At 69.4% G+C, this 57,671-nt stretch carries 21 protein-coding genes (2 of these 21 only partly in view); 15 read left to right on the forward strand and 6 right to left on the reverse strand.

Going from position 1 to position 57,671, the window contains the following annotated elements; translation table 11 throughout:
• The 5 genes from NVU01S_RS02525 to NVU01S_RS02545 all read left to right on the forward strand — a co-directional run.
• Positions 1-572: the end of an aldehyde dehydrogenase family protein gene (locus NVU01S_RS02525; RefSeq protein ID WP_043667470.1), read on the forward strand. 916 nt of this gene lie to the left of the window's left edge; 572 of the gene's 1,488 nt are visible here — the last part of the coding sequence; the start codon falls outside the window, past its left edge; the stop codon is at positions 570-572.
• Between the two features lie 28 nt (positions 573-600).
• Entirely contained in the window at positions 601-2,463 is a 1,863-nt protein-coding gene (gene asnB / locus NVU01S_RS02530) for an asparagine synthase (glutamine-hydrolyzing) (protein WP_043667472.1), read from the forward strand.
• Positions 2,464-2,507: 44 nt separating this feature from the next.
• A complete protein-coding gene (locus tag NVU01S_RS02535; RefSeq protein ID WP_043667474.1) occupies positions 2,508-4,799 on the forward strand; it encodes an ATP-binding cassette domain-containing protein in 2,292 nt (763 codons plus the stop codon).
• Positions 4,800-4,983: 184 nt separating this feature from the next.
• Entirely contained in the window at positions 4,984-6,423 is a 1,440-nt protein-coding gene (locus tag NVU01S_RS02540; RefSeq protein ID WP_043667476.1) for a short-chain fatty acid transporter, read from the forward strand.
• A gap of 64 nt (positions 6,424-6,487) precedes the next feature.
• On the forward strand, positions 6,488-7,090 hold the full coding sequence (locus tag NVU01S_RS02545; protein ID WP_043667478.1) for a hypothetical protein: 603 nt from the start codon (positions 6,488-6,490) through the stop codon (positions 7,088-7,090).
• Positions 7,091-7,148: 58 nt separating this feature from the next.
• Here the strand turns inward: NVU01S_RS02545 and NVU01S_RS02550 are convergent, their stop codons facing one another.
• The 3 genes from NVU01S_RS02550 to NVU01S_RS02560 all read right to left on the reverse strand — a co-directional run bounded on the left by NVU01S_RS02550 (position 7,149) and on the right by NVU01S_RS02560 (position 9,183).
• The gene (locus NVU01S_RS02550) at positions 7,149-7,694 is read right to left on the reverse strand and encodes a nitroreductase/quinone reductase family protein (protein WP_043667480.1); all 546 of its coding nucleotides are present in this window, start codon (positions 7,692-7,694) and stop codon (positions 7,149-7,151) included.
• 147 nt (positions 7,695-7,841) lie between these two features.
• Positions 7,842-8,396 (reverse strand): DoxX family protein, encoded by a 555-nt coding sequence (locus NVU01S_RS02555; protein WP_043667482.1) that lies wholly within the window; start codon positions 8,394-8,396, stop codon positions 7,842-7,844.
• Positions 8,397-8,424: 28 nt separating this feature from the next.
• Positions 8,425-9,183 (reverse strand): dioxygenase family protein, encoded by a 759-nt coding sequence (locus NVU01S_RS02560; protein WP_175068862.1) that lies wholly within the window; start codon positions 9,181-9,183, stop codon positions 8,425-8,427.
• 91 nt (positions 9,184-9,274) lie between these two features.
• On the opposite strand from NVU01S_RS02560, the gene NVU01S_RS02565 reads away from it, so the two are divergent.
• The 8 genes from NVU01S_RS02565 (at position 9,275) to NVU01S_RS02600 (ending at position 16,703) form a co-directional block, all read left to right on the forward strand.
• Positions 9,275-9,736: a MarR family winged helix-turn-helix transcriptional regulator gene (locus NVU01S_RS02565; protein ID WP_081868991.1), complete on the forward strand. Its 462-nt coding sequence runs from the start codon at positions 9,275-9,277 to the stop codon at positions 9,734-9,736.
• An 82-nt stretch (positions 9,737-9,818) separates the two neighbouring features.
• A complete protein-coding gene (mgrA, locus tag NVU01S_RS02570) occupies positions 9,819-10,862 on the forward strand; it encodes an L-glyceraldehyde 3-phosphate reductase (RefSeq protein ID WP_043667487.1) in 1,044 nt (347 codons plus the stop codon).
• 104 nt (positions 10,863-10,966) lie between these two features.
• Positions 10,967-11,863: a type II CAAX endopeptidase family protein gene (locus tag NVU01S_RS02575; protein ID WP_063048043.1), complete on the forward strand. Its 897-nt coding sequence runs from the start codon at positions 10,967-10,969 to the stop codon at positions 11,861-11,863.
• Positions 11,864-11,967: 104 nt separating this feature from the next.
• Positions 11,968-12,876 (forward strand): TauD/TfdA dioxygenase family protein, encoded by a 909-nt coding sequence (locus NVU01S_RS02580; protein WP_052280389.1) that lies wholly within the window; start codon positions 11,968-11,970, stop codon positions 12,874-12,876.
• A gap of 194 nt (positions 12,877-13,070) precedes the next feature.
• On the forward strand, positions 13,071-13,715 hold the full coding sequence (locus tag NVU01S_RS02585; protein WP_014985076.1) for an ABC transporter permease: 645 nt from the start codon (positions 13,071-13,073) through the stop codon (positions 13,713-13,715).
• Complete coding sequence (locus tag NVU01S_RS02590; protein WP_043667492.1) at positions 13,712-14,992, forward strand: ATP-binding cassette domain-containing protein; 1,281 nt, start codon at positions 13,712-13,714, stop codon at positions 14,990-14,992. The genes NVU01S_RS02585 and NVU01S_RS02590 overlap by 4 nt, the downstream gene beginning before the upstream one ends.
• Positions 14,989-15,726: an ABC transporter permease gene (locus NVU01S_RS02595; RefSeq protein WP_043667494.1), complete on the forward strand. Its 738-nt coding sequence runs from the start codon at positions 14,989-14,991 to the stop codon at positions 15,724-15,726. The genes NVU01S_RS02590 and NVU01S_RS02595 overlap by 4 nt, the downstream gene beginning before the upstream one ends.
• The gene (locus tag NVU01S_RS02600) at positions 15,723-16,703 is read left to right on the forward strand and encodes a glycine betaine ABC transporter substrate-binding protein (protein ID WP_043667496.1); all 981 of its coding nucleotides are present in this window, start codon (positions 15,723-15,725) and stop codon (positions 16,701-16,703) included. Before NVU01S_RS02595 ends, NVU01S_RS02600 begins: the two co-directional genes overlap by 4 nt.
• Positions 16,704-16,737: 34 nt before the next feature.
• Here the strand turns inward: NVU01S_RS02600 and NVU01S_RS02605 are convergent, their stop codons facing one another.
• On the reverse strand, positions 16,738-17,553 hold the full coding sequence (locus tag NVU01S_RS02605; protein ID WP_156161499.1) for a DUF1206 domain-containing protein: 816 nt from the start codon (positions 17,551-17,553) through the stop codon (positions 16,738-16,740).
• Between the two features lie 122 nt (positions 17,554-17,675).
• Here NVU01S_RS02605 and NVU01S_RS02610 point away from each other — a divergent pair, with 122 nt between their 5' ends.
• A complete protein-coding gene (locus NVU01S_RS02610; protein ID WP_043667500.1) occupies positions 17,676-18,236 on the forward strand; it encodes a TIGR03086 family metal-binding protein in 561 nt (186 codons plus the stop codon).
• On the opposite strand, the gene NVU01S_RS02615 is transcribed toward NVU01S_RS02610, so the two are convergent.
• Positions 18,237-38,978 (reverse strand): non-ribosomal peptide synthase/polyketide synthase, encoded by a 20,742-nt coding sequence (locus NVU01S_RS02615; RefSeq protein ID WP_043667685.1) that lies wholly within the window; start codon positions 38,976-38,978, stop codon positions 18,237-18,239. It abuts the gene before it with no gap.
• Complete coding sequence (locus NVU01S_RS02620) at positions 38,978-54,238, reverse strand: non-ribosomal peptide synthetase (RefSeq protein WP_043667502.1); 15,261 nt, start codon at positions 54,236-54,238, stop codon at positions 38,978-38,980. The genes NVU01S_RS02615 and NVU01S_RS02620 overlap by 1 nt, the downstream gene beginning before the upstream one ends.
• A gap of 372 nt (positions 54,239-54,610) precedes the next feature.
• Here NVU01S_RS02620 and NVU01S_RS02625 point away from each other — a divergent pair, with 372 nt between their 5' ends.
• Positions 54,611-57,671: the 5' portion of an AfsR/SARP family transcriptional regulator gene (locus NVU01S_RS02625; protein WP_082031944.1), read on the forward strand. Its footprint extends 302 nt past the window's final position; the window shows 3,061 of its 3,363 coding nt (coding positions 1-3,061); it begins with the start codon at positions 54,611-54,613; the stop codon falls past the right edge of the window.

The raw sequence follows: 57,671 nt of genomic DNA on the forward strand, positions 1-57,671 counted from the left end.
TCGTCCACGAGAGCGTGTTCGACGAGGTCGTCGCGGGACTGCTGACGCGGGCCGAGAAGGCACAGGTGGGTCCGGCGCTGGACCCGGCCACCGAACTCGGGCCAGTGGTCTCGGCCGAGCAGTACCACCGGGTGCGCGGGTATCTCCAAGCGGGCGTCGCCGCGGGGGCGACCCTGAAAGCCGGTACCGTGCCGCCGGTTTCGCCCCAGGGCGGCTATTTCGTCGCGCCCGCGCTCTTCGTCGACGTCGACCCGCGGATGCGGATCTGCCGCGAGGAGATTTTCGGGCCGGTGCTCGTGGCCGCGCCGTTCGAACACGTCGATGAAGTGGTGCGGCAGGCCAACGACACGGATTACGGTCTGGCCGCGGGCATCTGGACCCAGCACCTCGGCCGGGCACACACCCTCGCCGCCCGGCTGCGCGCCGGATCGGTCTATCTCAACACCTGGGCGCCGGGCGATCCGGCCGCCCCGTTCGGCGGCGTCAAGGCCTCCGGAGTCGGCCGCGAGATGGGCCGTGCGGGCGTCGAGTCCTATCTCGAGCCGAAAACCGTGTGGGCGACGCTCGCCTGAGCCGACGACAGCAGCGAAAGGACCAACGATGTGCGGAATCACCGGCTGGGTCGCGCTCGACCGTGACCTCACCGCCGAAGGCCGGACAGTACAGGCCATGGTCGACACCATGGCCGCCCGTGGCCCCGACGACGAAGGCATGTGGCTGCACCCCCGCTGCGCCCTCGGGCACCGGCGGCTGTCGGTGATCGACCTCGAAGGCGGCAAACAGCCGATGGCCACCCCGGAAACCCTTTCCGACGGAACACCTTTGGCCGTACTGAGTTACAGCGGCGAGGTGTACAACTTCACCGAACTGCGCGACGAGCTCCTGGCACTCGGCCATCGCTTCCGCACCAGAAGCGATACCGAGGTCGTGCTGCGCGCCTACCTCGCCTGGGGAACGGGCTTCGTGCAGCGGCTCAACGGCATGTTCGCCTTCGCGATCTGGGACAGTCGTACCGAAGAACTGCTGCTGTACCGCGACCGGCTCGGCGTCAAACCGCTGTTCTACTACCCCACCGGCGACGGCCTGCTCTTCGGCTCCGAGCCGAAAGCCGTGCTCGCCCATCCGGAAAGCCGCGCCGAACTATCCCTCGACGGGCTCCGCGACGTGCTGTCGTTCGTCCGCGTCCCCGGCCGGACACCGCTACGCGGCATGTACGAGGTACGGCCCGGCCATGTGCTCCGGTTCCGCGACGGGCGGCGGACCGAGGAGAAATACTGGGAGCTGCAATCCTGGCCGCACACCGACGATGTGACCACCAGCGTCGGCAAGGTGCGAGAGCTGTTGGTGGACATCGTCTCCCGGCAGATGATCGCCGATGTTCCGCTGTGCACGCTCCTGTCCGGCGGGTTGGATTCCAGCGCGCTGACCGCCCTCGGCCAGCGCACGCTCGACGCCGGGCGCGGCGGCCGGATCCGCAGCTTCTCGGTGGATTTCGTCGGCCAGGTGGAAAATTTCGAACCGGAACCACTGCGCGAAGCGCCGGACGCGCCGTTCGCCGCGGAGCTGGTCCGCCACGTCGGCACCGATCATCGAATCATCCTGCTGGACAACGCGGATCTGGCGTCGCCGAGCGCACGAGCGGCGGTGTTGCGCGCCTGGGATCTCCCCTACGGCGACGGCGATCTCGGACCATCGCTCTATCTGCTGTTCCGCGCGGTACGGCAGGAATCGACGGTCGCTCTGTCCGGTGAATCGGCGGACGAGGTGTTCGGCGGCTACCTCTGGTTCCACGATCAGCGTGCGGTGCAGGCCGATACGTTCCCGTGGCACGCGCTCGGCGAGCGCTCCGTCACCGAACAATCCACGGCTTTCCTGGATCCCGATCTGACGGCGCAGCTGAACCTCACCGAATACATTGCGGACCACTATCACACGGCCCTGCGGGAAGTCCCGGAGCTGCCCGGGGAGACCGGGCTCGACCGCCGGATGCGGGCCGCGAGCTACCTGAACCTCACCCGGTTCCTCCCGGTCATGCTGGACCGCAAGGACCGGCTGAGCATGGCCAGCGGAATCGAGGTGCGGGTTCCGTTCTGCGACCACCGCCTGGTCGAGTACGTCTTCAACGCCCCGTGGTCGATGAAGACCTTCGACGGCCGGGAGAAGAGTCTGTTGCGCGCCGCGACGCGGGATCTGCTGCCGGACTCCATCGTGCAACGCCGCAAAGCGCCCTATCCGTCCACCCAGGATTCGGGGTACGACAAGGCGATCAAGCAGGTCCTCGGCAAGATCGTCGCGGAGCCGAGTTCACCGTCGCTGCCGCTGCTCGATCTGGACGCGATCCACCGGCATCTGGATCAGCCCGTCGACAAGCCTGTTTCGATGCAGGAAAGAGGGTTACTCAACGAAACACCGATCCGCATCGACGAGTGGCTCACCGCTTACGACGTGCGCGTCCTGGTATAGTTTCCATTTGGAAACTAGTTTGGTCACGCTGAGGGGAGTCGGAGATGTCCGGTCGAGGCGGACGACAAGCGAACGACAGCATCACCCTGGCCGGCGTCCGGCAGAACAACCTGAAGAACGTATCGCTGAGCATCCCGAAGGGGCAGCTGACCGTTTTCACAGGCGTGTCGGGTTCCGGAAAGTCGTCGCTGGTGTTCGGCACGATCGCCGTCGAGTCCCAGCGGCAGCTCAACGAGACCTTCCCATGGTTCATCCGCAACCGGCTGCCCAAATACGAGCGGCCCCACGCGGAGAACATGGCACACCTGTCCACCGCCATCGTGGTCGATCAGCGGCAGCTCGGCGGCAACAGCCGCTCGACCGTCGGCACGATGACCGAGATCAATCCGATGCTGCGCGTGCTGTTCTCCCGGCACGGCAAGCCCAGCGCGGGCGAATCCACCGCGTACTCGTTCAACGTGCCGCAGGGCATGTGCACCGAATGCGAAGGGCTCGGCCGCACCGCGCGGCTCGACCTGGACCTGCTGCTCGACAAGAGCAAATCGCTCAACGACGGCGCGATCACCTCTCCCCTCTTCGCGGTCGGCGGCTATCCGTGGACCACCTACGCGGAGTCGGGCCTCTTCGATGCCGATAAACCGTTGCGGGACTTCAATTCCGAGGAATGGGACCTGCTGCTGCACGGCGGCGGGTTCAAGGTGCGGCGACCAGGCCGCGACGTCACCCACTCCAACACCTACGAGGGCATCGTCGTCCGGTTCAACCGCCGCTATCTGGACAACGGCTTGGACGCGCTGAAGGACAAGGAGCGCAAGGACGTCGAGCAGGTCGTCACGACCCGCACCTGCGAGGTGTGCGGTGGCGCGCGGCTCAACAAGGCGGCGCTCGCCTCGAAGATCAAGGGCAACAACATCGCCGACTATGCCGAGATGGAGGTGAGCGAGCTGATCGTCGAGCTGGGGAAGATCGACGATCCGGTCGCGAAACCCGTTGTGCAGGCCGCTGTCACGGCGCTGGAACGACTCGAATCCATCGGCCTGGGCTACCTCAGCCTCGCTCGCGAGACCTCGACCCTGTCGAGCGGCGAAGGCCAGCGGCTCAAGACGGTGCGCCATCTCGGCAGCAGCCTCAGCGATCTCACCTTCATCTTCGACGAGCCCAGCGTCGGGCTGCATCCCCGAGATGTGCACCGGCTCAACGAACTACTGGGGCGGCTCCGCGACAACGGCAACACGGTGCTCGTCGTGGAACACAATCCCGATGTGATGAGCGTGGCCGATCGCCTCGTCGACATGGGCCCCGGCGCCGGCGCGCACGGTGGCGAGGTGGTGTTCGAGGGGACCTTCCGCAAGCTGCTCGCCTCCGACACACTCACCGGGCGCAGGCTCCGCGCGCACACCGGATTGAAGGAGCAGGTCCGCACGGCCACCGGAGCGCTGACCATCAGCAAAGCGAAGCTGAACAACCTGCGCGATGTCACGGTGCGGATCCCGACCGGGGTGCTCACCGCGGTCACCGGCGTCGCCGGATCCGGCAAGAGTTCGCTCATCTCAGGGGCTTTCGCCGCACAGCATCCGGACGCGGTGATGGTCGACCAGTCGGGGATCGGCATCTCCGCGCGGTCGACCCCGGCCACCTATGTCGACATCATGGACACGGTCCGCGCGCTGTTCGCGAAGGCCAACGACGCCGAACCCGGACTGTTCAGCTTCAATTCCACCGGCGCGTGCCCGGCCTGCCAGGGACGCGGCGTGATCCAGACCGACCTCGCCTACCTTGACCCGGTGACCGTCACCTGCGAGGTGTGCGAGGGGCTGCGCTACCGGCCCGAGGCGCTGGAAAAGACCTTGCGCGGCAAGAACATCGCCGAGGTGCTCGCGCTCACCGTCGAAGAGGGCCTCGACTACTTCACCGAGGAGAAGGTCACCGGCAAGCTCGCTCTGCTCGACCAGGTCGGACTCGCCTATCTCACGCTCGGCCAACCCCTTTCGACCCTGTCCGGCGGGGAACGGCAGCGGCTCAAACTCGCCCACCGCCTGCAGGACACCGGGACGGTCTTCGTCTTCGACGAGCCGACCACCGGCCTGCACATGTCCGACGTGGACCGCCTGCTGGTCCTCTTCGATCACCTGGTTGACGACGGCAACACCGTCATCGTCGTCGAACACGACCTCGAGGTCGTCAAACACGCGGACTGGGTCATCGATCTCGGCCCCGACGCCGGACGGCACGGCGGCAAGGTCCTCTTCGAGGGCACGCCCCGGGACCTGACCGACGACGACCAGTCCGTGACCGCGCAATACCTGCGCGCCGACCTCGAACGAGCCGACCGCTAGCGACCCGGACAAACCGGTCGCCCTCCCCCTGACCAGGGGGGATTTCTGCGTATTTGCAGACCGGATCTGCGTGATTCCTTATTGTCTGCGGACAGGTGGGCCTCGATACTGGCCAACCGAGCCCGTGTGCGGTGCGTCACATGCGCGCGCAGGGGTGGTGTGTAGAAAGATGAGGGACAGCTCCATGACGGCCACGATCGACGAAACCAGCTCCGAGAAAGGACTAGCGCGGATCGCGCAGTCGCTCGCGAAATGGACGGAGAAATGGTTTCCGGACGCCTACGTCGTCGCCCTGGCCGGTGTGTTCATCGTGGCCGTCGCGGCATTGGCGAACGGCTCGTCGCCGCAGACCGTGGTGACCGCCTTCGGCGACGGTTTCTGGGATCTCACGGCTTTCACCCTGCAGATGGCCATGGTCGTGCTGACCGGCTACGTGGTGGCCACTTCCCCACCGGTCGCGCGACTCATCGAACGGCTCGCCGCCGTACCGCGATCCGCCGCGGGCGCAGTGAGTTTCGTTGCGTTCCTGAGCATGTCGGTGTCCTTCCTGAACTGGGGGCTCAGCCTGGTGTTCGGCGGCCTGCTGGCCCGCGCGATCGCCCGGCGCACCGATCTGCGGGTGGACTATCGCGCGCTCGGCGCGGCGGCCTTCATGGGGCTGGGTGCGGTGTGGGCACTGGGCATCTCCTCCTCGGCCGCGCAGTTGCAGGCGACGGCGAGTTCCTTGCCGCCCGCCCTGCTGCGGATCACCGGCGTCCTGGACTTCGGGATGACGATCTTCACCTGGCAGTCGCTGCTGACGTGCGCGATCATCATGGCCATCACCGTGGTCATCGCCCATTTCTCGGCGCCGAAGGGCGAGGCGATCAAGACCGCCGAAGAACTCGAGGTCGACCTCGACGATCAGCCCGACGAGGTCACCCCGCGGGCGCGGCCCGGCGAATGGCTCGAATACAGCCGCATCCTGCCGATCATCGCGGGGCTGATGACGTTGGGCTGGTTGATCTCCCAGTTCGTCACCAAGGCGGCGCTCACGGTGGTGAGCAGCCTCAACGGCTACCTGCTCGTCTTCCTCGTGCTCGGCTTGGTGCTGCACGGGACGCCGCGCAAATTCCTGCAAGCCGTCACCCTGGCCGTGCCCGCCACCGCGGGCATCCTGGTGCAGTTCCCGCTCTACGCGGCGATGGCCGCGATCCTCACCAAAGCGAAAGGGCGCGGCGGGATCACCGTCTCCGAACACCTGGCCGACTTCTTCACCAGCATCGGCGGCGGCGGCAGCTTCGCCGTCGTGATCGCCCTCTATACCGTGGTGCTCGGCATCTTCGTCCCGTCCGGCGGCGGAAAGTGGTTGGTCGAAGCGCCTTACGTCATGCAGTCGGCGACCGATGTGCAGATGAATCTCGGCTGGACGGTGCAGATCTACAATGTGGCCGAGGCGCTGCCGAACCTGATCAACCCGTTCTTCATGCTGCCGTTGCTCGCGGTACTGAAACTGCGGGCGCGCGATCTCGTCGGATTCACGTTCCTGCAGTTCATCTTCCACCTCCCGGTGGTGCTGCTACTCGTCTGGCTGCTCGGCATGACATTCGACTACGTCCCGCCGATCATCCCCGCCGGCAAGTGAGAACGGTTCGGTCGCAATAGCCGAAAGTCGTTGATCGGCAGCCGGTCCGGTGGATTCTGAGGGCATGAGGATCTACGCCGACCGCCCGGCCACCGCACTGCGCCAGCTCGTCACCGACCTCCTCGTGGCGGCGTGGGTGTACGGCACCATCCGCGCCGCCCTGTGGCTACACGACCTGGTGCTGGCCCTCGCCGTGCCCGGGCGCAAACTCGAAGGCGCGGGCGCAGGCCTGGCCGACAACCTCGACACCGTCGGCGACAAGGTGGGCCGGGTTCCCGTGGTGGGCGACGAATTGACCTCGCCGTTCGAGCGGGCCGCCACGGCGGCCCGCTCGATCGCCGAGGCGGGCCACGATCAGCAGGACCTCGTCGGCGATCTCGCGCTCGCCCTCGCCCTCGGCCTGTCCGTCGTTCCGCTCGGACTGGTCCTGTTCGTCTGGCTGCCGCTGCGGCTGCGCTGGATCCGCCGCGCCGCCACCGCGACCCGGTTGCGCTCGGACCCCGGCGGACGAGACCTCCTCGCCCTGCGCGCCCTCACCCACCAGCCGCTGCGGCGGCTCGACCGTATCGACCCCGAGGTGGTCACCGCCTGGCGACGCGGGGACGATGCCACCGTCCGCGCCCTCGCCACCCTCGAACTCCGCACCCTCGGCCTCCGCGGATCCTGAACCGCCGGTAGGTCGGATGATCAGGGGGAATCGACGGCGGCGTCGGTCGAGTAGGCAGTTACGTCAGTTCCTCCTGATCGCTTGTCCGGCAGGGGATCTCGTCGTCGAGGGTCAGTACGACCAGTGGCAGCGGACGGTCCACCTTGGACTGGAAGTCCGCCAGCAGGGGGTTGTCGGCCAGCACCCAGGCCGCGAACTCGTCGTAGTCCGCGCCTTCGAGCACCCTGCCGGTCCCCCGGTAGGTTCTGTCCCGCAGTTCGATGGTGACCTGCGGGTTCGCCTTGATGTTGTGCCACCAGGCCGGGTACCTGTCCTCCATGAACGAGCTCACGTACATGAGGTCACCGCGATATGCCGGGCCGAGCGGAACCGTATGCCGCTTGCCGCTTTTCGCGCCCGTGGTGGTGAGCAGGATCAGATCCCCACCCGCATACGCGCCACCCACCTTGCCCGAGTTCGCCCGGAACTCGGCAATGACGTCCACATTCCAGTCGACAATGCTGCCGTCCGGGTCCCACGCCTGGTTCCACGGCGCGTTCGGATCGTCGTAGCCGGTGATCCCAGCCTGATCCGCCGGTGCCGCAGTCGATTCGGTTTCGCTCATGGTCAGAGCATGCCGGTCACTTAGGACACCTACAGTCCTAATACCAGGAGTCCCGGCCGGGAGCCGCGGCCAGTGGTCCGCCGGGCTGCGTTCCTCGCTCCTCCGCACCGCCGACCTCCACCACTCGGCGGCGGCGGCGGTTCGCCCCTAGGTGCGCACGACGAGGACCGCTCCGGCGGCGAGGAGCGCGAGGACGATGGCGGCGAGGCCGTAGACGAGGCGATGATTGCGCAGGACGGGGACGAAGCGGTCGAGCGCGTAGCGGCCGGGGCCGGTCAGGGTGAGCGCGGCGGCGGCCGCGGTGAGGATCAGTTCGTATTCGATGCCCTTCGGGGCGAAGAAGGCGCCGGTGCCCTTGACCGCGATGGCGTTCAGCAGGGTACCGACCACGGCCGCACCGGCCAGCGGGGTGAGCAGGCCGACGGCGAGCGCGAGGCCGCCGAACGTCTCGGTCACGCCCGCGACGAACGCCATGGCTTCGCCGGCGGGATAGCCCTTGCTGGAGAAGAACTTTCCGGTCCCGTCCAGTCCCCCGCCACCGAACCAGCCGAACAGCTTCTGCGCGCCGTGCGCGGCCATCGTCAGCCCGACCGCGATGCGCAGCAGGAACAGGCCCGCGCCGTAAGCGTGCGGGGTCGCGGCGCGGTCCGGTGCCACGCGGGCCGCGGCTGCGGTAGGTACGGATGTTGCGGTGGAACTCATTCGATGGTCCTTTCGATGGGGGCAGGGGTCAGCCGAATTGGAGGGAACGTTTCGCCAGGCCGTTCCAGAAGCCGTCGATCACGCTGCGCTGGGTGCTCAGATCGGCGTCGGCCGCGCCGAGCGCGACGAACAGCGGCGCGAAGTGTTCGCTGCGCGGGTGCGCCGCCGCCGCGGCCGGAGCCTTCTTCTCGAAATCGAGCAGGGCGTCGACATCGCCGGCGGCCAGCGCCCGTCGGCCCCAGTCGTCGAACTCGGCCATCACCGCATGCACCGAGCCGTCCTGGGTCAGCGCGCGCAGATTGTGGGTGAAGAAGCCGCTGCCGACGATCAGCACACCTTGGTCGCGCAGCGGCGCGAGCTTGCGGCCGAGTTCCAGCAGACCGGACGGGTCGAGCGTCGGCATCGACAGTTGCAGCACCGGCACGTCGGCCGCCGGGTACATCTCCACCAGCGGCACGTACGCCCCGTGGTCGAGCCCGCGATCGGGCACGTCGTGCACCGTGCGGCCGGGGGCCCGCAGCAGTGCGCGCACGTCGTCGGCGAGTTCGGGTGCCCCGGGCGCGGGGTAGGTCACGTCGTAGTAGTGCTGCGGAAAGCCCCAGAAGTCGTAGACCAGCGGAACCGTCGCGGTCGCGCCGACGGCGAGCGGCGCGTCTTCCCAGTGCGCCGAAATCATCAGGATCGCTTCGGGTTTCGGCAGTTCCGCGGACCAGGCGGCCAATTGCCCCGGCCACAGCGCATCATCGGCCAGCGGCGGGGCGCCGTGCGACAGGTACACCACGGGCATTCGCATCGGTCTCGGCCTCCCAGCAAGTAGTTCAAATTTGAACATCTGTCGACGATGGTAGATTATCGTTCGAGTTTGAACAATAGGGAGGGTGGTCACAGTGGATGAGCCCCGCTGGCTCGACGACGAAGAGATGCGGACCTGGCAGGCGTTCCTCGCCTCGACGGCACTGCTGAACCGCCGGATCGAACAGCAGCTCAAGGAGGACGCGCACCTGTCGCACACCCAGTACGAGGTGCTGGTGCGACTCGAGGACGCGCCCGGCGACGCGCTGCGGATGACCGAGCTCTCCGCCGCGCTGTTCACCTCCAAGAGCGGTCTCACCTATCAGATCGGACAGTTGGAGAAGGCGGGCTTCGTCCGCCGCACCCCCGCCCCCGACGACCCCCGCGGCATCATCGCCACCCTCACTCCCGCCGGCCGCCGCAAACTCCAAGCCGCCGCCCCCGGCCACGTCGCTCTGGTCCGCGAACTCCTGATCGACGTCCTCACCCCGCAGCAACGCAAAGCCATCGCCGACGGCCTGGGCAAGGTCGCCGCCGACCTGCGTTGAGCACGACGCGCAATGCTGCGGCGGGTGCCACGCGCACCGGCCGCGTCGACCACGAACGCCGAGACAGTCGAGGAGAACTCTGATGACCTACGTCCCCGAACCCACCAGGTACGACGGGCCGATGCGGTATCGGCGATCGGGTCGATCCGGGCTCGATCTGCCGATGCTCTCGCTCGGCTTCTGGCACAACTTCGGTGACGACCGGCCGTATGGCATCCAGCGCGACATTGCGCTGCGTGCATTCGACCTGGGCATCACCCATTTCGACCTGGCGAACAATTACGGGCCGCCGTACGGGGCGGCCGAGATCAATGCCGGACGCATCCTGCGGGAGGACCTGGCCAGGTATCGCGACGAACTCGTACTGTCCACGAAAGCGGGCTGGGACATGTGGCCCGGACCGTACGGGCAGGGCGGTGGCTCGCGAAAGTATGTGCTCGCCTCGCTCGACCAGTCACTGACCCGGCTCGGCGTGGACTACGTCGACATCTTCTATTCGCACCGGTTCGACCCGACGACCCCGCTGGAGGAGACCGCGTCGGCGCTGCACACCGCGGTGCAGCAGGGCAAAGCGCTCTATGTCGGCATCTCGTCGTACACCGCGCAGGATTCGCGCACCATCGCGGCGATGCTGCGTGAGCTGGGCACGCCGCTGCTCATCCACCAGCCGTCGTACTCGATGTTGAACCGCTGGATCGAGACCGAAGGACTGCTCGACGCCGCCGCCGAGGCGGGCTTCGGCGTCATCGGCTTCACCGCGCTGGCCCAGGGCATGCTCACCGCGAAATATCTGGACGGCATTCCGCAGGAATCGCGGGCCGCCCAGGACAAGTCGTTCCAGAACGAGCTGCTCACCCCCGCGATGATCGACCGGCTGCGCAAGCTCAACGCCCTCGCCGAGCGACGCGGCCAGACGCTCGCCCAGCTCGCGCTCGCGTGGGCGCTGCGCGACGAGCGGGTGACATCGCTGGTCATCGGCGCGTCCACGACCGGCCAGCTCGAGCAGAACGTCGCCGCGCTCGACGGGCTCGAGTTCCGCGCCGAGGAACTGGCCGAGATCGATGCTCTGCTCGACGACGACGGAGCGGTCGATCTGTGGCGATCGGCCCGCGAGGGCACGCTCTGACCCTCCGAACCCCTTCGCGCACAGGCGAGTCAGGGGAATACCGGAGGCCGATACCATCCTCCGGGCTGACGACGAACCGCGTGCCCGCTGCATAGTGTGCCCGCATGACCCCAGGGCGACCGGACGCACCACCGCTACCCGACCGCCGTCGACTCGCCCGGCGGGGCGTCGGCCTATTCCTCGTCGCGCTGGTCGCGCTGTCCGCACCGGCCATGATCTTCGCGGTCGTGGCGCGCAACGAGATCGGCATCCTGCTGCTCATGTGGGCGCCGGGCGTCGCCTCGCTGCTCGCCCGGCTGCTGCTGCGCGAAGGATTCGGCGATATCTCGCTGCGCTTCGGCGGCCGCCGCGGCTGGTGGGCCTGCCTGTTCGCGCTCGGCTACCCGGTGGTCGTCGCGGGGGCGGCGTACGGCGTCGGCTGGCTCAGCGGCATGGCCGAGTACACCACGCCCGACGGCGAAGCCGCCGGCTGGATCGCCTTCGCGATCCAGCTGCTCATCGGCCTGGTGCCCGGCACCGCCATCGGCCTGGTGTTCGCGCTCGGCGAGGAACTCGGGTGGCGCGGCTATCTGCTCACCCGGCTCATCGACGCCGGACTACCGCAGCCGATCCTGATCGGCGGATTGATCTGGGCCGCTTGGCATCTGCCGTTGATCATCGGTGGCAACTATCTGAGCGGCAACGGCGGTTCCGTACTGGTGATCGCGCCGCTGTTCGTGATCCAAATCGTCGTGGTCTCCTATGCTTTCGCGCGAGTCCGGCTGGATACCGGCAGCGTCTGGCCCGCCGTCGTGCTGCACGCGTCGTGGAATTCGGTGATCCAATCCGTCTTCGACACCCACACCACCGGCGCGCGGGCTTGGCTGTGGCTCGGCGAACAAGGTCTGCTGCTACTGGCCGCCAATGCGATCTGCGTTTTCCTGCTCTATCGGCGGCCGGGAAGATTCCTGCGCCAACCACTTTCGAGCGCGCCCGATTCGGCCGCACAAAATGGCAGTTGATGCGCGCTGGCACATTGCGATCCCGGTGACCGTAATACTGGTCACGCCGCATCCGGCCTGGTTTCCTCATCCGTAATCATCCGGGTGGAGCGAAAGGTCGTGGAATGTCCGTGCAGGTGGTCAAGCTCGGTGCGCACATCGGCGCCCGAATCGAGGGAGTCCGGCTCGGCGGGGCGCTGGACGGCGCGACCGTCGCCACCGTGCGCGCCGCGCTCAACGAGCACAAGGTGATCTTCTTCCGGGAACAGCACCACCTCACCGAGGACGGCCAGTACGAATTCGCCGAACTGCTCGGCACGCCCACCACACCGCACCCGACGCTCACCTCCGCGGGCGTGAAGAGCCTGGCCATCGACTCCCACCACGGCCGCTCCAACACCTGGCACACCGATGTCACCTTCGTCGACCGCGTGCCGAAGGCCTCCATCCTGCGCGCGGTCACGCTGCCGAGTTACGGCGGCGCGACCACCTGGGCCTCGACCGTCGCCGCCTACAACTCGCTGCCGGAACCGCTGCGGCGGCTGGCCGAGAGCCTGCGCGCGCGGCACACCAACCAGTACGACTACGCGGCCACCGTCGAGGACCGCCCGGACGAGAACGCGCGGGCCTACCGCCGCGAATTCGAGTCCACCTACTTCGAGACCGAGCATCCGGTGGTCCGGGTGCACCCGGAGACCGGCGAGCGGGCACTGCTGCTGGGCTGCTTCGTCAAGCAGATCGTGGGCCTGTCCAGTAGCGAGTCGCAGGCGCTGTTCCGGTTGTTCCAGGATCGGGTGACCCGGCTCGAGCACACCGTCCGGTGGGACTGGTCGCTCGGCGACGTGGCCATCTGGGACAACCGTGCCACCCAGCACTACGCGATCGACGACTACGACGGCGCGGAGCACCGCAGGCTCACCCGGATCACCCTGGCCGGCGATATCCCGGTCGGCGTCGACGGCACGTCCAGCACCGTCATCGCGGGAAATGCCGAGTCCTACTCCGCGGTCGATCCACTCGGCACGGCGGCTTAGCCGTCCTCTTCGAACTCGCATTGTTTGGACACCGGCTCGGCGGTGAAAACAATCGCGAGATCGGCAACCCGGCGATCCGCGCGCAGCGCGCCATCCAGAACCGCACACGAAGTCTCGATTACGCTTTGACGGCTCGCGTCCGGTGATTACGCACCCGCAGGTACCGACCGGTCTTGCCCGACGAGGGGAATCGCGTGGATTTATGGAGTTATATCCGAGGGCGGGGCGAATTCCTCGCGTTCCTCACTTATCAGCATGCCTCCCTGGCATTTCAGACCGTCCTGGTCGGAACCGTCGTCGCGGTGCTGATCGCGGTCGCGGTCTATCGGCTGCCGCTGCTGGCCGCGCTCTCGCTCACCTCTAGCCGGGTGGCGCTGACCATTCCGTCGCTGGCCCTGCTCGCCCTGCTGCTGGTGCCGTTCGGATTGGGCGTGGTCCCCTCATTTCTCATGCTGACGTTCTTCGCGGCACTGCCGGTGATCGGCAACGCGATCGTGGGGTTGCGCGCGGTGCCGCCCTCGGTCATCGAGTCCGCCAAAGGCATCGGCTTTTCCCGGCTGCGCATCCTGCTCACCGTTGAATTGCCGATCGCCTGGCCGGTGATCCTCACCGGCATCCGGGTTTCCACCCAGATGATCGTCGGCGTGGCCGCCATCGTCGCCTACGTCCTCGGACCCGGCCTCGGGTCGCTGATCTTCAACGGCCTGTCCCGGCTCGGGGGCGCCAACGCCATCGAGATGGCGTTGACCGGCACCATTCTCATCGTCCTCATCGCGTTGGTGTTCGACGCACTCCTCGTCCTGCTCGGCCGCCTCACGATCGCAAAGGGACTGTCATGACCGAAGTGACCAGCCGCCCCGCTCCGCCCGCGCCGGAGCGCAACGTGACCGGCGCCGACATCAAACTCGACGCCGTCGTCAAGCGCTACCGCGGCCAGGACGCGCCCGCGGTCGAACGGCTCGACCTGGAGATCGACGCGGGTGACATCGTCGCGTTCGTCGGTCCGTCCGGCTGCGGCAAGACCACGACCTTGAAGATGATCAACCGGCTGATCGAACCGACCGAGGGCCGGATCTTCATCGGCGGCCGCGACGTCACCCGCGAGGACCCGGACAAACTGCGCCAGTCGATCGGGTACGTCATCCAGTCCGGCGGACTGTTCCCGCACTGGAGTGTCGCCAAGAACGTCGGCGCCATCCCGCGGGTGCTCGGCTGGGACCGGAAGCGGATCGCCGAACGCACCGAATACCTGCTCGATCTCGTCGGACTGGATCCCGCCACCTTCGCCGACCGGCTGCCCAAGGACATGTCCGGCGGCCAGCAGCAGCGGGTCGGCGTCGCCCGCGCGCTCGCCGCGGACCCGCCGGTCCTGCTGATGGACGAACCGTTCGGCGCGGTGGATCCGATCACCCGGGTGCGCTTGCAGGACAGCCTGATCGCGATCCAGCACGAACTCGGCAAGACCATCGTGATCGTGACGCACGATTTCGAGGAGGCCACCAAGCTCGGTGACAAGGTGCTGATCCTGTCCGAGGGCGGGCATGTCGAGCAGTACGCGAGCCCGGAGGAGATCCTCACCGACCCGGCCACGCCGTTCGTCGAGGAGTTCGTCGGTTCCGGCGCGAAGCTGGCCTATCTCACCGTGTCCCGGGTGCGCGATGTCGAATACGACAAGGTGATCACCGCCCGGGTCGGCGAACCCGCGCAGGGCGTGATCCAGCGCGCGATGGCGGCCGGGCACACCTGGGTCGTGGTCGTCGACGAGGCCGGGCGGCCGCGGTCGTGGCCCTCGCTCACCGAACTGGCGACCAAACCGGAGGTCTCGGACTTCCTCGACCGGCGCCTGCCCGTGGTCGCGCGCTCCTCCACCCTCAACGACGCACTCGACGCCATGCTCGCGGCCAGCCAAGGGGCCGCACTCGTCACCGACGGCCGCGGCGCCGTGGTCGGCGCGCTCAGCATCGGCACGGTGACCGAGACGATCCAGGCCAAACTCGCCGAGGTGCGGTCGGACGAGGCCGACCTGTCCTACGAAACCTATGTCGACGGCACCGATCCCGCGCCGACGCCGGTGGTCGCCGCCGACGACGAACCCGGATCGGCCGAGCCGGCATGAGCAGGCTGCGGCGCGTGCCGCTCGACGTATGGTTCGAGCCGATCATCATCGGCGTGATCGGTCTCGGCTATGTCCTCTGGTACCGGTCCACGACCTTCACCCCGACCGAGCAAGCATCCCTGGCCTGGGACAACTTGCAGACCACGATCCTCGCGCACATCAAACTCACCGTCGTGGCCACATTGATCGTGGTCGTCATCGCGATTCCGCTCGGTATCGCGCTCACCCGGCCCGCGCTGAAACGCGTCGAACCCCTCGCGGTGAACATCGCCAATATCGGGCAGGCCGCGCCCGCGGTCGGGCTGCTGGTGCTGTTCACCTTCTGGCTCGGCACCGGATTCCGCACGGCGATAGTCGGTCTCGTCGTGTACGCGATTCTGCCGATCCTGCAGAACACCATCGTCGGACTGCGGCAGGTGGACCACCGCACCATCGAGGCCTCGCGCGGTATCGGCTACTCCGGCAGCCGGACACTGTTCCAGGTGGAGTTGCCGCTCGCGGTGCCGGTCATCCTCAACGGCGTGCGCACCGCGCTGGTCATCCTGGTCGGCACCGCGACGCTGAGCACGTTCATCGGTGCGACAAGCCTCGGCACGCTGATCACCACGGGTGTCACGCTGTTCCTGCCCAAGCTGCTCGTCTCCGGCGCGATCCTGGTGGGCCTGCTCGCCTTGACCATCGATTGGCTGGGCCGGCTCGTCGAACTCGCCGCGACGCCGCGGGGCATCGCATGAGGCCGCCGCGGCTCACGACGCTGCTCGCCGCGCTCGTGGTGGCGGGCGCCGCGCTCACCGGGTGCGGTCTGGTCAGCTCGTCCGGCACCTTCCACGACGCCCGGCTGCCCGACGGCGCGCAACCGCTGGACGGGGTGAAGCTGGTCGTCACCTCCAAGAGCTTCACCGAGGGCGTGCTGCTCGGCAAGCTCACCGCGACGTATCTGGGCGCGGCGGGCGCGAAGGTCACCGACCTCACCGGGGCGCCGGGTTCCGCGTCGTCGCGGCAGGCTCAGCTCAACGGTGACGCCGACATCCTCTGGGAGTACACGGGCACCGGATGGGTGAACTACCACAACCAGACCGAGACGATCGCGGACCCGCAACAGCTCTGGCAGCGCGTACACGACCTGGAGCAGCGCGACCACGATCTGGTGTGGTTGCCGCCGGCCAACTTCAACGACACCTACGCCTTCGGCGCGTCGACCCCGAACGCCGAACGCCTGCAGGTGAAATCGCTGTCCGACGTGACCACCCTGCCGGTCCCCGACCGCACCTTCTGCGTCGACGACGAATTCTTCAGCCGTTCGGACGGTTTCCTCCCGATGCTGGCGAAGTACGGTATCCCGTACAACGATCCGAACGGCGTCCCGTCCGGCAACGTGACCCGGATGGACGCGGGGGTGGTCTACACCGCCACCGCCAAGGGGGCACCCTGCAACTTCGGCATGATCTACACCACCGACGGCCGGGTGAAGAACTTGAATCTCGTTGTGCTGCAAGATGATCGCAAGTTCTTCCTGCCCTACAGCGGCACCGCCGTCGTGCGCGGCGCCGTGCTCGACCGGCATCCGGAACTGCGCCCGCTGCTCGGCACCCTCTCCGAACGCCTCACCGACGACCTCATGCAGGAACTGAACGGCCGTGTCGACATCGACGGGGAAGACCCCGCCGACGTCGCCTACGACTGGCTGAAAACCCAGAAACTGATCGCCTGATCAGCAGGCTGCGGCGGCAAAATCGTGCTGGGGCTTACATTTTCGCGTAGCGGGCCATGACGAAGCTGTAGAGGCCGTAGGTGATGATGCCGAGGCCGGCGACGATGAGCAGGACCATGCCGAAGGGCTGGGCACCGAGGATTTTCAGGGCACCGTCCAATCCCGCGGCCTTCTCGGGCTCGGACTTGGTGGCGGCGAGGATGACCAGCAGGCCGACGGCGCCGACGGCTAGGCCTTTGGCCAGGTAGCCGGCCATGCCGAGGCGCCGGACCAGCTTGCTCGGCGTGCCCTGCAGATCGTCGACGAACTTCTCGGTGACGCCCTTGTACACGTGGTAGCCGCCGACCCCGATGATGACCAGCCCGGCCACGACCAGGGCGATGGCGCCCGCGGTGTGCTGCATGACGCGCGCCGCGAGCCCGGCGCTCTCGCCGCTGCTGGACTTGCCGCTGCCGCGCGCGAAACCGAAGGCGGAGACGGCGAAGACGAAGTAGATCACCGCGAGGGACAGGGCCTTCACCCGGCGCAACGCCTCGGACTTCTTGCTGTCCTTGTCCGGCTTGGACGCGCTGCCCAGCACCGCTTCGACCAGCCGCCACAGCGCCAGGATCAGGAAGGCCACCGCGCCGACCCACAGCACGAGCGGGCCGCCCGGCTCCGCCGCCAATTCCTTCATCGCCCCGGATTGGTCGGCGGCGCCGCCCGAACCGCCGAGCGCGATGCGGATGGCGATGTAGCCGATGATCAGGTGCACGATGCCCGTCATGACGAACCCCGCCCGGGCGAAGCGCTCGAAGACGCGGTGCTGGGCGATCCGTTCCGCTGTGCTGGCCGCCTTGGTCTGAGTCATGCTGGCACTCATCTCATTTCGATCGAACCGAACGTCGGGGCAAATACCCGGTCCGGCCCGCTCGAAACGGGGTGTCGCGAATATCCAAGACGGGCTCCCGGCGGTGGCGCAGAATTTGCCGCATGGCTGAATCGACTCTTTCTCCCGCCGACCGTTACCGCGCGCTGGCGCAGACGTTCACCCGAAAAGTGGCGGCCGTTCCGGCTTCCGGCTGGGATGCCGACTCCCCGTGCGCCGAGTGGACCGCGCGCGATGTCGTCCGGCATGTCATCGACAGCGAACGCGATATCGCGCGGATGGTCGGGCTCGAGCTGCCGCCCGCGCCGTCCGTCGACGACGATCCGGCCGCGGCCTGGGCCGCGACCCGTGCCGCCATGCAGGACATTCTGGACGATCCCGCGCGGGCCACCCGAGAATACGACGGCCACTTCGGCCGCACCGATCTGGCCGCGACGATCGAGCGCTTCTACTGTTTCGACCTGGTCGTGCACGGCTGGGATATCGCCCGCGCCACGGGCACCGACGCCACCATCCCCGCCACAGAGCTCGAATGGGTCGAGGGCGTGGCACGCTCGCTCGGCGACTCGCTGCGCATGCCCGGAGTTTGCGGGCCCGCCCTCGACGCTCCCGCCGACGCCGACGAGCAGACCCGGGTCCTCGCCTTTCTCGGTCGCGCGCACTGATCACAACAGCTCGTTCAGCAGGCGGCCCACCCGGTGCATGTTCTCGGGCCGGTCGAAATCGCCGTGCGCGCAGTCCACCTCGAGCACGTCGATCCGGCCGCTGACGTGGGGCCGCCAGGCTTGCTCGAACTCCGTCGCCGGGTCCGCCGTGCGATGGCCTTCCGCATCGATCGCGGCGGCGAACACGGTCAGGTCGCCGTCGAAGCACGGCGAGGTGAAGCCGTCCAGCAGGGTGCTGTTGTTGATCAGCACCTTGGTCGCCTGCGCCACCAGCCGCTGGATCACCGGGGATTCGAGTTGCTCGCCGAAACGGTCGGCCGCCCAATCGCGGATGCCCGCCATGGCCTGCTCCTCCGAGACGTCGGGATCGTCGTCCGAGGCCACCGGCGGCTTGCTGTCGAGGATGCCGAGGAACCCGACTACCCTTCCCCGCCTGGTGAGTTCGCAGGCCAGCGCGTGTGCGACGATGCCGCCGTAGGACCAGCCCAGCAGATAGTAGGGGCCCTCCTCCTGCAGGGCGAGGATCCGGTCGATGTAGTCGGCCACCATCGCGTCGAACGATGCGGCGACCGGCCCGCCGTCGAGGCCACGGGACTGGATGGCGTACACCGGGCGGTCGGACAGGTGCCCGCCGAGTTGCTGGTAGAACCAGCCGAGACCACCGCCGGGGTGCAGGCACCACAGTGGCTGCTGCCCGCCGGAACTCTTCAGCAGCAGCACCGGATCGAAATCCGTACCCGCCGTAGCGCCTTCGTCGAGCCGCGGCACCAGCTGGGCGACGGTCGGCGCGTCGAAGACCACCCGCACCGGCACCTCCACGCCCAGGGTCGCGCGAATCCTGCTGGTGAGCCGGGTCGCCAGCAGCGAGTGGCCGCCCAGCGCGAAGAAGTCGTCGTCGATACCCACCCGTCCGACGCCGAGGATCTCGGCGAACAGCTCGGCCACGGCCTGCTCGCGTTCGGTGCGCGGAGCTCGGTATTCGGTGGCGGACAACAGTTCCGGATCGGGCAGTGCGACGCGGTCGAGCTTGCCGTTCGCGGTCAACGGGAGCGCGTCGAGCACCAGCACGGTGGCGGGCACCATGAATTCCGGCAACCGCTCCGCCGCCCAGCGGCGCACCGCCGCGGCCAGCAGCCCCGCCTGCGGGTTGTTCGCGCAGGCCGCGGGGTTCGCCGTGGGCTCGTACACGTCGGCCAGCGGCCGCCCGCCCCGCGTCTCGGCGTCGAGGAACACCGCGTCCATGTGTCCCGGTGTGGCGGACCAGGTCACGGCGGTGGTGTAGCCCAGTGCGGTGCCCAGCACGTGCAGTTCCTCCGGCAGCAAGCCGGTGTCGGGCCGCACCGTCCGATCGAGCGTTCCTTCGAAACCCACTGCCGTCGAAACCGATTCCGGTTCCTCCGGCACGGGTTGCCCGCCGCGGATCAGCTCCGCCGCGGCGACCTCGCCGATCAGCCCGGCGTGCGGAATCCCGGTGATCCGCAGCCCGTCCGAATGACCGTTCCGCAGCAGCGCGCACAGCCAGTCGTGGTCGCGGTACCCGGCTTTCGGCAGATCCGCCACCGAAAGCGGTTGCGCCGGGGCCTTCCACAGCACCACGTCGTAGCGGTAACGGTTCAGTTCGTTGACCGAATGCCCGCGCTTGAGCTCGATATCGACGGCGTCGAAACCACATTCGCGCCCGAGCGCCGTGAAGTACTCCGGTGCGAGCAGCAGTTCCTGTTCGGCGGCGATATCGCGGCGCACCCGATCGCGCACCGCCGCGGCGTCGGCGCCGCCATGGCGAACGAGCTGCACCGCGGTCGTGAATTCCGTCAGCAACGCGAAGTTGCGCACGTCGCCGACGAATATCGCACCACCCGGGGCGAGCACTCGCAGCACCTGTTCGAGGACCTTGCCGAGGTAGGCCTGACTCGGGAAGTACTGGACGACGGAGTTCAACACCACGGTGTCGAAGTGACATTCGGGCAGCCCGGCCGGATCGTCGGCCGGACGGGCGCTCAGGAAGACGTTGGCCGCCCACCCGGCATCGACGCGGGCCAACTGCTCGCGCAGCTTCCCGATCGTCTCCGCCGACAGGTCCGTGGCCCAGTACTCGGCGCACTCCGGGGCCAACTGCGACATCAACAGACCCGACCCCACACCGATCTCCAGCACCCGACGCGGACCCAACTCCCGAATCCGATCCACCGTCGCCGCCCGCCACTCCCGCATCTGCGCCAACGGAATCGGCGCACCGGTGTAACTGCTGTTCCACCCACCGAAGTCCGAGGCGAGTTCGTCCGCGCGGGCGGGTTCGTCGCCGGGTTCCGCCACCGCGTCCGCGCCACCGGTCACCCCGGAATACAGGTCGTCGTAGACCCGGCGCCACTGCCCGACCAGTTCGTCCTCGCCGACCACCGGTCCGGCCTTGTCCGCGACCACGTAGCCCACCAGCTGTTTCCCGCCGGTGCCGGTCTCGCGGGCCAGCACCACCGCCTGCGCCACCGAGGGATGGTGCGCGAGCACGGTTTCCACCTCCCCCGGTTCCACGCGGAACCCGCGGATCTTGACCTGATCATCGGCGCGGCCCGCGAACTCCAGTACCCCGGCCGCGGTCCACCGCACCACGTCCCCCGTGCGATAGAGCCGCCCGCCGACCGGATCGAACGGGTCGGCCACGAACCGCGCCGCGGTCAGACCCGAGCGGCCGAGATAGCCGCGGGCCAATTGCGTACCGGCGACGTACAACTCACCGGCCACTCCCACCGGCACCGGCGACAACCACGAATCCAGCACGTATACGCGGGTATTGGCGACCGGAGCGCCGATCGGCACCGTCGCGCCGGACACCGCGCCGGGCACGACGTAGGACGTCACATCCACGGTCGCCTCGGTCGGACCGTACAGGTTATCGATACGGGAGATGCCGCAGCTGCTCCGCAACGCATCCACCAGTCCGGTGGACAGACTGTCGGCACCGGTGTTCACCTGCCGCAGGCTCTGGAAGGGTTTGTCCGGCAACGACTCCGCGTATTCGGCCAACGCCGACAGCAACGGTGGCGTCGCGAACATCTTCGTCACCGCCCGCGTCTGGACCAGTCGCGTGAGCTCGGCCGGATCCGAGCGCTGCGCACTCGCCACCACGAGGGCCGCACCCCCGCACAGCGCGGGCCAGATCTCGTACGTCGACGCGTCGAACGCGATCGAGGAATGCACCAGCACCCGATCGGCGCGGTCCGCCGACCACGCCTGTGCCACCAGGTTCACCACGTTCCGATGCGTGATGCCGACGCCTTTCGGCACACCGGTCGAGCCGGAGGTATAGATGACATAGGCCAGGTTCTGCGGCCGCGGCGGAGCGAGCCGGTCCGCGTGGTCTGCCCCGGACGCGGTGACCGTATCGAGTTCCACCCGCGGCGTTGTCGTCTGCGGCAGCACCGCGGCGGTGGCCGCGTCGGTCAGCACGACCACCGGTGCCGCGTCGGCGAGGATGAACGCCAACCGATCCGCGGGGTAACCCGGATCGATCGGCAGATACCCGCCCCCGGCCTGCACGACTGCCAGCAGCGCGACGATCAGGTCCGCGGAGCGCGGCAAAGCCACCGCGACAACGCTGTCCGGGCCCACCCCGCGCGAAGCGAGCACGCGCGCAAGCTGATTCGCGCGAACGTCGAGTTCGCGGTACGTCAGCTCGGTGCCCGCGGCGATGACGGCGACGGCGTCCGGTGTCGCCTCGACCCGGCGGCGGAACAGTTCGGCCAGGGTCAGGTCCGGCTCGAGCGCGACCGCGGTGTCGTTCCAGGCGTGCACGACCAGGCCGCGCTCTTCGTCGCCGAGCACGTCGATCGAGCCGACCGGCGCACTCGGGTGCGCCACCACCTGCCGCAGGACCCGGACGAATCGCGCCGCGATCGCCTCGACCGTGGCGTGGTCGAACAGGTCGGTGGCGTACTCGATGAACGCGCCCCACGGCTGCCCGGCCGGGGTGTCGGCGATGTTGAAGAACAGGTCGAACCGCGCTGTCGCGGTGGACGCGTGGTAGGGCTCGAACTCGACTCCGGCGAACTCCAGCGTGGGCAGGGCGTTGTTCTGGAAGGCCAGCGACACCTGGAACAGCGGATGCTGCGCCGCCGAGCGCACCGGGTTGAGCATTTCCACCAGCAGTTCGAACGGCGCGTCCTGATTCTCGTACGCGGCAAGCGCTTTCGCCCGGATCGCGCCGACGAGCTCGGTGAACGGGGCCGCCGGCACGACCCGGGCACGCAGCACCCAGGTGTTGACGAAGAAGCCGATCAAGTCGGTCAGGGCCGCGTCGGTCCGTCCCGCGATCGGCGCGCCGATCGGAATATCCTCGCCCGCACCGAGTTCGAACAGCAGCACGGCCAGCGCCGACTGCAACACCATGGATACCGTCGCGCCCTCGCGCGCAGCAAGGCGCTGCACACCCGACCGGATCTCGGCGTCGATCTCGAAGACGACCATATCGCCGCGGTAGCTCGCGACCCGGGGCCGCGGCCGGTCGGTGGGCAGTCGCAATTGTTCGGGCAGACCATCGAGTTCGGCCCGCCAGTAGTCGAACTGCCGCGCCAGCGCGCTGTCCGGATCGGTCGGCGCACCCAGCAGGTCCTGCTGCCACAGCGTGTAATCCACGTACTGCACCGGGAGCGGCTCCCAGCCGGGCGCCCGATCGTCCGCCCTGGCCGTGTAGGCGGTCGCCAGGTCGCGCAGCAGCGGCGTCATCGACCAGCCGTCACCGGCGATGTGATGGATCAGCAGCACCAGCACGTATTCGCCCGGCCCCGAACACAATATCGTCACCCGGATAGGGATCTGCGTCGACAGGTCGAACCCGAAGCGCACCGCCGCGGTCACCGCCGCGTCCACCTCGTCCGGGGACACCTCGGTCGATTGCACCGGCACCTCGACACCGTCCGCGGCAAGCACCCGCTGACCGGGCACCCCGTCGGTCTCGACGAAGACCGTGCGCAGCGTCTCGTGCCTGGCCACGACGTCACCGATCGCGGCGGTCAGCGCGGCGACGTCCACGCCACGCAACCGGACGGCCAGCGGAATGTTGTACGTAGCGGACGGGCCTTCCAGGCGATGGATGAACCACAGCCGCCGCTGCGCGAACGACAGCGGCACCACGTCCGGTCGTGCGCCCGCCGTCAACGCGGGCCGGACGCGGGCTTCCGGATCGAGCCGCTCCGCCAGCCGCGCCACGGTCGGCGCGTCGAAGACCGCCCGGATCGGCACCTCCACCCCGAGTTCGACACGGATCCGGCTGATCAGACGGGTGGCGAGCAACGAGTGGCCGCCCAACTCGAAGAAGTTGTCGTCCAGGCCGATCCGCTCGCGCCCGAGCACTTCGCCGAACAGGTCGCCCAGCACCCGTTCGCGCTCGGTGCCCGGAGCCCGATAAGGCATGGCGGACAACAGTTCCGGGACCGGCAGCGCGGCTCGGTCCAGTTTGCCGTTGGCGGTCAACGGCACCCGGTCGAGCACCAGCACCGCCGCGGGCACCATGTAGTCGGGCAGCCGGCCCGCCACGAATTCGCGCAGCTGCGCGCCGTCGAGCCGATCCTCCGGATCGGCGGCGACCACATACCCGATCAGCTGCTTGCCGCCGATTCCGGTGTCGCGTGCGATCACCACCGCGCGCGACACCGAAGGATGCTGCGCCAGCGCGGTTTCCACCTCGCCCGGCTCGATCCGGAAGCCACGGATCTTCACCTGATCGTCGACCCGGCCGACATACTCCAGTTCTCCGGTGCTGTTCCAGCGCACCACGTCCCCGGTGCGGTACAGCCGCCCGCCCGCCGGATCGAACGGATCCGCGACGAACTGTGCGGCGGTCGTGCCGGGCCTGCCGTGATAGCCGCGGCCCAGTTGCGCGCCCGCCAGGTACAGCTCTCCGGCGGCCCCGACCGGCACCGGCCGCAACCACGGATCCAGCACGAAGGCCCGCATATTGGCCAGTGCCACACCGATCGGCACCACGGCGTCCACGCCGCCGTCCGCGTTCTCGAAGCCGCGACAGGTCGCGAACGTCGTCGTCTCGGTCGGGCCATATCCGTTCACGACCCGGGTCTCGGGGCATCCGCGCAGTGCGCGGGTGAGCACCTGCGCCGGCAGTTCTTCGCCGCCCGCCCACACCTGCCGGAGCGCACCGAGCGCCTCGGGGCAGTGGTCGATGAACAGCTCGAACAACCGCGTGGTGATGAAGGCCGCGGTCACCCCGTGCGCCAGCATCATCCGGCCCAGCGCCGCGATATCGGTGCGCTCCGGCGGCGCGACGACCACCCGGCCGCCGCCGAGCAGCGGCACCCAGATCTCGTAGGTCGACGCGTCGAAGGCGATCGAGGAATGCAGCAGGACGGCCTCGTGCGCACCGCCCTGCCATACGGGTTGGGCGGCGAAGGACACCACGTTGCGGTGGGTGATGGCAACGCCTTTGGGCACACCGGTCGAGCCGGACGTGTAGATCACATAGGCCAGATTGTCCGGCCGCACCGTGGTGGGCAGGTCGCCGCCGTCGAGATGCTGTCCGGAATCCAGCGTGTCGAGGTAGAGGCGGGGAGTTTCGCTGTGCGGCAGGGCCGCGGCGGTCGCCTGGTCGGTGACGAGCACCGTCGGCCCGGCATCGGCGAGGATGAACGCCAGCCGATCCGAGGGGTACGCCGGATCGATCGGGAGGTATCCACCCCCGGCTTTCAGCACCGCCAGCAGCGCGACGAGCAGTTCGGCCGACCGTGGCAACGCCACCGCCACGACCGAGTCGGGACACACGCCCGCCGAAACCAGGACGCGGGCAAGGCGTTGCGACCGCAGATCGAGATCGCGATAGCTCAGCTCGGTATCCGCACAGACGACCGCAACCGCGTCCGGGGTCGCGGCCACGCGTGCCCGGAACTGGTCCGCGATCGTGCCCTCCGGTATCGCCGCGAGCGCACTGTTCCAGCGACGCAGCACCGATTCCCGTTCCGCTGCGCCCAGCAGATCGATGGCCACCACCGGCATCTCCGGATCGCGCACGATCTGTTCGAAGATCCGCACCAACCGCGCGGCCAGCGCCTCGACCTCGGAGCGGCCGAAGGCATCGGTCCGGTATTCGAGATGCAGGTCGAGTACGGGGCCGCCGTTGGCGATGAACGTCAGCGGATAGTGCGAGGGCGAATACGGGTGCAGGTCGGCGATGGTGATACCGCTCGTGCCCGCCGCCGCGCCGATGCCGCGCTGGTCGACCGGATAGGACTCGAAGCCGATCAGCGTGTCGAACAAGACGTTCAGACCCGTCACCTGATGGATCTCGGTCAGCCCGATGTGATGATGGTCGAGCAGGGCCACCTGACGGGCCTGCAGAGCCCGCAGCAGGTCGGCGATCGTATCGCGCACACCGAATCGCACCCGCACCGCAACGGTGTTGATGAACAGGCCGACCATCGCGTCCACGCCGGGAATCGCGGGCGGACGACCGGAGACGGTCGCACCGGTGAGCACGTCGCGGCGTCCGGTCGTCGCGGCGAGCAGCATTCCCCAACCCGCCTGCACCACGGTGTTCAGCGTGACGCCGAGGTCGGTGGCGCGCCGGTTCAACCCGGCCGCCGTCGCCGCGGACAGCGGCACGGCGACGTGCACCACTCCGTCGGCCGCACCACCGTCGTGGCCTGCGAGCAGGGTTGGTTCGGTGACCCCGTCGAGTTCCGCGGCCCAGGCCTGCCGGGCGGCGCGGGAATCCCTGCGGTGCCACCACTTCAGGAACTCCTGGTAGGCGGGCGGCTGCGGCAGCGTCGAATGGTCGCCGCCGGAGCCGTAGAGGTGCAACAGGTCTCGCAGCAGCAGCGGCAGCGACCAGCCGTCCAGCAGCACGTGATGGGCGGTCAGGATCAGCTCGCAACGGTCGTCGGCCATCGGCACCAGCGTCAGCCGCAGCAGTGGCGGCCGCGTCACGTCGAAATGGGTGCGCCGGTCTTCGTCGAGCAGCCGGTCCAGCGCCGCACCACGCGCGGACGCCTCGGTATTCCGCAGATCCACTACCCGCCAGGGCAATTCGACACCCGCGAGCACCGCCTGGACGGCATCTCCGGGCCCGTCCGTCACGAAGCCCACCCGCAGGTTCGGGTAGCGATCGAGCAGACCCTGTCCGGCCGCGCGCATCCGTTCCGGGTCCACCGCGCCGGCCAGGCCGAAGACGACCTGCATGTGATAGGCGTCGAAGCCTGCGCCCGCCAGTACCTGATGGAACAGCAGCCCCGACTGCATCGAGGTCAGCGGCCAGACATCGACCAGGCGCGGGTATCTCGCCTCCAACGCTTCGATCTCGTGCTGCGCCAACGTCACCAGCGGCAGATCCGACGGTGTCAGTCCACCGGCGCCGAGCTCGGCGTGCCGGGCCAGGCCGGTGGCCGCGTCGCGCCACAACTCGGACAGTTCCCGGATCTCGTGCTGCGGCAGTACGCCTGCGGGCGCGGCGAACACCGCTTGCAGCACCGGTCCGGCGGCGGTGTCGATCACCATCGCGTTCACGTCCAGCACGGCGATCGCGGGACGCTCGGACATCGCCGGGTCCAGTGGCGTGATCAGTTGCTCGCCGTCGACCGCGGGCGTCCAGCCCGCGCCGCGCAATCGCGCGGGCAGCAGATCGGCCGAGGTGAACCGCCCGAGATAGTTGAACCCGAGCTGACCGGCCGAGAACGCTTGCAGCACAGCAGCGGTCTCGGGATTGAGATAGCGCAGCATGCCGTACCCGAGGCCCTTGCCCGGAACCGCGCGCAACTGTTCCTTGACGGACTTGAACAACGCGCCCGCCGCCGGGCCCCCCGCGCAGAGCTGGTCCCACGCGTCGGCGTCGGCACGCAATCGCACCGGGAACATGCTCGTGAACCAGCCGACGGTACGCGACAGATCGGCACCCGCGACGGTGTCTTCCTGGCGCCCATGCCCTTCCAGCCGGATCAGCACCGAGTCCGCGTCGGCGCCCCGGCCGGCCCGCCAGCGGGTCACCGCCGCGGCCAAGGCCGCGAGCAATCCGTCCTCGACGCCACCGTGGAACACCGCGGGCAACGCGGTCAGCAGGGTCTCGGTGACCTGCACCGGCATTCGCACCTGGACGTGCTCGACCGTGGACATCACGTCGACCAGCGGGTCCAGCGCGCGGCGGCCCAGTGCCGGGTCGGGGCCGTCGAGCACCGAACGCCACCAAGCCAGTTCCGCCACGCGCTCCGGACGGGTGGCCGCCGCGGCGAGACCGTGCGCCCACCGCCGCATCGACGTGCCGGTGCCCGGCAGTTCCGGCGCGACGCCCGCGGCTACTTCCTGCCATGCGGAGGCCAAGTCGGGCAGCAGGATTCGCCACGACACCCCGTCGACCACCAGGTGGTGCGCGACGAAGGAGAGCAGGCCGGGCCGGTGCGGACCGCGGTCGAACCAGACGAACTGCACCATCACACCCGCCGCGGGCGCCATCCGGCCGACCGCCGCCGCCACCTGCGCGACGATCACTTCGGCCCGGTCCGCCGGATGCGCCGCGAAGGACGCGGTCTCGACACGGTGCAGCACGCCGTCCACGTCGACCGCGCCCGGCGGCGCGACTTCTAGTCCCGCGCCGCGCTCGTCGTCGACCAGCCGCGCCCGCAACACATCGTGGCGGTCCAGCACCGCGGTCAAGGTCGCGACCAAGCCCGCCCGATCGATCCCCACCGGCAGTTCGAGCAACAGCGACTGCGTGAAACTGTCGAACCCGGCGCCCAATTCGCGGACGAAGCGCGCCACCGGCAGCAGCGGCAGCCACCCGGCACCGCCACCGGGCAACTCCGCCAGCACGGGGGCGGCCACCTCGCGGGTGAGCGCCACCGTGGCCAGCGCCGCGGCCGTCCGATGCTCGAACACCTCGCGCGGGCTGATCTCGACGCCCAATTCCCTTGCCCGCGAGACGACTTGAATCGACCGGATACTGTCGCCGCCCAGCTCGAAGAAGCTGTCGTCGACCCCGACCCGGTCGAGTCCGAGCACCTCGGCGAACACCTCGGCCAGCAGCTGTTCCTGGCTGGTACGCGGCGCCCGGTACGCCGCCGAGGAACTCAGCTCCGGCTCCGGCAGCGCCCGGCGATCCACCTTTCCGCTGGCGGTCAGCGGCATCGACTCGAGCACCAGCACCGCCGTCGGCACCATGTAGTCCGGCAACCGCTCGGCGGCGAAACGACGGACCGCACCCCCGTCGAGTTCGCTTGCGCTCGTGTCGGTTCGCTCCGCGACCACATAGCCGATCAGTTGTTTGCCGCCGCGGTCACCGGCCCGGGCCTGTACGACCGCCTGGGCGACGGAGGGGTGTTGCGCGAGGACGGTTTCCACCTCGCCCGGCTCGACGCGGAAACCCCGGATCTTGACCTGATCGTCGATCCGGCCCGCGAACTCCAGTTGCCCGGCCGCGTTCCAGCGCACCAGATCACCGGTGCGATACAACCGTCCGCCCGCCGGGCCGAACGGATCCGCCACGAACCGTTGCGCGGTCAACCCCGCTCGGCCCCGATAGCCGCGGGCCAGTTGGGCACCGGATACATACAATTCACCTGCGGTACCGATCGGCACCGGCGTCAACCACGGATCGAGCACGTATACCCGGGAATTGGCGACCGGCGCACCGATCGGCACGGCCGCACCGTCGATCCGGGCGGGCACGACGAAGGAGGTCACGTCCACCGTCGCCTCGGTGGGGCCGTAGAGATTGTCGACGCGCAGGCCCGCGCAACCGGCGCGCAGGCTCTGCACCAACCCCGAGGTCACCGTGTCGGCACCGGTGTTCACCTGGATCAAGCTCCGCAACGGCGTGCCGGGCAACGACTTCGCGTAATCGGCCAAGGCGGACAGCAGGGGCGGCGTGGCGAACATCTTGGTCACCGACCGGTCCTGCACCACCTGCGTGATCTCCGCCGGGTCCGACCGCTCCCCGGTGGCGAGCACCAATGTCGCTCCCCCGCACAGCGCGGGCCAGATCTCGTAGGTGGACGCGTCGAACGCGATCGACGAGTGCACCAGCACCCGCTCCCCCGGCCCCGCGAACCACGCCTGGGCGACCAGGTGTGCCACGTTGCCATGGGTGATGGCAACGCCTTTCGGCACACCGGTCGATCCCGACGTATAGATCACGTACGCGAGATGCTGCGGCGTCACCGTCCGAGCCGACCCGGTTCGTCCCGTCCCGCGCGTGGTCGTCGCGGGTGCGTCGAGTTGCAGCCGTGGCGTCGAGGTCTCGGGCAGTGCTGCTCCGGTCACCGAATCCGTCACCAGGACAACCGGATCCGCATCGGCGAGGACGAACGCGGAACGCTCCGACGGATACGCGGGATCGATGGGCAGATAGCCACCGCCGGCCCGCAAGACGCCCAGCAGTGTGACGATCAGGTCCACGGAGCGCGGGAGCGCCACCGCCACGACATCATCGGGCCCGACGCCCTGGGCGATCAGCAGCGCGGCCAGGCGATCGGCCCGCGCGGCCAGCTCCCGGTAGGACACCGCCACGTCGCCGCAGCGCACCGCGACCGCGTCCGGCGTACGCGCGACCTGCGCCTCGAACAGCTCCGGCAGGGTGCTGCCGGACACCTCGAGCGCGGTGTCGTTCCAGTGGCGCAGCACCAGTTCGCGTTCGTCGGCACCGAGCAGATCGATCGAGCCCACCGGGACACTCGCATCCGACATCACCTGGCGCACTATGCGCGCGAGCTGTCGGGCCATCGCCTCGACGGCAGGCCGGCCGAACAGGTCCGTGCGGTATTCCAGGCGCAGTTGCAGTGCGGGGGCGGCACCCGCGACGAGGGTCAGCGGATAGTGGGTCGGCGCGTCGGCGCGCAGACCGGTGATGGCGAGGCCGCTGCTGTCGGCGGCCGCGCCGATACCGGTGTAGTCGACCGGATAGGACTCGAACCCGATCAGGCTGTCGAACAAGACATTCAGACCCACGGCGCGGTGGATCTCGGCCAAACCGACGTGCTGCTGGTCCAGCAGGGCGACCTGGCGCGCCTGCACGTCGGCCAGCAGATCCGCGAGACTGTCACGCGGACCGAACCGCACCCGCACCGGAACGGTGTTGATGAACAATCCGACCATCGAAGCCACGTCCGGGATCTCCGGCGGGCGACCCGACACCGTGGCACCCGCCACGACGTCGTTGCGACCGGTGGTCTTGGCGAGCAGGACGCCCCACGCGGTCTGCACGACGGTGTTCACGGTGACGGCCAATTCCTTCGCGCGCCGCGGCAGTGCGGCCGCCGTCGCCGCGTCCAGCGGCACCGCGACCTGCTCGACCTCGGCCGCGCCGACGTCGTCGCCCGGCCCGGCGAGCAGGGTCGGTTCCGCGAACCCGTCCAGCTCGTCGGCCCAGGCCTGTACGCCCGCAGGCACGTCGCGCTGCGCCAGCCAGGTCAAGAAGTGCCGATAGTCCGGTGCCTGCGGCAATGCATCGGCTGCACCGTCGCTCCCGTAGAGGTGCAACAGATCTCGGATCAGCAACGGCAGCGACCAGCCGTCCAGCAGCACGTGGTGGGTGCTGAACACCAGCTCGGCGCGCTCGTCGGTCAACTGCACGAGCGTCCATCGCAGCAGCGGTGGCCGCGCCATGTCGAAGTGGGTGTGCCGGTCCGCGAGCAGCAGCTGCTGCAAGGTGGCAGCGCGCGCACTTTCGTCCCGATCCCGCAGATCGACGGCGCGCCAAGGCAAGTCGACCGCATCGACGACGACCTGTACCGGCTCACGGCGCACGCCTTCGACATATCCCGCCCGCAGGTTCGGATGACGGTCCAGCAGCGCGCGACCGGCCGCCCGCATCCTGGCCGGATCCACCTGTCCGGCCAGTTCGAACACCACCTGCATGTGATAGGCGTCGAACCCCGAATCGGCCAGCGCCCGATGGAAGAGCAGCCCCGACTGCATCGGCGTCGTCGGCCACACATCCACCAGGTGCGGGTACTGCGCCTCCAGGACTTCGATCTCGGTGTGGTCCAGCGCCACCAGCGGCAGATCGGACGGCGTCCGCCCGCCCGCGTCCGGTCCGGTGGCACACCGCGCCACACCGGCGGCCGCGCGCCGCCACAGCTCGGCCAGCTCCGCGGTCTCGTGTCGCCGCAGTACCCCCGTGGGTGCCGCGAACACCGCTTGCAGGACAGGGCCTTCGGGGGTGTCGACGACCATGGTGGTGACGTCGAGCGCGGCGAGCGCGGGCATCGCCGGATGCGGGGCCGCCGCTGCCGCGGCACCATCCTGCGACGGCGCCCAGCCCGCACCCTGCCGACGGTCCGGCAGCAGATCACCGGCGGTCAACCGGCCCAAGTAGTTGAACCCGATCTGCCCGGTCGAATACTGGCGCAGCACTGCGGCGCTCGCCGGATCGAGATAGCGCAGCAGTCCGTAGCCGATGCCCTTGTCCGGAACCGCGCGCAGCTGCTCCTTCACCGCTTTCACCGCCGCACCCGCGGCCGGGCCGCCCGCACAGAGCTGATCCCACTCGGTCACCCCGGCGCGCAACCGAACCGGGAACACGCTCGTGAACCAGCCGACGGTACTGGACAGTTCGGCCCCCGGCACGGTGTCTTCCTCGCGGCCATGACCTTCCAGCCGCAGCAGCACCGAATCGTCGCAGGCGTCCCCGGCGTGCTCCGCGCACCGGCCGCGGCGGTGCCGCCAATGGTGCACGGCCACAGTCAATGCCGCTACCAGACCGTCCTCGGCGCCGCCGTGGAACGCCGCGGGCAGCGCGGTCAGCAGCGACTCGGTCACTGCCACCGGCAGCTCGACCCGCACCTGCTCGACGGTCGCCAGCACGTCTACGGCCGGATCCAGCGGCCGCGCGCCCAGCACCGGATCGGGGCGTTCGAGTACCCCGCGCCACCACGGCAACTGGTCGGTCCACCGGGATCTGCTCGCCTGTTCGACCAGCCCGTGTGCCCAGCGGCGCAGCGACGTGCCTGCCATCGGCAGCACCGGCACCGCACCCGTCGCCACCTGCGACCAGGCAGCGGCCAAGTCGGGCACCAGGATTCGCCAGGATACGCCGTCGATCACCAGATGCTGCGCGACGATCGACAGGCGGCCCGGCCGCGCGGGCCCGGCGTCGAACCAGACGAACTGCACCAGTACCCCGGCCGCCGGAGCGAGCCGGGCGACCGCGGCTTCGACCTGCGCGGCGAGCACCGCCGCGTCCTCCTCGGCGTCCTGGTCGGTGACGTCCACCCGGTGCAGGAGACTGCCCACGTCCACCGCGCCGACCGGTGCCACTTCGAGCCCCGCGCCGCGCTCGTCGTCCACCAGCCGCGCCCGCAACACCTCATGCCGATCCAGCACCGCACCCACTGTCGCCAGCAGACCCGCCCGATCGATCCCCAGCGGCAGCTCGAGCAACAGCGATTGCGTGAAACTGTCGAAACCCGAACCCAATTCCCGGATGAAACGCGCCACCGGCAACAGCGGCAGCCATCCCACACCGCCGCCGGGCAACTCCGCCAGCACCGTGCCGCCGGCGCCGCGCTCGACCGCGACCGCTGCCAGCCCCGCGGCCGTCCGATGCTCGAACACCTCGCGCGGGCTGATCTGCACCCCGCGTTCCCGCGCCCGCGAGACGACCTGGATGGACCGGATGCTGTCGCCGCCCAACTCGAAGAAGCTGTCGTCGACCCCGACCTTCTCGACGCCGAGCACCTCCGCGAACACGGTCGCGAGCACCTGCTCCTGCGTGGTCCGCGGCGCTTGATAGCGGGCCGAGGAGACGAACTCGGGGTCCGGCAGCGCGGCGCGATCGAGTTTGCCGTTCGCGGTCAGGGGCAGGGCGTCCAGCACCGTCACCACCGCGGGCACCATGAACTCCGGCAGCCGCGCGGCGGCGAATCCGCGCACGTCGGCGCCGTCGAGTTCGTGTTCGGCACCGGCAGCGACCACGTAACCCACCAGCTGGTCGCCTCCGGTCTCGGTCGCGCGGGCGAGCACCACCGCCTGACCCACCGAAGGATGCTGTGCCAGAGCGGCTTCCACCTCGCCGGGCTCGACCCGGAACCCGCGGATCTTCACCTGATCGTCGGCCCGGCCCACGAACTCCAGCACGCCCGCGGCGGTCCAGCGCACGACGTCGCCGGTGCGGTACAACCGCCCACCGGCGGGATCGAACGGGTCGGCGACGAACCTCCCCGCCGTCAGCCCGGTTCGGCCCTGGTAGCCGCGCGCCACTTGCGCACCGGCCACATACAATTCACCGGGCACGCCCAGCGGCACCGGGTTCAGCCACGAATCGAGTACGTAAACCCGGGTATTGGGCACCGGCCGCCCGATCGGGATCGCGCCGGCCGCGTCCGGATCGGCGTCGTGGTCGGTCACGCACGCCGTGGTCTCGGTGGGGCCGTAGCCGTTCACGATCTGCACCTCGGCAGCGTGTGCCGTCGCCTTGCGCACCACACCCGCGGTCAGCTCGGCGCCGCCGGCGATGATCCGGCGCAGCGACCGCAACGGGTTGCCGGGCACCGACTCCACGTGTTCCAGCAGCGCGGCGAGCAGCGGCGGCGTCGCGAACATCTTCGCCACCGAGCCGGTCGCGACGAGCCGGGTCAGCTCCGCCGGGTCGGACCGCTCGGCACCGGCCAGCACGAGGGTCGCGCCGCCGCACAGCGCGGGCCAGATCTCATAGGTGGAGGCGTCGAACGCGATCGAGGAGTGCACCAGCACCCGCTCACCGGGCTCGATCGACCACGCCTGGGCCACCAGGTGCACCACGTTGCGGTGCGTGACGCCAACGCCTTTCGGCACACCGGTGGAACCGGAGGTGTAGATCACGTACGCGAGGTTCTGCGGGTCCGGCAACCGCTCGACGACCGTGCCCGGGGCCCACTCACCGTCCAGACAGAGTTGTGGCGTCGCGGTGTCGGGCAGCAGTCGCGCGGTCGCGGTATCGGTCAGCACGACGACGGGCGCGGCGTCGGCGAGTACGAACCGCAGCCGATCCGCGGGGTACGCCGGATCGATCGGCAAGTAGCCGCCGCCCGCTTTCAGCACGCCGAGCAGCGCCACGATCAGCTCCGCCGTCCGCGGCAGGGCCACGGCGACCACGGCGTCCGGCCCGACACCGTGCGCGACCAGGAGCTGCGCGAGCCGGTCGGCGCGCGCGTCGAGTTCGCGATAGGACAGCTCGGCGTCGGCGCAGACGACCGCGATCTCGTCCGGCGTGCGAGCGGCTTGCGCCTCGAACAGTCCCGCCACCGTGGTCTGCGGTACCTCGGCGTGGCCACCGTTCCACCGGCGCACCATCGCCTCGCGTTCGCCGGGTTCGAGCACGTCGAGACGGCCGATGGGCCGGTCCGGGTCGGCCGTCACCTGTCGCAGCACACGCAGCAGCCGCGCCACCATCGTCTCGACGGTGGCCCGGTCGAACAGTTCGGTCGCGTATTCGACCAGACCGCTCCACTGCTGACCGGCGGGTGCGTCGGCGATGTTGAAGAACAGATCGAAGCGCGCGACGCCCAGCGACACGTCGTAGGGCGCGAACTCGGTGCCGTGCAGCTCGAATGTCGGCGCCGTGTTGTTCTGGAACGCCAGTGACACCTGGAACAGCGGATGATGCGCGGCCGAGCGCACCGGATTCAGCAGCTCCACCAGCAATTCGAACGGAATGTCCTGATTCTCGTAGGCGGCAAGGGCTTTCGCCCGAACCTGGGCGACGATCTCCGCGAACGACGCGGCGGGCGTGACAGCGGTCCGCAGCACCCAGGTGTTCACGAAGAAGCCCACCAGATCGGCCAGCGCCTCGTCGGTGCGCCCGGCGATCGGCGAGCCGATCGGAATATCCTCGCCCGCACCGAGTTCGAACAGCAGCACCGCCAAGGCCGACTGCAGCACCATCGAGACGGTCGCGCCCGCACGCGCCGCCGAGCGTTCCACCGCGGCCCGCGTCGCGGGGTCGATCCCGAATGCCACCACGTCGCCGCGATATCCGGCCACCCGCGGCCGTGGCCGGTCCGCCGGCAGCCGCAGCTGTTCGGGCAGCCCGGCGAGTTCGTGCCGCCAGTACTCGTACTGCTGCGACAGCACGCTGTCCGGATCGGTCCGCGCGCCGAGCAATTCGCGTTGCCACAGCGTGTAATCCGCGTACTGCACCGGCAGTGGCGACCAGTCCGGCGCCCGCCCCGCGAGGCGAGCGGCGTACGCCGACGCCAGATCCCGCAGCAGCGGCGTCATCGACCAGCCGTCCCCCGCGATGTGATGCAGCAGCACCAAGACCACGCATTCGTCGTCGGCACACCGGAACACGGTGGCGCGGACCGGGATCTGCGTGGACAGGTCGAAGCCGTAGCGCACCGCCGCCCGCACCGCGGCCGCCACCTCGTCCGGCTCCGGCTCGGTGACGACGATGGGCACATCGGCGGACTCCGCGGCCACGATCTGTTGCGCGGGTACACCGTCGCGCTCGGTGAACACCGTGCGCAGGCTCTCGTGCCGGGCCACCACATCGCGCAGCGCACCGCCCAGCGCCGCCACGTCGACCCCGCGCAACCGCACCACCAACGGGATGTTGAAGGTGGCCGACGGTCCTTCCAAGCGGTGCACGAACCACAGCCGCCGCTGCGCGTACGACAGCGGGAGCAGGTCCGGGCGCGGTCGTGGTGCCAACGCCGGCCGCGGCCGGGCCCCGGTCTCGAGCCGGGTCGCCAGCTGGGCCACCGTCGGCGCCTCGAAGATCGCGCGGATCGCGACCTCGACTCCCATCGCCGTGCGGATCCGGCTGGCCAGCCGCGTCGCCAGCAGCGAGTGCCCGCCCAGTTCGAAGAAGCTGTCGTCCGCGCCGACCCGGTCGACGCCGAGCACCTCGGCGAACAATTCGGCGAGCAGTTGCTCCTGCGCGGTGCCCGGCGCTCGATACTCGGCTGTGGACCGCAGCTCCGGGACCGGCAACGCGGCCCGGTCGAGCTTGCCGTTCGCGGTCCGCGGCACCGAGTCCACCACCAGCACCGCCGCGGGCACCAGGAAGTCGGGCAGGCGGGTTCCCGCGAACCGGCGCACCTCGGCGCCGTCCAGTTCCGCGGCGGCCGCGCGCTCGGCGACCACGTACCCGATCAGCTGCTTGCCCCGGGATTCGGTGTCCACCGCGACGACCACGGCCTGCGCGACCGAAGGATGCTGTGCCAGAGCGGCTTCCACCTCGCCGGGCTCGACCCGGAACCCGCGGATCTTCACCTGATCGTCGGCCCGGCCCACGAACTCCAGCACCCCGGCCGCCGTCCAGCGCACCACATCACCGGTGCGATACAACCGCCCACCGGCGGGATCGAACGGGTCGGCCACGAACCGCGCCGCCGTCAGACCCGGCCGCCCGCGATAGCCGCGCGCCAACTGCGCACCGGCGGCATACAATTCGCCGTCGACGCCCACGGGCACCGGCAACAGCCGCGAATCGAGCACGTACACCCGGGTATTGGCCACCGGCCGGCCGATGGGCACGGTCGCGCCCGCGACGAGATCCGGTGCCGCATACGACGTCACGTTCACCGTCGCCTCGGTCGGGCCGTAGAGATTGTCCACCCGGACCCCGTCGCACACCGTCCGCAGCCCCTCGACCAGTGCCGAAGTCACCGTGTCGGCGCCGGTGTGCACCTGTGCCAGGGCGGCCAGCGGCCGGTCCGGCAGCGGTGTTGCGTACTCGGCCAACGCGGCGAGCAGGACCGGTGTCGCGAACATTCGCGTCACCGAGTGCAGCGCGACCAGGCGTGCGATCTCCGCCGGATCCGACCGCTGCTCGGTCGCCACCACCAGGGTCGCTCCGCCGCACAGGGCGGGCCAGATCTCGTAGGTGGACGCGTCGAACGCGATCGACGAATGCACCAGCACCCGGTCCGCGGGCCCGGCCGACCACGCCTGGGTTACCAGGCTCACCACGTTGCGATGCGTGATACCAACACCTTTGGGCACACCGGTCGAACCGGACGTGTAGATCACATACGCCAGGTCTTCGGCCGAGGGCTCGCCGACCGGACCGGTGCGGCCCGTGTCCTCGGCGTCGACAGACAAGTGCGGTATGTCCGTGGACGGCAACATTTCCGCTGTGCTCGGATCGGTCACCACGACGACCGGCGCGGCGTCGGCGAGCACGAAAGCCAGCCGCTCCGAGGGATATCCGGGATCGATCGGCAGATAACCGCCCCCGGCACGCAACACCGCGACCAGCGCGACCAGCAGTTCCACCGACCGCGGCAGGGCCACGGCGACGACGCTGTCCCGACGCACGCCTCGCGAGATCAGCACGCGCGCCAGCCGATCCGCGCGAGCGCCGAGGTCCCGATAAGTCAGCCGGTGCGCCCCGCAGATCACCGCGATCGCCTCCGGCGTGCGCGCGACCTGTGCGTCGAACAGTTCGGTGACGGTGCTGCCGGGCAGCTCGCAAGTGGTGTCGTTCCAGCGGCGCAACACCAGCGCGCGTTCGCCGGTGTCGAGCAGGTCGAACGACCCGACCTGACGATCCGGTGCGGACACCGCCGCCCGGACGAGCCGGGCGAACCGCGCCGTCAGCGCCTCGATGGTGGCTCGATCGAACAGGTCGGTGGCGTATTCGACGTGCATGTCCCAGCCACCGGCCGCGTCGGCGACGGTGAATGTGAGATCGAAACGCGAGGTCGTGGTCGCCAACGCATAGGGCTCGAAGCCGACTCCGGACAGCGAAAAGGTCGGGGCCGTGTTGTTCTGGACGCTCAGCAGTACCTGGAACAGCGGATGGTGTGCGGCCGAACGTGCCGGATTGAGCAGTTCCACCAGCAGTTCGAACGGCAGATCCTGATTCTCGTAGGCGGCCAGCGCTTTTGCCTTCACCTGACCGACGATTTCGGCGAAAGTGTTCGCCTGCGACACCTGAGCGCGCAGCACCCAGGTGTTGACGAAGAACCCGACCAGCTCGGTCAGCGCGTCGTCGGTGCGGCCGGCGATCGGCGCGCCGATCGGAATATCCTCGCCCGCACCGAGTTTGGCCAGCAGCACCGCCAGGGCCGACTGCCACACCATCGAGACCGTGGCCCCCGCCGCCGCGGCGAAGCGCTCCACCTCGGCGCGTGATTCGCCGTCGATTCCGTATACCAGCACCTCGCCGCGATGGCTCGCCACCCGCGGCCGGGGCCGGTCCGTCGGCAGCGCCAATTGTTCGGGCACCCCGTCCAGTTCCTGGCGCCAGTAGGCGAACTGCTGGGACAGCACGCTGTCCGGGTCGGTCGCCGACCCGAGCAATTCCTGTTGCCACAGCGTGTAATCCACGTACTGCACCGGCAGCGGCTCCCAGTCCGGCACCGTGCCCTGCCGCCGCGCCGCGTACGCCTCGGACAGGTCGCGCAGCAGCGGTGTCATGGACCAGCCGTCACCGGCGATGTGATGGATCAGCAGCACCACCACGCAGGCGTCGTCGGCATAGCGGAACACATCGGCCCGCACCGGGATCTCCGACGCCAGATCGAATTCGTGCCGCACCGCCGCCGTCACGGCGGCATCGAGATCGGCGGCGGCCACCTCGGTGACCGTCATCGGCACCGCCACCTGGTCCACGTCGAGCACCCGCTGCCCCGGCACGCCGTCCACCTCGACGAAGACCGTACGCAGGCTCTCGTGCCTGCCGACCACGTCACCGACCGCGGCCGCGAAGGCCCGCGCGTCGAACGGGCCGGTCAACCGGACCGTCAGTGGCATGTTGTAGGTGGCGGACGGTCCTTCCAGACGATGGATGAACCACAAACGCCGCTGCGCGTACGACAACGGAATCATCACAGACCCACCTCTCGGTTCATCCTGCGCAGCGCCGGTCGTCGCGACGGCGCGAGCCGAGGCCATCGATCGGCCAGTTCGGCGACGGTCGCGGCCTCGAACATCACCCGGATCGGCACCTCGACGCCGAGCACCGCCCGGATCCGGCTCGCCAGCCGGGTGGCCAGCAGCGAATGGCCGCCCAGCGCGAAGAAGCTGTCGTCGATACCCACCCGTCCGACCCCGAGTATCTCGCTGAACAGGCCCGTCAGGGTCTGCTCGAGGTCGCTGCGCGGCGCCCGATAAGCCTTGGCGGACAAGAATTCCGGATCCGGCAGGGCGGCACGATCGAGCTTGCCGTTCGCGGTCAGCGGCACCGCGTCCAGCACCAGCACCGCCGTCGGCACCATGAAGTCCGGCAGCCGTTCGGCCGCGAACGCCCGCACGCCGGCGGGCAGCAGGCTGTCCTGCGGGTTGTTGGCGTAGTGTCCCCGGTCCGCGAGCGCCCCCGTCGGCAGATACACGCCGTCGAGCGAACGGCCTTGCGCACCTGCCGCATCGAGGAACACCGCGTCCATTCGATCCGCTCGTGCCGACCAGGTGACGGCTGCCGCGTAACCGAATTGCCCGGCCAGCACATGCAGGTCCGCTGGCAGCAAACCGACCTCCGTCGGGTTCGAAGCGTCGAGCATCCCTTCGAAACCCGCTGTGCGCGGGTCGCTTTGCGGACCGCTCGACACCGGGAGACCCTCGGCGATACGCCGCGCCGCGGCGATCTGACCGAGCAGTCCGGCGTGCGGGATCCCGGTGACCCGAAGGCCTTCCGGGTGCCGTGACCGCAACAGCTCGCGCAGCCGGTCCCCGTCGTCGAATTCGACCTTCGGCAGGTCGAGCACCGAGATCGGCGTGGCCGGGCTCTGGTGCAGGACCACGTCGTAGCGGAACCGGCTCAGCTCGTTGACCGATCGCCCGCGCTTGAGCTGGATGTCGACCGCGTCGAACCCGGCCGCGAGGAAGTATTCCGGGGCCAGCAGCAGCTCCTGCTCCCCCGCGATATCGCGGCGGACACGGTCGGCGACCGTCGCCGGATCCTCGCCGCCGTGGCGGGTGACCTGCACGGCGGTCGCGAACTCGGGCAGCAGCGCGAGATTGCGTACGTCGCCCACGAAAACGGCACCACCCGGGGCCAACAGGCCGCGGACACGGTCGAGCACCCGGCGCAGATACGCTTCGCTCGGGAAATATTGGACGACGGAGTTCAGCACCACCGTGTCGAAGTGGTGCTGCGGCAACCCCGTCACGTCATCGGCGGCCTGGGCACTCAGGACGACCCGATCCGTCCAGTCCGCGTCGAGTCGCGCGAGCTGCTGTCGCAGCGTGTCGACGGTCGCCGCCGACAGATCCGTCGCCCGGTATTCGGTGCAGTCCGGGGCGAGTTGTGAGAGCAACAGACCCGACCCGACGCCGATTTCGAGCAGGCGCCCCGGGCGCAACCCGCGAATGCGCTCGACGGTGGCGGACCGCCATTCCCGCATCTGCGCCAACGGAATCGGCGCACCGGTGTAACTGCTGTTCCAGCCCCCGAAGTCGCCACCGAACGGCGCCTGCTCGGCCGCCGAGGGCGGCACGGCCGCGCCGCCGTGTCCGTTGCGGGAACCGCTGTCGGCCTTGCCCGCACCGGAATACAGGTCGTCGTACACGCGGCGCCACTGGCCGACCAGTTCGTCCTCGCCACCGGCGGTGCCCGTTCGATCGGGCACCACGTAGCCGATCAGGTGCTTGCCACCCGCCTCGGTCTCGCGCGCCACGACCACGGCACTGGACACCGAAGGATGCTGGGCCAGTACGGTTTCCACTTCGCCCGGCTCCACCCGGAAGCCGCGGATCTTCACCTGGTCGTCGACCCGGCCCGCGAATTCCAACTGTCCCGACCGGTTCCAGCGCACCACGTCGCCGGTGCGGTACAACCGGCCGCCGGCGGTGTCGAACGGATCGGCCACGAACCGGGCCGCGGTCAGCCCGGGCCGGCCTCGATAACCCCGCCCCACTTGCGCGCCCGCTACGTAAAGCTCACCGGCCACCCCCACCGGCACCGGCGTCAGCCACGAATCCAGCACGTACACCCGGGTATTCGGCACCGGCACCCCGATCGGCACCGGCCCGTCGGACTCGGTCCCGGCGTCGTGGGTGGTCACGCACGCCGTGGTCTCGGTGGGCCCGTAGCCGTTCATGATCTGCGCCCGCGCACCGCGTTCGGGCAGTTTGCGCACGACGTCGGCGGTCAGTTCGGCGCCGCCGACGATCACCCGGCGCAACGATTGCAACGGACTGCCGGGCAGCGACGCCACATGGTCGGACAGTGCCGAGAGCAGCGGCGGTGTGGCGAACATCTTGGTCACCGACCGCCGTTGCACCAGCCGGGTGATCTCCGCCAGATCCGCGCGCTGCTCGCAGGTCAGTACCACCGCCGCGCCACCGCACAGGGCAGGCCAGATCTCGTAGGTCGTCGCGTCGAAGGCGATCGAGGAGTGCACCAGCACCCGGTCCGCCGAGGACACCGACCATGCCTGCGCAACCAGGTTGACGACGTTGCGATGGGTGATCGCAACACCTTTCGGCCTGCCGGTCGAGCCGGACGTGTAGATCACGTAGGCCAGGTTCTGCGGCGCGGGCGCACTGCTCGGCACCCGGGCGCACTCGCCACGTCCGGCCATCGCCGCTACCGCCTCGGGCGCGTCCAGGTGCAGCTGCGGTGCCGAGGTCGACGGCAGCAGCTTCGCGGTCACCGAATCCGTCACCACGACAACGGGAGCCGCGTCGGTGAGCACGTATTCGACGCGATCCGACGGGTATGCCGGATCGATCGGCAAATACCCGCCACCGGCCTTCACCACGGCCAGCAACGCGACCAGCAGCTCCGGCGAGCGCGGCAACGCCACCGCCGCCAGCCGCTCCGCACCGACCCCGTGGGCCGTCAGCATCCGCGCCAAACGGCCCGCGCGCAGGTCGAGTTCGCGATAGGTGAGTTCGGTGTCCGCACACACCACCGCGAGCGCCTCCGGCGTGCGCGCCACCTGTGCCTCGAACACCTCGATCAGCGTCGTCTCCGGCACCGCCGCCGTCGCCGCGTTCCACCGGCGCAGCACCGACTCTCGTTCGTCCGCGCCCAAAACCTCGATCGACCCGACGGGGGCGGCGGGTTCCACCACGATCCGGCGCAGCACCTGCTCGAACCGGCGCACCATGGTCTCGACCGTCGACCCGTCGAACAGTTCGGTCGCGTATTCGACCAGCCCGCTCCAGGCTCGGCCGGCCGGTGCGTCGGTGATGTTGAAGAACAGGTCGAATCGTGCGGTCGCCGTGGTCGCGATATGCGGCTCGAACCGCACGCCGGGCAGCTCGAGGGACGGCAGCGTGTTGTTCTGGAAAGCCAGCGACACCTGGAACAGCGGGTGATGCGCCGCCGAGCGCACCGGATTGAGCAGTTCGACCAGCAGTTCGAACGGGACGTCCTGATTCTCGTAGGCGGCCAGTGCTTTCGTCCGCACCTGGGCCAGGATCTCCCGGAACGACAGGGCCACCGGCACCTTCGCGCGCAGCACCCAGGAGTTCACGAAGAAGCCCACCAGATCGGCCAGTGCCTCGTCGGTGCGCCCGGCGATCGGTGACCCGATCGGAATATCCTCGCCCGCACCGAGTCTGCTCAGCAGCACGGCCAGCGCCGCCTGCAGCACCATCGAGACCGTCGCGCCCTCGGTCGCCGCCAATCGTTCGACCGCCGCGCGTGTTTCGGGATCGATCTCGAAGAACACCATATCGCCGCGGTAGCTCGCCACCCGCGGCCGCGGCCGATCGGTCGGCAGTTGCAGTTGGTCGGGCAGGCCGTCGAGTTCACGACGCCAGTACTCGAATTGCCGTGCGAGCACACTGTCCGGATCGGTGGCGGCGCCCAGCAGTTCGCGCTGCCACAGCGTGTAGTCGACATACTGCACCGGCAGCGCCGGCTGATCCGGCGCCCGGCCGCCGATGCGCGCCGTGTAGGCCGTCGACAGGTCCCGCAGCAGCGGCGTCATCGACCAGCCGTCCCCGGCGATGTGGTGGATCAGCAGCACCACCACGTATTCGTCCGCGCCACACTGGAAAACGTCGGCGCGCAACGGGATCTCGCTCGACAGATCGAAGCCGTAACGCACGGCTCCGGTCACCGCGGCGTCGACCTCGGCCGGATCGACGGTGCTGCGGTGCACCGGAATCTCGAGGCTGTCCGCGTCGAGTACCCGTTGCGACGGCACGCCGTCGGCGTCGACGAAGATCGTGCGCAGGCTTTCGTGTCTGCGCACCACATCACCGATCGCCGTGGTCAGCACGGCGGCGTCCGCCCCGTGCAGCCGCACCGCGTAGGCCATGTTGTAGGTGGCCGAGGGCCCTTCGAGGCGGTGGATGAACCACAACCGTCGCTGTGCGAACGACAACGGCACCACAGCCGGGCGCGGCCGCGCGACCAAGGCCGGGCGCAGTATCGCCCCGGCGTCGAGCCGAGTCACCAACTGCGCCACCGTCGGTGCGTCGAACACCGTCCGGATCGGCACTTCCACCCCGAGCACCACCCGGATGCGGCTGGCCAGCCGGGTGGCGAGCAGCGAATGCCCGCCCAGGGCGAAGAAGCTGTCATCGATGCCGACGCGGTCCAGACCGAGGATCTCGGCGAACAATTCGGCCAGCACCCGCTCGCGCTCGTCGCGCGGTGCTCGGTAGGCGCGCGCGGGGGCGAACTCCGGGTCGGGCAGGGCCGCCCGGTCGAGTTTGCCGGTCGCGGTCAACGGCACCGAGTCGAGCACCAGCACGCTCGCGGGCACCATGAACTCGGGCAGCCGGTCGGTGGCCCAGCGGCGTACCTCGGCGGCCAGCAGGCCCGCGTGCGGGCTGTTCGCGTATCGGGCCGGATCACCCTGCGCCGTCGGTGGGTACAGGTCGGCGAGCGGTCCGTCCGGCGCCGTCGCGGCGTCGACGAACGCGGCCGTCATCCGGCCCGGTTCCGCCGACCATGTGACGGCGGTCCGGTAGCCGAGTTCCACGCCGAGCCGGTGCAGGTCCTCGGGCAGCAGACCGGTGTGCGAGCGCGTCGTGTGGTCACCCAGTACGCCTTCGAAACCCACTGCGAGGGCGCCGGTTTCGCGGTCCAGGTCGACCGGCGCACCGTTGCGGATCCGATGCGCGGCCGCGACCTCCCCGAGCAGCCCGGCGTGCGGGATACCGGTGATCCGGACGCCGGCACAACGCTCCCGCAGCAGCGTCCGCAGCCATTCGCCGTCGCGGAAAACAGCTTCCGGCAGCTCGGCGACGGCGACCGGTGCCACCGGCGCCTTGTACAGGACCACGTCGTATCGGTACCGGGTCAACTCGTTCACCGAATATCCGCGCTTGAGCGCGATATCCACCGCACCGATCTCGAGCACCTCGCGCAAGGCCGGGAAGTACTCCGGTGCGAGCAGCAGCTCCTGTTCGGCGGCGATATCGCGGCGCACGCGGTCCTCGACCGCCGCCGGATCCGTACCGCCGTTGCGCCGGATCTGCGCCGCGGTGGTGAACTCGGTGAGCAGGGCCAGATTTCGGATGTCACCGACAAAGACCGCGCCGCCGGGCGCCAGCGCGCGCAGCGCGTGCCCGAGCACGCGGCGCAGGTACCGCTCCCCCGGGAAGTACTGGATCACCGAGTTCACGATCACCGTATCGAAATGGCCGGCCGGCAAGCCGGACCCGTCGTCGGCGGCGCGGACGCTCAACTCGACGTGCTCGACCCAGTCCTCGTGCAACTCCGCGAGCTGGTGGCGCAGCGAGGCGATGGTCTCGGCGGAGAAGTCCGTGGCCCAGTACTCGGCGCACTCCGGGGCCAACTGCGACATCAACAGACCCGACCCCACACCGATCTCCAGCACCCGACGCGGACCCAACTCCCTAATCCGATCCACCGTCGCCGCCCGCCACTCCCGCATCTGCACCAACGGAATCGGCGCACCGGTGTAGCTGCTGTTCCACCCACCGAAGTCGTTGCCAAACCCGGCCTGCGCGTCGGATCGGGCGCCGCTCCCGCTCGCCGCGGCGTACAGGTCGTCGTATACCCGGCGCCACTGCCCCACCAACTCGTCCTCGCCCACGATCGGCCCCGAGCGGTCGGCGACGACGTAACCCACCAGCTGCTTGCCACCCTCGTTGCCGGTGTCGCGGGCCAGCACCACCGCCTGCGCCACCGACGGATGTTGCGCCAGTACGGTTTCCACCTCGGCCGGTTCCACGCGGAATCCCCGGATCTTGACCTGATCGTCGGCGCGGCCGACGAACTCCAGCACGCCCGAACCGGTCCAGCGGACCACGTCGCCGGTCCGATACAGCCGCCCGCCCGACGGATCGAACGGATCGGCCACGAACCGCGCCGCGGTCAGGCCGGCCCGCCCGCGGTAGCCACGCGCCAATTGCGCACCGGACACATACAATTCACCGGCCACCCCCACCGGGACCGGCATCAGCCACGAATCCAGCACGTACACACGGCTGTTCGCCACCGGCGCACCGATCGGCACCATCGTGTCCCGCAGACCGGCAGGCACACGGTAGGCGGTGACGTTCACCGTCGCCTCGGTCGGACCGTAGAGGTTGTCCACCCGGACGTCTCCGCCGCACACCGCTTGCAACGCGTCGACCGAACCGCTGGGCAGCGTGTCGGCTCCGGTGTTCACCTGGGTCAGGCTGCGCAGCGGCGTGCCCGGCACCGACGCCGCGTGCTCGACCAGCGCCGCGAGCAGCGGCGGTGTCGCGAACAGCTTCGTTACCGCCCGGCGCGCGATCAGGCGGGTGATCTCGCTCGGATCCGAACGCTCCGCCGCGGCGATCACCAGCGTTGCGCCGCCGCAGAGCGCGGGCCAGATCTCGTAGGTGGACGCGTCGAACGCCACCGAGGAGTGCACCAGCACCCGGTCGCCGGAACCCGCCGACCAGGCCTGCATCACCAAATTGACTACGTTGCGATGCGTCACGCCAACGCCTTTGGGCACACCGGTCGAACCGGAGGTATAGATCACATAGGCCAGGTTCTGCGGTCGCGCAGTACCGCTGCGCTCGCCGAGGTCCGGCAGCTCCACCGGGTCGACCCGAAGGCGCGGTATCGCGTTGTGCGGCAACGTGTTCTCGGTGGCGGCGTCGGTGAGCACGAGCACCGGCGCCGCGTCGTCCAGCACGAACGCCAAACGATCCGTGGCATACACCGGATCGATCGGCAGATATCCACCACCCGCCTTGAGCACCGCCAGCAACGCGACGACCAGCTCCGCCGACCGGGGCAGGGCCACCGCGACGATGCGGTCGGGCCCGACGCCGTGCGCGCGCAAATGCCGCGCGAGTCGATCGGCCTGACCGTCGAGGTCGCGGTAGGTGAGTTCGGTCGCCCCGCCGACGACGGCCACCGCGTCGGGCGTGCGGGCGGCCTGCTTTTCGAACAGCCCGGCCAGCGTGGTTTCCGGCAGCGCGCACCCGGTGTCGTTCCAGCGGGTCAGCACCAGTTCGCGTTCCGCACCGTCGAGCAGGTCGATCGCGCCCACCGGGGCGGCCGGGTTCGACACCGCCTGCCGCAGCACCCGCACCAGTCGTTGCGCCATGGCCGTCACCGTGGACCGGTCGAACAATTCCGTCGCGTATTCGACGAAGCCGCGCCACGGCGTACCGGCAGGTGCCTCCGAGACATTGAAGAACAGGTCGAAGCGTGAGGTCGCGGTGGACGCGTCGTACGGTTCGAGCCGCACCCCCGACAGCTCCAAGGCGGGCAGCGTGTTGTTCTGGAAGGCCAGCGTCACCTGGAACAGCGGATGATGCGCCGCCGAGCGCACCGGGTTGAGCAACTCCACCAGCAGTTCGAACGGGATGTCCTGATTCTCGTACGCCGCCAGCGCTTTGGCCCTGACCTGCCCCAGCACCTCGGCGAACGACGCCGCGGGCGTGACCGTGGCGCGCAGCACCCAGGTGTTCACGAAGAAGCCGACCAGATCCGCCAAGGCCTCGTCGGTCCGGCCCGCGATCGGCGCGCCGATCGGAATATCCTCCCCCGCACCGAGTTCGGCGAGCAGCACGACCAGCGCCGCTTGCCACACCATCGACACGGTCGCGCCTTCGCCGGCCGCGAACTGTTCCACCGCCGCGCGCAGCGGCGCGTCGACCTCGAAGGTGACCACGTCGCCGCGGTAGCTCGCCACCCGCGGCCGCGGTCGATCAGTGGGCAGCCGCAACTGCTCGGGCACATCGTCGAATTCGTTTCGCCAGTACTCGAATTGGCGCGCGAGCACACTGTCCGGATCATCGGCCGCACCGAGCAGGTCCCGCTGCCACAGCGTGTAGTCCACGTACTGCACCGGCAGCGCGGTCCAGCGCGGGGCGCGGCCCGCCAGGCGGGAGTCGTACGCGGCGGACAGATCCCGCAGCAGCGGCGTCAGCGACCAGCCGTCTCCCGCGATGTGATGGATCAGCACCACCGCGACGCACTCGTCCGGGGCGTAGCGGAAGACGCTGGTACGCAGGGGGATCTCCGCGGACAGGTCGAAGCCGTAGCGGGCGGCCCCGGTGACGGCGGCGGCCACGTCGGCGGCGGCCACCTCGGTCACCAGCACCGGTACCTCGATATCGTCCGACGCGAGCACCCGCTGCGCGGGCACGCCGTCGGCGGCGACGAAGATGGTGCGCAAGCTCTCGTGCCTGGCCACCACATCACGCACGGCGGCGCCGAAAGCCGCGATATCCAGCCCGTGCAGCCGGACCGCCAGCACCATGTTGTAGGTGGCCGAGGGACCTTCCAGTCGGTGGATGAACCACAGTCGCTGCTGCGCGTAGGACAGCGGAATCACCTCGGGCCGAGCCTGACTCAGCAGCGCCGGACGCACCTGCGCGTCGGCGTCGAGCCTGGTCACCAGCTGTGCCACGCTCGGCGCGTCGAACACCGTCCGGATCGGCACCTCGACGCCGAGCACCACCCGGATCCGGCTGGCCAGCCGGGTGGCGAGCAGCGAATGACCGCCCAGCTCGAAGAAGCTGTCGTCCACGCCGACCCGGTCGCGGCCGAGGATCTCGCGATACAGCTCGACCAGCATGTGTTCCTGGATGGTGCTCGGCGCGCGATACCGCGCGCCGGAGCGCAACTCGGGCGCGGGCAGCGCGGCCCGGTCCAGTTTGCCGTTCGGCGTCAACGGCACCGCGTCGATGACGAGAACCGCTGCGGGCACCATGAATTCGGGCAGCCGCTCGGCGGCGAAGGCGCGCACCTGCGCGCCCGTCAGCTCGGCATGACCGTTCGTGCCCGCTGCGCCGACGGTGTGCTGGGCTACGACGTAGCCGACCAACTGCTCCCCCACCCCCGTGGTCCGGGCCACCACCACGGCGCGGGACACCGAAGGATGCTGGGCCAGCACGATTTCCACTTCACCCGGCTCGACCCGGAAGCCACGGATCTTCACCTGATCGTCGACCCGCCCGACGAACTCCAGCTGCCCGGACCGGTTCCAGCGCACCACATCACCGGTGCGATACAACCGTGCGCCGGCCGCGTCGAAGGGGTCGGCCACGAACCGTGTCGCGGTGAACCCCGGCCGTCCGCGATATCCCCGCGCCACCTGGGCCCCGGCCACGTACAACTCCCCCGCGACGCCGATCGGCACCGGCCGCAGCCACGAATCCAGCACGAACGCACGGACATCGGCGAGCGGCGATCCGATCGGCACCGCCGCCGCGTGCGCGCTCACGTCGTCGGCGCCGAACACCGTGGCGAACACCGTGGTCTCGGTCGGCCCGTAGCCGTTGAGCACCTGTGCGCCCGCACTGGCGGTCCGCACCCGGTGCACCAGTGCCGCGTCGAGTTCGGCGCCGCCGACGATCACCTGGTTCAAGCCGCGCAGCGGCCGGCCCGGCAGCGTCTCCGCGTGTTCGAGCAGCACTCCCAGCAGAGCCGGGGTGGAGAACATCTTGGTCACCGCCCGCGATGCGACCAAGCCGACGATCTCGGCCGCGTCCGACCGCGGCGCACCGGCGAGCACCACGGTGCCGCCCGCGATCAGCGCGGGCCAGATCTCGTAGGTCGAGGCGTCGAACGCGGTCGAGGAATGCACCAGCACGCGCTCGCCCGGCCCCGCCGCCCACGCCTGCGCCGCGAGGCTGTGCACGTTGTCATGCGTGACCGCAACGCCTTTGGGAACACCGGTCGAGCCGGACGTGTAGATCAGATACGCGAGATTGCCCGCACGCGCGGCACCGCCGCGTGGCGCCCCGGTCGTGTCCGGCTGTTCAAGCCTGTCGAGGTACAGACGCGCGATCGCGGTGTCCGGCAGCGTGGGTGCGGTGGCCCGGTCGGTGACGAGCACCACGGGTGCGGCGTCGGCGAGGATGAACGCCAGCCGGTCCGAGGGATACGCCGGATCGATCGGCAGATACCCGCCGCCTGCCTTCCACACCGCGAGCAACGCCACGATCAGCTCCGGCGAGCGCGGCAACGCCACCGCCACCATCGTTTCCGGGCCCACTCCCTGCGCGGCCAGGACGCGTGCGAGTCGACCCGCCCGTTCGTCGAGCTCCCGGTACGAGATCTCGGCGTCCGCGCCGACGACCGCGGTCGCGTCCGGAGTCGCAGCCGCCTGCGCCTCGAACCGCTCGAGCGTGGTGCCGGGCCGGGCCGACGGCGCGCCGTGCCGGTTCCACTGCCGCACCAGCAGATTGCGCTCCGCACTGTCGAGGACGTCGATCGCCCCCACCGGACGGTCCGGGTCGGCCACCACCTGCCGCAGGATCCGCACCCAGCGCGCGGCCATCGCCGCGACGGTGGTCCGGTCGAACAGCTCGGTGGCGTATTCGATGTAGCCGTGCCAGCCGACCGGATCAGGCGCGGCACCGTTGTCCGGCACCGGCGCCGCGGCGTCGGCGAGGTCGAAGGTGAGATCGAAGCGCGAGGTGGTGGTGGGCGGCAGGAAAGGCGTCACGTCGGCGCCGGGCAGGGCCAGGGCCGGAAGGGCGTTGTTCTGCAACGTCAGCAGCACCTGGAACAGCGGATGATGGGCCGCCGAACGCACCGGATTGAGCAGCTCGACCAGCAGTTCGAACGGTGCGTCCTGGTTCTCGTAGGCGGCCAGCGCTTGTGCCCGGACACCGGCCAGGATCTCGGCGAATGCCGCTGCGGGCGCGACGCTCGCGCGCAGCACCCAGGTGTTGACGAAGCAACCGACCAGCTCGGCCAGCGCCTCGTCGGTCCGGCCCGCGATCGGCGCGCCGATCGGAATATCCTCGCCCGCACCGAGTTTGTGCAGCAACACCGCCAGCGCGGCCTGCAACACCATCGACACCGTCGCACCCGCACGACCCGCGAGGTGCTCCACCGCGGTCCGGGTCTCGGCGTCGATCTCGAACAGGACGCGGTCGCCCCGATAGCCGGCCACCCGCGGCCGCGGCCGATCCAGTGGCAACGGCAGCTGCTCGGGCAGTTCGTCGAGTTCGGTTCGCCAGTAGTCGAATTGGCGCGCGAGCACGCTGCCCGGGTCGGCCGCCGAGCCCAGCATCTCGCGCTGCCACAGCGTGTAGTCCGCGTACTGCACCGGCAACGGCGCCCACAGTGGCTCCCGCTGGGCGCGCCGAGCCGTGTACGCCTGTGACACATCCCGCAGCAGGGTCGGCACCGACCAGCCGTCACCGGCGATGTGATGGATCAGCACGAGCAGCGCCCAATCGTCGGTGCCGCAGCGGAATACGTGGGCCCGCAGCGGGATCTCCGTCGACAGGTCGAAGCGATAGCCCGCGGCCTCGGCCACCGCCGCCGCCGTCTCGGCGGGGTCCACGTCGGTGACGAGCACGGGTATCCGCACGCTGTCCGCGTCGAGCACCTGTTGCGCGGGCACACCGTCGGTCTCGGTGAAGACCGTGCGCAGGCTCTCGTGCCTGGTTACCACGTCGCCGAGGGCCGCGGTGAACGCCGCTGGATCGAACGCGCCCCGCACCCGCGCCGCCAGCGGCACGTTGTAGGTGGCCGAGGGCCCTTCCAGCCGCTGGATGAACCACAGCCGCCGCTGCGCGTACGACAGCGGGAGTACCCCCGGCCGTGCGCGAGTCGTGAGGGTGGGACGCACCTGGGCGCCGTCGTCGAGCCGAGTCACCAACTGCGCCACGGTCGCCGCGTCGAAGACCGTCCGGATCGGTACCTCCACGCCCAGCGTGGCGCGGATCCGACTGATCAGGCGGGTGGCCGACAGCGAGTGGCCGCCCAAGTCGAAGAAACTGTCGTCCACGCCGACCCGGTCCACACCGAGTACCTCGGCGAACAGGCCCGCCAGGACCCGTTCGGTCTCGTTGCCCGGCGCTCGATACCCCGCCGAGGACACCCATTCGGGGGCGGGCAACGCGGCCCGGTCGAGTTTCCCGTTGGGCGTCAACGGCACCGCGTCGAGCACCAGCACCGCGGCGGGCACCAGGAACTCGGGCAACCGCTCGGCGGCGAATCGGCGCACCTGTGCCCCGTCCAGGCCGTGCCCGTTCGGGCGATCGGTGCGCTCGGCCACCACATATCCGATCAGCTGCTTGCCGCCTTCGGTGTCAGCGGCCACCACCACCGCCTGGGTCACCGACGGATGCTGTGCCAGAACGGCTTCCACCTCGCCCGGTTCGATCCGGAAGCCGCGGATCTTGACCTGATCGTCGGCCCGGCCCACGTACTCCAGTACCCCGCCCGCGCTCCAGCGCACCACGTCGCCGGTGCGATACAGGCGCCCGCCGCCCGCCGGATCGAACGGATCGGCCACGAACCGGGCCGCGGTCAGTCCGGCTCGCCCCTGGTAGCCGCGCGCCAATTGCGCACCCGCTACGTACAATTCACCTGCGACACCCACGGGCACCGGCAGCAACCACGAATCCAGCACGTACACGCGCATGTTCCCGAGGGCCGACCCGATCGGGCTGCCACCGCGGGCGCGCTGAGCCGCCGACAGTTCGAGTCGCGTGACGTGCACGGTGGTTTCGGTGATCCCGTACATGTTCACCAAGGCCGGGCCGGGCCCGTGGTCCGCCGCGTACCACGGCCGCAGGTAGCCGGGCTGCAACGCTTCGCCGCCGAAAATCACCATGCGCAAAGCCGATTCGGCGCGGTCGCCGGCCGCGCGCGCTTCGGCCAGCGCGTAGAAGGCGGACGGCGTCTGGTTGAGCACCGTTACGCCCCGGTCCACCACCAGATCCCACAGCTGCGCCGGGGTGCGCACCACGTCCCACGGCACCACGACGACCCGGCCGCCGTGCAGCAGCGCACCCCAGATCTCCCACACCGAAAAATCGAAGGCCTGCGAATGACACCACGCCCACACGTCTGCCGGGCCGAAGTCGCACCACGGGGCGGTGCTCAGGAACAGCGAGGCCACGTTGCGATGGGTGACCCCGACGCCCTTCGGCCGCCCGGTGGACCCGGACGTGTAGATGAGATAGGCCAGATTGCCCGGTCGCAGCGGCACCGGACGCACCACGCCCGACCGTTCCCCCGCGACCTCCCCGACCAGGATGACCGGAATCGGATAACACGACACCGTGTTCGCGGTGGCCGCGTCGGTGAGCACGGCCACCGGCGCGGCATCGTCGAGCACGAAGGCCAGCCGCTCGGCCGGGTAGCCCGGATCGACGGGCAGATAGGCGCCGCCGGCCTTCACCACCGCCAGGATCGCGACGATGAACTCCACCGAGCGCGGCAACGCCACCGCCACCACGCTGTCCGGGCGCACCCCGCGGGAAATCAGTGTGCGCGCAACCCGATCCGACCACAGGTCGAGGTCCCGGTAGGACAGCTCCACCGGGCCGGACACCACCGCGACCGCGTCGGGCGCGCGGCGCACCTGCTCTTCGAACAGTCCCACCAACGTCGCGTCCGGGTCCACCGGCACCGCCGTGTCGTTCCACGTCTCGAGCACCAGGCGGCGGTCGGGACCGAGAATGTCCACCGCACCGAGGGATACGCCGGGATCGGCGATCGCCTGCCGCAGGAAGCGCGCGATGGAATCGAGGTAGGTCTGCAGGTCGGCGTCGGTATAGCGTTGCGCGTCACCCTCGATCCGCAGATAGCCGCCCCGGTCCGAACGCCGCTCGTAATAGAAGACGATGGACAGATCGCCGCTGTTACCGGCGGAATAGAGCTGGAGATCGGCGGTGCCGTCCGACATTTCCAGCGCCCCGAAGAACGACATGACATTGACGACCGGGCCGAACGGATTACCTTTCGTCTTCGGCATTCTCAGGTCCCGCCGGATATCGGAGAGCCCGTACCGCAGATGATCGCGGGCGCCGGCGATCGTCGCGTAGATCCGATGGGCCAGCTCCGCCAGCGACAGATTGCGGTTCGAATCGACCAGCAACGGTACCGTGTCCGACAGCTGGCACGGCGTCTTGTGCGCGATCCCGACCTGATTCGACACCGGTATCTGCAAACAGAATTCGTCGCGCAACGCGTAACGCTGGATCGCGGCGGCCGCGACGGACAGCAGCAGGTAGGGCAGCTTCACGCCGGCCGCGCGCGCGGCACTCAGCAGCCCGCCCAGCTCCGTGCCGGAGAAGCTGTGGGTACTGCCGATGCGGCCCGGTGGCGTGCCCGGCGCCGCGTTGCCCGGCAGCCGCAACGGCTCGATCCCCGCGGGAATCTGCTTGCGCCAGTAGGCGCGATCGATCGCCTGCCGGCGGCGGCGGTAGGCGAGATCGTGCTCGATGAGATCGTCGATGTGCACGAAATCGGCTGGCGCGATGGGTGTTCCGGCCACCATGGCGCAGTACACGTCGAGCACCCGCTGCGCCCAAGTCGCTACGCCGACACCATCCATGATGATGTGGTGGAAGCACATCGAGAGCAGGTAGTGATCGGTGCCGACCTCGAGCAGCGCGACCCGCAACAGCGAGTCCAGCTCCAGATCGAAACCGAGCTCTCGTTCCCGGGCCATGTAGTCCAGCGCCGCGGCGGTGGGATCCGGTTCCGCGGTGAAGTCGACATAGGTCGGCAGCCAATCCCGGATATCCCGTTCCACCTGCATCGGCCCGTTCGGCCCGCGGACGATATTGACCGTCAGGGCCGGCGACTCGGCGAAAACCTGCTGTAGGGCGTCGGCGAAATATCCCAGTTCCAGATCCGTATGGATATCGATGTAGACGATGCAATTATTCGGAATATCGGAAAGTTCGTGCGCTATCCACAGTTCTTTCTGAATCGAAGTCAAACTGCGCAGCAGCGATTTGTTACCGGATTGCATAGCGAACTCCCTCGCTCATCACCTGTGCCGGGCGGAACTGATCGTCTGCTGGCCGAAAGTCTGCGATGGTGAGCGTTTCGGGTACGTCCGATCACACAGCCGGGACACGTCGTAGGACATGCGCGCGCCGTCCACCCCGAATCCCCGTGGGCGGCAACCTCGTCCGGACCCCGTCGGGGCACGCCGGTACGGCGGCTCAGCTGGTGCACTGCCTGGCCGATCCACCTAGTGGACGCTCGACCATAACTGGATGCGTGATTGCGAGGTCGCCGGCCGACCGGCCCCCTCGCACGTCGTTGCCCCCGAATCCTGGTGCAGCACACTCGATCAGGATGTCCCGGCCTGCGTAACTGGCGCTGTACTAGTGCGTAAATGACTGGTCAAAGTGGTAACTATCCCCGCGTTCCCGCGCTCGGCGCGGCCCGCGCCGCCTATGCTCTGCGCTGGCAGCACATGGTTCAGGAGGGCTTGTCCATGGCGCAAACACAGATCAGATATGGGGTGCTCGGCTCGTTCACGGCATGGCGGGATGACTGTGAAATCGAGTTGGGGCCAGCGAAACAACAGGCAGTGCTCGTGGCGCTGATGCTGGAGATGAACCGGCCGGTAACGGTGAACGCGATCATCGACGGGGTGTGGGGTGAACACCCACCCGGTGACGCGCGCAACGGTGTCCAGACCTACGTCAGCAGGCTGCGCCGCGCCCTGGCGCCGCGCCGCAAGGTCGCCGAGCCTGCGCTGGTGTGGTCCGAGACGGGGTACGTCCTGCACGGCGACCCCACCCTGTCGGATCACGTCGCGTTCGACCGGCTCTTGGCGACCGCCGAGCGCTGCCGACGCGACAGCGACCTGGCCGCCGCGGCCGCGCACACCGACGCCGCGCTCGCGCTGTGGCGTGGTGAACCGTTCAGCGGCTTGGCCGGGCCGATCATCGAGGGCGAACGCCGGCGGTTGCAGGAGCGCTATCTGAGCGCGCTCGAGCATCGCGCCGGTATCAAGATCGCCCTCGGCCACCACGCCGAGGCGGTCGCCGAACTCGCCCCGCTGGTCACCGCCCACCCGCTGCAGGAGCGCTTCCGCACATTGCTCATGCTCGGCCTCTACCACAGCGGCCGGCAGGCGGAAGCGCTGCTGGTCTTCCAGGACGCGCAGCGCAGGCTCGCCGACGAGATCGGCATCGAGCCGGGCCGGGAATTGCGCGAACTGCATCGGCGCATCCTGCGCGACGAGATCGAGCCACCGCCCGCCACGGCCACCGACCCCGACCAGGAGCCGGCGCGGCCCGGCCCGGCCACCCCCGGCGACGGTCCGCTCGGGCCGGGCGATATCGGCGCCGTGCTCGAACTGCGGCCCGAGACGCTGCCGAGCCGCAACCAGCTGCCCGGCGATATCGCGGACTTCACCGGCCGCACCGACGAGATGGACCGGCTGCTCGCCGATCTGCCGCCCAAGGCGGGCCGCCCGACGGTGTTGATCGAGGCGATCGACGGCATGGCCGGCGTCGGCAAGACGACCCTCGCGATCCACGCGGCCCATCAGCTGGGCAGCCGCTATCCCGACGCCCAGCTCTACATCGACCTGCACGGCCATGCCGCGGAGAGCGCGCCGGTCGAGCCGATGGTGGCGCTGGACCGGCTGCTGCGCGCGGTGGGCGTGCCGAGCGAATCCATCCCGCCGGATCTCGACGCCCGATCGGCCCTGTGGCGCACCGAGATCGCGTCCCGTTCGGCGCTGCTGGTCTTCGACAACGTCGCCGACGCCGATCAGGTTCGCCCGCTGCTGCCCGGTACCCCGAGTTGTCTGGTGCTGATCACGAGCAGGCGTAGGCTCGTGGAACTGGAGGTGTCGCAAACTCTTTCGCTGGACGTGCTCTCCCCCGAGGACGCCACAGCGCTGTTCGCCACCATCGTCGACGACGAGCGGGTCGCGGCCGAGCCCGACGCGGTGGCGGAGACCGTGCGGCTGTGCGGCTATCTGCCGCTGGCCATTCGGATCGCGGCCGGACGGCTGCGCGCCCGGCCGGTCTGGCCGGTCGACCGGCTCGCCGAACGGCTCCGACATCCGAGCCACCGCCTCGAACACCTGTCCGCGGGGTCACGCAGTGTGGCTGCCGCGCTCACCGCCAGCTTCCAGGACCTGCCGCCCGCGCAACAGCGGGTGTTCCGGCTGCTCGGCCTGCATCCCGGCCGCGACTTCGACACCTATGCCACCGCCGCGCTCGCCGATATCGACAGCTGCGCCGCGGAGCAGATTCTCGAGGCGCTGGTCGATGTCCATCTGCTGGAACAGGTTGTCTCCGAACGCTATCGGTTCCACAACCTGGTGCGCGACTACGCCGCGACGCTGCCGGAACCCGGCGACGGCAGCGCCGCGCTGACCCGGCTGTTCGACTACTACCGGTACGCGGCCTGGACGGTCGGCCGCAAGATCCTGCCGGATCGCACCAGCCGCGTCGCGGACCTGCCGAAACCGGCCACCCCGATGCCCGGGCTGGACAGCCATCACGAGTGCGTCTCGTGGCTGCACACCGAACGGCTGAACCTGCTGGCCGTCGCGCGGGCGGCGACCCGGGCCCGCTGGTCGGACTACACCCGGCTGTTCTCCGAAATCCTGTGGTGGCCTTACGTTACCGGCCTGCGCTGTTCCGACGACGCCATCACACTGCACTTCGACGCGGTCGAGGTGGCCAGGAACAACGGCGAGCAGGCCGAGGAATGCCGCTTGCTGGTGAACCTCGGCTACACCCTGTGGCGGATGCGGCACTGTCAGCAGGCGCTCGTGGTGCTCGACGACGCGGTGCGGCTCGCGCACGGCATGCGCGACTACTCGAACGCCGCGCGGGCGATGCACCACAGCGGCCTGGTCTACTTCCGGATGGCGCGCTACCGGGACGCGCTGATGGGCTATCACCAGTGCCTGTCGCTGTCGCGGCTGATCGGTGACCGATTCCTGGAAGGCTATGCGCTACAAGGCCTCGGCCAGGTGCACGAGCGGATGGGCTACGTCGACGACGCGTTCGACTACCTGCACCAGGCCGTCGCGATCGCCGCGGACACCGGTGACCCCTATCTGCGTTCCTGTGCGCAGATGCGGCTCAGCGACACCGCGGTACGCGTGGGCCGCTACGACGACGCGCTGACCTATCTGGGCGACGCCGGGAAGTCGCTGGCCGCGATCTCCTCGAAAACCCTGTTCCACAACTATCTTTCGATCCGGATCGGCACCGTCTACGCCCATCTGGAGAAGTACGAGCCCGCGCTCGACAGCTTCCGGGCGGCACTGGCGCGCGCCGAACGGAACAACGACCTCATCCTCAAATGCTGCACGCATCTGGGGATCGGCGACGTCCATCGCCGTCGTGGTCATCGCCGGGAAGCGCTGGCGCACTACGAGCGGGCGCTGCACATCGCGTGCGCGTCCGGCTCGCCCTACG

It is taken from the genome of Nocardia vulneris, assembly GCF_001613425.1.
GTDB lineage: Bacteria > Actinomycetota > Actinomycetes > Mycobacteriales > Mycobacteriaceae > Nocardia > Nocardia vulneris.

Excerpts from the sequence above, each read along its gene's own strand:
- asnB (WP_043667472.1), top strand. The coding sequence starts at position 601 with ATGTGCGGAATCACCGGCTGGGTCGCGCTCGACCGTGACCTCACCGCC.
- NVU01S_RS02535 (WP_043667474.1), top strand. The coding sequence starts at position 2,508 with ATGTCCGGTCGAGGCGGACGACAAGCGAACGACAGCATCACCCTGGCC.
- NVU01S_RS02540 (WP_043667476.1), top strand. The coding sequence starts at position 4,984 with ATGACGGCCACGATCGACGAAACCAGCTCCGAGAAAGGACTAGCGCGG.
- NVU01S_RS02545 (WP_043667478.1), top strand. The coding sequence starts at position 6,488 with ATGAGGATCTACGCCGACCGCCCGGCCACCGCACTGCGCCAGCTCGTC.
- NVU01S_RS02550 (WP_043667480.1), bottom strand. The coding sequence starts at position 7,694 with ATGAGCGAAACCGAATCGACTGCGGCACCGGCGGATCAGGCTGGGATC.
- NVU01S_RS02555 (WP_043667482.1), bottom strand. The coding sequence starts at position 8,396 with ATGAGTTCCACCGCAACATCCGTACCTACCGCAGCCGCGGCCCGCGTG.
- NVU01S_RS02560 (WP_175068862.1), bottom strand. The coding sequence starts at position 9,183 with ATGCCCGTGGTGTACCTGTCGCACGGCGCCCCGCCGCTGGCCGATGAT.
- mgrA (WP_043667487.1), top strand. The coding sequence starts at position 9,819 with ATGACCTACGTCCCCGAACCCACCAGGTACGACGGGCCGATGCGGTAT.
- NVU01S_RS02575 (WP_063048043.1), top strand. The coding sequence starts at position 10,967 with ATGACCCCAGGGCGACCGGACGCACCACCGCTACCCGACCGCCGTCGA.
- NVU01S_RS02580 (WP_052280389.1), top strand. The coding sequence starts at position 11,968 with ATGTCCGTGCAGGTGGTCAAGCTCGGTGCGCACATCGGCGCCCGAATC.
- NVU01S_RS02590 (WP_043667492.1), top strand. The coding sequence starts at position 13,712 with ATGACCGAAGTGACCAGCCGCCCCGCTCCGCCCGCGCCGGAGCGCAAC.
- NVU01S_RS02595 (WP_043667494.1), top strand. The coding sequence starts at position 14,989 with ATGAGCAGGCTGCGGCGCGTGCCGCTCGACGTATGGTTCGAGCCGATC.
- NVU01S_RS02600 (WP_043667496.1), top strand. The coding sequence starts at position 15,723 with ATGAGGCCGCCGCGGCTCACGACGCTGCTCGCCGCGCTCGTGGTGGCG.
- NVU01S_RS02605 (WP_156161499.1), bottom strand. The coding sequence starts at position 17,553 with ATGACTCAGACCAAGGCGGCCAGCACAGCGGAACGGATCGCCCAGCAC.
- NVU01S_RS02610 (WP_043667500.1), top strand. The coding sequence starts at position 17,676 with ATGGCTGAATCGACTCTTTCTCCCGCCGACCGTTACCGCGCGCTGGCG.
- NVU01S_RS02615 (WP_043667685.1), bottom strand. The coding sequence starts at position 38,978 with ATGATTCCGTTGTCGTACGCGCAGCGGCGTTTGTGGTTCATCCATCGT.
- NVU01S_RS02620 (WP_043667502.1), bottom strand. The coding sequence starts at position 54,238 with ATGCAATCCGGTAACAAATCGCTGCTGCGCAGTTTGACTTCGATTCAG.